Source organism: Virgibacillus oceani, from assembly GCF_014638995.1.
Classification (GTDB): Bacteria; Bacillota; Bacilli; order Bacillales; family Amphibacillaceae; genus Virgibacillus_E; species Virgibacillus_E oceani.
The window spans coordinates 1-54,875 of record NZ_BMFR01000021.1; the positions used below are offsets into that span (position 1 = coordinate 1).

At 39.9% G+C, this 54,875-nt stretch carries 42 protein-coding genes; 8 read left to right on the top strand and 34 right to left on the bottom strand.

Translation table 11 applies throughout. The features are described from left to right. Positions 1-93 precede the first annotated feature (93 nt). The 3 genes from IEV74_RS17135 (at position 94) to IEV74_RS17145 (ending at position 4,159) form a co-directional block, all read left to right on the top strand. Positions 94-1,833, top strand: a complete 1,740-nt coding sequence (locus IEV74_RS17135) for a sensor histidine kinase (protein WP_188456595.1) — start codon at positions 94-96, stop codon at positions 1,831-1,833. A gap of 2 nt (positions 1,834-1,835) precedes the next feature. Further along, positions 1,836-2,561, top strand: a complete 726-nt coding sequence (locus IEV74_RS17140; protein ID WP_188456596.1) for a LytR/AlgR family response regulator transcription factor — start codon at positions 1,836-1,838, stop codon at positions 2,559-2,561. Positions 2,562-2,707: 146 nt separating this feature from the next. After that, complete coding sequence (locus tag IEV74_RS17145; RefSeq protein ID WP_188456597.1) at positions 2,708-4,159, top strand: carbon starvation CstA family protein; 1,452 nt, start codon at positions 2,708-2,710, stop codon at positions 4,157-4,159. A gap of 140 nt (positions 4,160-4,299) precedes the next feature. On the opposite strand, the gene IEV74_RS17150 is transcribed toward IEV74_RS17145, so the two are convergent. The 7 genes from IEV74_RS17150 to IEV74_RS17180 all read right to left on the bottom strand — a co-directional run bounded on the left by IEV74_RS17150 (position 4,300) and on the right by IEV74_RS17180 (position 14,375). Further along, a complete protein-coding gene (locus IEV74_RS17150) occupies positions 4,300-6,066 on the bottom strand; it encodes an L-lactate permease (RefSeq protein ID WP_188456598.1) in 1,767 nt (588 codons plus the stop codon). A gap of 134 nt (positions 6,067-6,200) precedes the next feature. Continuing rightward, entirely contained in the window at positions 6,201-6,965 is a 765-nt protein-coding gene (locus IEV74_RS17155) for a fumarylacetoacetate hydrolase family protein (protein WP_188456599.1), read from the bottom strand. 47 nt (positions 6,966-7,012) lie between these two features. Continuing rightward, the gene (locus IEV74_RS17160; protein ID WP_188456632.1) at positions 7,013-8,398 is read right to left on the bottom strand and encodes an FAD-linked oxidase C-terminal domain-containing protein; all 1,386 of its coding nucleotides are present in this window, start codon (positions 8,396-8,398) and stop codon (positions 7,013-7,015) included. Positions 8,399-8,464: 66 nt separating this feature from the next. Continuing rightward, positions 8,465-9,847 (bottom strand): (Fe-S)-binding protein, encoded by a 1,383-nt coding sequence (locus tag IEV74_RS17165; RefSeq protein WP_188456600.1) that lies wholly within the window; start codon positions 9,845-9,847, stop codon positions 8,465-8,467. Position 9,848: 1 nt separating this feature from the next. Next, positions 9,849-11,165, bottom strand: coding sequence for an FAD-binding oxidoreductase (locus tag IEV74_RS17170; RefSeq protein WP_188456601.1), 1,317 nt, complete (start codon positions 11,163-11,165; stop codon positions 9,849-9,851). Positions 11,166-11,268: 103 nt separating this feature from the next. Next, positions 11,269-11,976, bottom strand: coding sequence for a FadR/GntR family transcriptional regulator (locus tag IEV74_RS17175; protein WP_188456602.1), 708 nt, complete (start codon positions 11,974-11,976; stop codon positions 11,269-11,271). 224 nt (positions 11,977-12,200) lie between these two features. Next, positions 12,201-14,375 (bottom strand): malate synthase G, encoded by a 2,175-nt coding sequence (locus IEV74_RS17180; protein ID WP_188456603.1) that lies wholly within the window; start codon positions 14,373-14,375, stop codon positions 12,201-12,203. Between the two features lie 140 nt (positions 14,376-14,515). Here IEV74_RS17180 and IEV74_RS17185 point away from each other — a divergent pair, with 140 nt between their 5' ends. Then, positions 14,516-15,442 (top strand): LysR family transcriptional regulator, encoded by a 927-nt coding sequence (locus tag IEV74_RS17185; RefSeq protein WP_188456604.1) that lies wholly within the window; start codon positions 14,516-14,518, stop codon positions 15,440-15,442. Between the two features lie 47 nt (positions 15,443-15,489). Here the strand turns inward: IEV74_RS17185 and IEV74_RS17190 are convergent, their stop codons facing one another. The 9 genes from IEV74_RS17190 to IEV74_RS17230 all read right to left on the bottom strand — a co-directional run bounded on the left by IEV74_RS17190 (position 15,490) and on the right by IEV74_RS17230 (position 31,193). Further along, a complete protein-coding gene (locus IEV74_RS17190) occupies positions 15,490-20,613 on the bottom strand; it encodes a GH92 family glycosyl hydrolase (RefSeq protein WP_188456605.1) in 5,124 nt (1,707 codons plus the stop codon). Positions 20,614-20,910: 297 nt separating this feature from the next. Then, positions 20,911-21,663: a carbohydrate ABC transporter permease gene (locus IEV74_RS17195; RefSeq protein WP_373284368.1), complete on the bottom strand. Its 753-nt coding sequence runs from the start codon at positions 21,661-21,663 to the stop codon at positions 20,911-20,913. 68 nt (positions 21,664-21,731) lie between these two features. After that, the gene (locus tag IEV74_RS17200) at positions 21,732-22,670 is read right to left on the bottom strand and encodes a carbohydrate ABC transporter permease (protein WP_229683231.1); all 939 of its coding nucleotides are present in this window, start codon (positions 22,668-22,670) and stop codon (positions 21,732-21,734) included. A gap of 111 nt (positions 22,671-22,781) precedes the next feature. Continuing rightward, on the bottom strand, positions 22,782-24,071 hold the full coding sequence (locus IEV74_RS17205; protein ID WP_188456607.1) for an ABC transporter substrate-binding protein: 1,290 nt from the start codon (positions 24,069-24,071) through the stop codon (positions 22,782-22,784). Between the two features lie 97 nt (positions 24,072-24,168). Beyond that, positions 24,169-25,599 carry a response regulator gene (locus tag IEV74_RS17210; RefSeq protein ID WP_188456608.1) on the bottom strand — a complete coding sequence of 477 codons (1,431 nt, stop codon included), beginning with the start codon at positions 25,597-25,599 and terminating at the stop codon, positions 24,169-24,171. Continuing rightward, positions 25,599-27,026, bottom strand: coding sequence for a sensor histidine kinase (locus IEV74_RS17215; protein WP_188456609.1), 1,428 nt, complete (start codon positions 27,024-27,026; stop codon positions 25,599-25,601). Before IEV74_RS17215 ends, IEV74_RS17210 begins: the two co-directional genes overlap by 1 nt. Next, the gene (locus IEV74_RS17220) at positions 27,023-28,012 is read right to left on the bottom strand and encodes a sugar-binding protein (RefSeq protein WP_188456610.1); all 990 of its coding nucleotides are present in this window, start codon (positions 28,010-28,012) and stop codon (positions 27,023-27,025) included. Before IEV74_RS17220 ends, IEV74_RS17215 begins: the two co-directional genes overlap by 4 nt. A 709-nt stretch (positions 28,013-28,721) precedes the next feature. Further along, positions 28,722-30,239 (bottom strand): sodium:solute symporter family protein, encoded by a 1,518-nt coding sequence (locus IEV74_RS17225; protein ID WP_188456611.1) that lies wholly within the window; start codon positions 30,237-30,239, stop codon positions 28,722-28,724. An 84-nt stretch (positions 30,240-30,323) separates the two neighbouring features. Beyond that, positions 30,324-31,193, bottom strand: a complete 870-nt coding sequence (locus IEV74_RS17230; protein ID WP_188456612.1) for an N-acetylneuraminate lyase — start codon at positions 31,191-31,193, stop codon at positions 30,324-30,326. A 224-nt stretch (positions 31,194-31,417) separates the two neighbouring features. Here IEV74_RS17230 and IEV74_RS17235 point away from each other — a divergent pair, with 224 nt between their 5' ends. Genes IEV74_RS17235 through IEV74_RS17250 form a run of 4 tightly spaced genes read left to right on the top strand, consistent with a single transcriptional unit; the run spans position 31,418 to position 34,349 of the window. Continuing rightward, entirely contained in the window at positions 31,418-32,110 is a 693-nt protein-coding gene (locus IEV74_RS17235) for a FadR/GntR family transcriptional regulator (protein WP_188456613.1), read from the top strand. Further along, on the top strand, positions 32,107-32,784 hold the full coding sequence (locus IEV74_RS17240; protein ID WP_229683232.1) for a FadR/GntR family transcriptional regulator: 678 nt from the start codon (positions 32,107-32,109) through the stop codon (positions 32,782-32,784). The genes IEV74_RS17235 and IEV74_RS17240 overlap by 4 nt, the downstream gene beginning before the upstream one ends. Before the next feature lie 10 nt (positions 32,785-32,794). Beyond that, a complete protein-coding gene (locus IEV74_RS17245) occupies positions 32,795-33,670 on the top strand; it encodes an ROK family protein (RefSeq protein ID WP_188456614.1) in 876 nt (291 codons plus the stop codon). Position 33,671: 1 nt separating this feature from the next. Then, a complete protein-coding gene (locus IEV74_RS17250) occupies positions 33,672-34,349 on the top strand; it encodes an N-acetylmannosamine-6-phosphate 2-epimerase (RefSeq protein WP_188456615.1) in 678 nt (225 codons plus the stop codon). A gap of 27 nt (positions 34,350-34,376) precedes the next feature. Here the strand turns inward: IEV74_RS17250 and IEV74_RS17255 are convergent, their stop codons facing one another. The 18 genes from IEV74_RS17255 to IEV74_RS17340 form a co-directional block, all read right to left on the bottom strand. Then, complete coding sequence (locus IEV74_RS17255) at positions 34,377-35,240, bottom strand: ROK family protein (protein ID WP_188456616.1); 864 nt, start codon at positions 35,238-35,240, stop codon at positions 34,377-34,379. A gap of 18 nt (positions 35,241-35,258) precedes the next feature. Beyond that, a complete protein-coding gene (gene manA, locus IEV74_RS17260) occupies positions 35,259-36,215 on the bottom strand; it encodes a mannose-6-phosphate isomerase, class I (RefSeq protein ID WP_188456617.1) in 957 nt (318 codons plus the stop codon). A 192-nt stretch (positions 36,216-36,407) separates the two neighbouring features. Then, positions 36,408-38,342 carry a BglG family transcription antiterminator gene (locus tag IEV74_RS17265; protein ID WP_188456618.1) on the bottom strand — a complete coding sequence of 645 codons (1,935 nt, stop codon included), beginning with the start codon at positions 38,340-38,342 and terminating at the stop codon, positions 36,408-36,410. A gap of 122 nt (positions 38,343-38,464) precedes the next feature. Continuing rightward, positions 38,465-39,784 (bottom strand): 6-phospho-beta-glucosidase, encoded by a 1,320-nt coding sequence (locus IEV74_RS17270; protein ID WP_188456619.1) that lies wholly within the window; start codon positions 39,782-39,784, stop codon positions 38,465-38,467. A gap of 20 nt (positions 39,785-39,804) precedes the next feature. Continuing rightward, positions 39,805-41,193 (bottom strand): 6-phospho-beta-glucosidase GmuD, encoded by a 1,389-nt coding sequence (gmuD, locus tag IEV74_RS17275; RefSeq protein WP_188456620.1) that lies wholly within the window; start codon positions 41,191-41,193, stop codon positions 39,805-39,807. Between the two features lie 14 nt (positions 41,194-41,207). Next, positions 41,208-41,513 (bottom strand): PTS sugar transporter subunit IIA, encoded by a 306-nt coding sequence (locus tag IEV74_RS17280; protein WP_188456635.1) that lies wholly within the window; start codon positions 41,511-41,513, stop codon positions 41,208-41,210. Between the two features lie 103 nt (positions 41,514-41,616). Next, positions 41,617-42,912, bottom strand: a complete 1,296-nt coding sequence (gene celB, locus IEV74_RS17285; protein WP_188456621.1) for a PTS cellobiose transporter subunit IIC — start codon at positions 42,910-42,912, stop codon at positions 41,617-41,619. A 21-nt stretch (positions 42,913-42,933) separates the two neighbouring features. After that, positions 42,934-43,242, bottom strand: a complete 309-nt coding sequence (locus IEV74_RS17290; RefSeq protein ID WP_188456622.1) for a PTS sugar transporter subunit IIB — start codon at positions 43,240-43,242, stop codon at positions 42,934-42,936. A gap of 250 nt (positions 43,243-43,492) precedes the next feature. Next, the gene (locus IEV74_RS17295; RefSeq protein ID WP_188456623.1) at positions 43,493-44,404 is read right to left on the bottom strand and encodes a Gfo/Idh/MocA family protein; all 912 of its coding nucleotides are present in this window, start codon (positions 44,402-44,404) and stop codon (positions 43,493-43,495) included. 70 nt (positions 44,405-44,474) lie between these two features. Continuing rightward, positions 44,475-45,236 (bottom strand): transposase, encoded by a 762-nt coding sequence (locus tag IEV74_RS17300; protein ID WP_188456624.1) that lies wholly within the window; start codon positions 45,234-45,236, stop codon positions 44,475-44,477. Positions 45,237-45,557: 321 nt separating this feature from the next. After that, positions 45,558-46,625 (bottom strand): tetratricopeptide repeat protein, encoded by a 1,068-nt coding sequence (locus IEV74_RS17305; RefSeq protein WP_188456625.1) that lies wholly within the window; start codon positions 46,623-46,625, stop codon positions 45,558-45,560. 73 nt (positions 46,626-46,698) lie between these two features. Continuing rightward, the gene (locus IEV74_RS17310) at positions 46,699-48,543 is read right to left on the bottom strand and encodes an exo-beta-N-acetylmuramidase NamZ family protein (RefSeq protein WP_229683233.1); all 1,845 of its coding nucleotides are present in this window, start codon (positions 48,541-48,543) and stop codon (positions 46,699-46,701) included. Positions 48,544-48,595: 52 nt separating this feature from the next. Further along, a complete protein-coding gene (locus tag IEV74_RS17315) occupies positions 48,596-48,943 on the bottom strand; it encodes a PTS lactose/cellobiose transporter subunit IIA (RefSeq protein ID WP_188456626.1) in 348 nt (115 codons plus the stop codon). Between the two features lies 1 nt (position 48,944). Continuing rightward, a complete protein-coding gene (locus tag IEV74_RS17320; RefSeq protein ID WP_188456627.1) occupies positions 48,945-49,691 on the bottom strand; it encodes a ChbG/HpnK family deacetylase in 747 nt (248 codons plus the stop codon). A gap of 13 nt (positions 49,692-49,704) precedes the next feature. After that, on the bottom strand, positions 49,705-50,979 hold the full coding sequence (gene celB / locus IEV74_RS17325) for a PTS cellobiose transporter subunit IIC (RefSeq protein ID WP_188456628.1): 1,275 nt from the start codon (positions 50,977-50,979) through the stop codon (positions 49,705-49,707). 24 nt (positions 50,980-51,003) lie between these two features. Continuing rightward, the gene (locus IEV74_RS17330) at positions 51,004-51,306 is read right to left on the bottom strand and encodes a PTS sugar transporter subunit IIB (protein ID WP_188456629.1); all 303 of its coding nucleotides are present in this window, start codon (positions 51,304-51,306) and stop codon (positions 51,004-51,006) included. 19 nt (positions 51,307-51,325) lie between these two features. Continuing rightward, positions 51,326-52,642 (bottom strand): 6-phospho-beta-glucosidase, encoded by a 1,317-nt coding sequence (locus tag IEV74_RS17335; protein WP_188456630.1) that lies wholly within the window; start codon positions 52,640-52,642, stop codon positions 51,326-51,328. A 138-nt stretch (positions 52,643-52,780) separates the two neighbouring features. Beyond that, a complete protein-coding gene (locus IEV74_RS17340) occupies positions 52,781-54,700 on the bottom strand; it encodes a BglG family transcription antiterminator (RefSeq protein WP_188456631.1) in 1,920 nt (639 codons plus the stop codon). Positions 54,701-54,875 lie beyond the last annotated feature (175 nt).

The window sequence follows — 54,875 nt, forward strand, 5'->3', positions numbered from 1 at the left end:
TTGTCTACATATGCAAATTACTAATTTACAGTTTCTGTAAGCTGTGCAACGCTAGTGGGTCTGACCCCTTGTCCCGCTATAGGAGGTGAGGCAATGCTGGAGCTGCTTTTTATTATGCTTGAGAGGCTTGGAATTATTGTAACGATGGCATTTATATTAACGCGTTTTCGTTTTTTTCAGGATATGGTGCATCGGGATAGCCTTAACAGGAAACAGGAATTTACAGCTATTTTATTTTTTGGCGTATTCGGAATAATTGGTACCTACTTTGGTGTTGCCTTTAATACGGAAACCCATTACTTTAATAGCTTCTCATTAGAATTGACATCCGATGAGGCAATTGCTAATTCACGCGTAATTGGTATTGTACTGGCGGGATTATTAGGCGGATACAAGGTTGGTATCGGTGCAGGACTCATCGCAGGCATTCATCGGTTTACACTTGGAGGATTTACAGGAATAGCATGTGGACTCGCCACAATAGTAGCCGGAATTATTGCTGGGGCTTTCCGTAAAAAAGGAAAACACGTAAAGCTTCCTGCAGCGTTTGGCATTGGCGCACTTGCCGAGACGATACAAATGGCTATCATACTGCTTATTGCCAAGCCTTTTGACAAAGCCCTTCAGCTAGTTGATATGATTGGCATTCCTATGATTCTCGCAAACGGTGTTGGGACAGCCATATTCCTTTTAATCATCCAAAATGTTGTAAATGAAGACGAAAAAACAAGTGCACAAGAAGCACAGAGAACATTGCGTATTGCAGACCAGACCCTTGGTTATTTGCGAAAAGGAATGAATCATCAATCAGCATTGGCAGTATGCGAAATCCTGTACAAGGAAGTTAGGCCAAGCGCTGTTGCCATGACCAATCAAACTACAATACTTGCCCATATTGGCGCAGCCAGTGATCATCATACTGCAAATAGCCCTTTTCAGACACAGGCAACGCAAGAGGTTATACAGCATGGGGAATTAGTAATAGCGAATGATGATACCATTCACTGCAGTAATGAAAATTGCCCACTAGGTGCTGCAATCATTGCTCCGCTAAAACAACGCGGTTCAACAATTGGTACACTAAAGCTTTATTTTAAATCGAAAAAAGAAATGACCAATGCCAGTGTCGAACTTATGTCTGGCCTAAGCTCTCTATTAAGTAACCAATTAGAAATTGCCGAGGCAGATCGTGCGATTCAACTGGCTAAAAACGCAGAAATTAAAGCATTGCAGGCTCAAATAAGCCCGCACTTTTTGTTTAATTCATTGAATGTGATTGTTTCCCTGATCCGAATTGACTCACAAAAAGCAAGAAAGTTGTTAATGTCACTTTCTTATTTTCTGCGCAATAACCTGTCCGGTACGACCGTCAGCATGGTTTCACTAGAACAAGAGCTAAAGCATATTAAGGCCTACCTGGAAATAGAGGAGGCAAGGTTTGTTGATAAGCTTCAGATAGAATATGATGTAGATGACAATGTATTGGAAAAAAAGCTTCCACCGCTTACATTACAGCCAATTGTTGAGAACGCAATCAAACATGGAATTAAAGATTCAAGCAAAGATGCACTTGTAAAAATCTCCATCCAAAATCACAGCGATTTTATTGAAATTACTGTAAAAGACAACGGTAAAGGAATTGATCCCGAACTTGTTGCCGAACTAGGTACTGAGAAAATAGATTCGAAAACGGGTACTGGTATGGGATTATACAATGTGAACCGGCGGCTTATCATGACCTTTGGCGATAATTCGTGTTTACGAATTAAAAGTGAACTCGAAAAAGAAACGCAAATTTCATTCAGAATTCCTAATAAATTGGAGGTGACATAAAAATGACGCAAAAAATAAGAACACTAATCGCAGACGATGAACGATATGCACGAGAAGAATTAAAACATTTATTATCACAATTTCCCGTTATTAACGTGATTGGGGAAGCTGATTCTGGATCTGATGCAATTATGAAATCACTAAAGCTTCAGCCTGATGTCGTATTCTTGGATGTGGAGATGCCTGAATTAAATGGAATGGACGTAGCAAAATCATTATGTGAGCTTAAAAAAGTGCCACTAATCATTTTTGCTACTGCCTATCCGCAATTTGCTGCTGAAGCTTTTCGACTCGAAGCAGTTGATTATATTCTGAAGCCATACGATGATGATCAGCTCCAGCAAGCCGTTAAACGAATCGAACGTAAGATTCTTCCCACACCAAAAGAAGAACATGCATTTGGAAAGCTGGCAATTGAAGCAGAGGGAGAAATTCACTATCTTTTCCCGGATGAAATCCTTTATATTTATCATGAAAATAAGTATTCAACGATCATAACAAAAAAAGAAACATTTCAGGTTAAGCTTCCATTAAAGGATTTAGAAAGCCGTTTAGCGCCTCACTCTTTTTTTCGGATACATAAAAGCTATCTCGTGAATTTACAATATGTTACAAGGCTAACCCCATGGTTTAACGGGGCCTTTCAGCTCGAACTGGATGGCATAGATGAAAAGCTTTCCGTAAGCAGAAACTATGTAAAAGATCTGCGCAAGCGACTTGAATTATAATTTAACAGCATCGTACAAAGCATATTAATTACAACAGAACGCATCTTATACCAGCATTTTTACATGTTGCGACAAAATCAACATTTTTATGACATCTCCTTTTATACTGGATGAAAGCGAATACATTCAGATCAAGGGGGATTAGCATGTATACATTCATATTCGGAGTAGTACTATTAATAGTTGGCTATTTCACATATGGAAAATTTATTGAAAAACTGTTTGGAGTAAAAGAAGAGAGAAAGACACCTGCTTATACGAGTCAGGATGGTGTTGACTATTTACCAATGAACACACCGAAAAATTCACTTATCCAGCTGTTGAATATTGCAGGAGTCGGACCAATATTCGGGCCAATTATGGGAGCGCTTTACGGGCCGGTAGCATTCATTTGGATCGTCGTTGGCTGTATATTCGCCGGTGCGGTTCACGATTATTTAACAGGAATGATTTCTATTCGTAATCGCGGAGCCCATCTTCCTGAACTTGCAGGAAAGTTTCTTGGCAAATTTATGAAACACGTTGTAAACGCCTTCACAGTTTTACTGTTGCTTTTAGTTGGTACAGTATTTGTTACAGCACCTGCTGAATTGCTTCATGATCTAATGAATGGCTGGGCAGCAATGGGATACATTGTCGGAGCAATTTTTCTATACTATATTCTAGCAACGTTACTGCCAATCGATAAAATCATCGGACGTTTTTATCCTATTTTTGGTGCTTTATTAGTTATCAGTGCAATTGGTGTTGGAGCAGGCATGGTATTTACTGGGGCACCGATTCCTGAATTAACATTGGAAAACATGCATCCGGATAACGCACCAATTTTCCCATTATTATTCCTAACCATTTCATGTGGTGCTTTATCAGGGTTTCACGCAACACAAACACCAATCATATCTCGGACAACTCAAAACGAAAAACATGGACGTAAGATTTTTTATGGCATGATGATCGCGGAAGGTATTATCGCTATGATCTGGGCTGCAGCTGGTATGAGCCTATTTAACGGGCCAACTGGATTAAATGAAATTCTAGCAAACGGTGGACCGGCAGCAGTTGTTAGTGAGGCGTCTACGATAATGCTTGGAGCTATAGGAGGAACACTGGCAATCTTAGGTGTAATTATTCTGCCAATTACATCCGGTGATACTGCTTTTCGTAGTGCAAGAATGATTATTGCCGATTACTTTAACTATTCGCAAACGAAGATACTCAATCGTCTTTGGATTGCACTTCCATTATTCGTTATTTCGATTGCTTTAACACAAATTGATTTCACATTATTGTGGCGATACTTCTCCTGGGCAAATCAGTCAACCGCAGTAATCGCACTATTTATCGGGTCTATGTATCTATATATCGCAAGGAAAAATTATTGGGTGTCACTAATTCCAGGTGCATTTATGTTAATGGCAACGACAACGTATATTTTAAATGCCAGTATCGGATTTGGATTATCACTTCGTACTTCCTATATTGGTGCCGCCATTATTTCAGTCATTCTAATAGCCATTTTCTTCTACGCGGCCAAAAATACACGTACGAAGGATATCGCACTTGAAGAAGATGTATCGAAATGGAGTAAAACTGCATAGTGGTTATCATGCAAAGCCGTCCCATTGATATAGGACGGCTTTGTTAATTGAAGCATTACAAGGAGTGCAGCCTTGGCCTATGAACGTCAGCGTGCAGCTTCAGAAACCCCAAATCGCAAACTTGCAATAATAATATGTTTTTAAGCAATATTCCGTTTATGTTCGATAGCATTCAACCGTTTGTTATTCGTCGCAATAACATAAATAACAATCGCCCATATTATAACCGCAATTATCGAACCAATGTTGAAAATTCCTTTATCGGCCGTCCACATGATTGAATAGCCAATAGAACCTAGCAATAACGCATAATAGAAAAATGGCACAAGCGTTTTCCGAATTACGTGTCCCTCTTTTCCTACCAGACCGACAACGGCAGACGCAGCAACAACGTTATGCACACAAATCATATTGCCCGCTGCACCACCAACTGCCTGAAGTGCAACCATCCATGCCGGGTCACCTCCGATATTCTCACCTACACCGAATTGGAAGAGCGAAAACATCATATTACTGACGGTATTACTGCCCGCTACAAATGCACCTAATCCACCAATGAAGGTTGCAAAAATTGGATAAACGGAACCGGCAAGATCCGCAACACCCTCCGCTAATACGAGAGGCATTTTTTCGTAACCCGATGCACCGCCACCTGAATTAAGAAATACTTGCACCATTGGAACAGTGAACACAAGAGCTGAACCCGCAGCAACCATTGTTTTACCGGAATCTTTCCAAGCCCTGGCGAATTCCCTTCCTTTCATTCCATGCATATAATATGTTACTACTGCAACAACGATAAAAATGAATCCTGGTGAAAAGAGAATTTCCCAGCTCGAGGATATTTCCGTTCCAAAAATGTTTGGAATTGTAATCTTTGCGGACTTCAGCCAGTCACCAGCAACTGTTAACCTCGAAATTAATAAAAGAACAGCAATTAAAACATAAGGAGCCCATGCTCGCCACATACTAATCTTACCCGCATAGATATCACTTTGCTTAAGTTCAACACGACCAGTCCAAGTTGGGTCCCAGCGGTCTTTTGCCTCGAAATCCCAAATTTCATTTTCTTTAGGCATAAGAAAGCCTTTTTTAGCAGCAGGAATAACAATTGCTAAACCAAGTAAACCACCAATCATGGAAGGAAATTCAGGTCCCAGTAAATTTGCCACAATAAGATAAGGTATTGTCATTGCCAGGGAGGCAAATAATGCAAATTTCCAAACCTTTAATCCTTCACTGAACGATTTGTTTTTCCCAAAAAATCGTGTTAATATACCTACCAAAAATAATGGGATTAATAGTCCTGCAATCGTGTGAAGCAAGGCTACTTTTCCAGCTACTCCAAATACAAAGTCGGAAACATTGGCAATTTGGGTAAGTGGCTCAATTCCTGTACCTACCCCAACAATCATCGGTGTACCGACAGCACCAAATGATACTGGTGTACTTTGAATTACCATGCCGGAAACAACTGCAGCCATTGCTGGAAATCCGAGTCCAACCAGCAGCGGTACCGCAACTGCTGCGGGTGTACCAAACCCTGCTGACCCTTCAATAAATGAACCAAAAAGCCATGCAATGATAATAACTTGAATGCGGCGGTCTGGGGTAATATCGGTAAAACCGCGTCGTATGGTGTGAAGCCCTCCGCTTTCTTGAAGTGTGTTCAAAAGTAAAATCGCACCAAAAATAATGAATAAAAGTGTAATAGCGACGATAAGACCATGAACAGATGCAGCAGCGACTTTCGGAAATGCTACATCCCATACGAAAAGTGCCAGTAATACGGCGACAATGTAGGAAAGCGGCATTGCTTTACTTGCTGGCCATTTAAGTCCGACTAGAAAAACAGCAACAACAATCACAGGAAGTAAGGCCAGAATAGCTAATGTTCCAGTGCCCATTTTTAATTCCCCCTCATAGAATGATTTATATGAAACAACAGCATCAATTCCTGTTCTGTTCATGAATTGACTGCGGAATTGATATTGTTATATAACGAGATATTAGCCTTCTCTTCCTCTTGTTGTGTTCATAATCAGCCTTGTTCTACAGGATTACGAAGCTCACCGATTTCAGCGATTTTACATACTATTTCGTCTCCGTCCTTCATCATTTCTGCACCAAGCGGACTTCCGGTTAAAATCACGTCGCCTGGCTCCAGTGTCATTACAGTGGAAAGGTATGCAATCATCCTTCTTAATGAAAAAATCATAAGTGATGTTTCGCTGTCTTGCTTTTTGTCTCCATTTAAATATGCTTCCACTCTGATCTTGTCTGGGTCAAGCTTTGTTTCGATGTATGGACCTAGCGGTGTAAAAGTGTCAAATGACTTTCCTATTGTCCAATGTCCAGCTTCATGAAAAAATTGCGGTGCTGTAACATCATTGGCGACGGTATAGCCGAAAATATAGTCTGTTACGTCTTTTTCCGGAATATTTCTAGCACGTTTTCCAATTACCGCTGCAAGCTCAGATTCAAATTTTACTTCCTCTGCTTCTCCAGGAATGACGATCGGTTTCCCACTCCCAATTACAGAGGAAATCGGTTTATAAAAAAACACAGGAATTGCCGGCAATTCGATAGGCAACTCGTCTGTTTTCCCAACATAGTTCGCCCCAATGCCAATCACATGTCTTGGTGTGAGCGGTTCTAATAATTCAACTTGTTCAAAACGATGTATTATTTCTGTATGCATCCAATCAGAAAATATGTCACCCTCAATTTGCTGAAGGCCATTATCTGTTACGATTCCTTGCAAGATTGTGCCATTAGTTTGTTTTTTAAATCTAGCAAATTTCATCATTTCCACTCCTTACCGGGACAGAGGACCTGTCCCTCTGTCCCGTCTCATCCTTGTTTGACCTCGACACACCGGCCGGGCTGCGGGAATAGTTTACCAGGGTTTAGCAGGTCGTCTGGATTGAATACTGCACGTATGTTGGTTTGTGCTGCCATTTCTTCATCACTAAATATAAATCGCATTTCCGCTGACTTCTCAATACCTACACCGTGTTCACCAGTTATAGAACCGCCAACATCAGCACATACCTTTAAACATTCCGAACCCGCTTTTGCAGCACGCTCGCTTTCCCCTGGAATACGTGCATCGAACAATATAAGCGGATGTAAATTTCCATCACCTGCATGAAAAATATTTGCAATACGCAGATCATATTTTTTACTAATTTCAGCAATTCTGATTAGTACTTCAGGCAATCGTGTTCTAGGAATCACACCATCTTGAACTAGGTAGTCAGGTGAGATTGCTCCCATTGCCCCGAAGCCCATCTTCCGGTTTGCCCACCATAGCCCGCGTTCTGCCTCATCCTTTGCCACTTTTACTTCTCGTACATTATTGTGCTTGCATACGGTAAGGATTTCGTCAATTTGGTCATCGATTCCCGCTGCGATTCCATCCACTTCTATAAGCAGGAACGCAGCAATGTCCAGCGGATGGCCAACTGGATAGGCAGCAGATTCAACACCTTCAATGGCTATGGAATCCATCATTTCAAGTGCAGCTGGAATAATGCCGGCTGCTATAATCTCCGAAACTGCTTGACTAGCATCATTTATATCATCATAATACGCAAGAACGGTTTTTTTACCTTCAGGATTCTTTAATACCTTTACTGTAATTTTGGTTACTATGCCAAGCGTTCCTTCCGAGCCTGTTAACAATCCAAGTAAATCATACCCCGGTTGATCAGGAATCCCATCTTCACCGATTTCAACTACCTCACCGTTAGGAAGAACAATTTCAAGCCCCAGAATATGGTTTGTCGTTACTCCATACTTTAAACAATGCGCTCCACCTGAATTTTCAGCAACATTGCCACCAATCGTACATGCATATTGGCTGGAAGGGTCTGGTGCGTAATAATAGCCCTTATCAGAAATGGATTGTGTCAGCTTAAGATTAACAAATCCGGGCTCAATCACTGCTTTTCTATTATCCAAATCGAGGTGAAGCATTCGTTTCATCCGAACCAGACTAATGATGACCTCACCTCCGAGTGGTGTTGCACCCCCACTCAAGCCTGTTCCCGCCCCGCGTGCAATATAAGGAATTCTTTCCCGATTTAAACATCTTACAACCTGTGAAACATGTTCCGTATTTTTTACAAAAACGACCGCTTTCGGCATTCCTTTTGTCATTGTATAGCCGTCACATTCATAGGAAATAAGGTCTTCCTTCAAATAAAGTACTTCCCTTTCGCCAACAATATTCATTAATTGCCGAACGACGGCATCTGGATTCACTTTATTGCGTTTTTTGCGTGCCAAACCCTTCACCTCCTATGATTCTATCGATTTCCTTGCCTTCTCTTTATCCTTTTCATAAGCCCAATCTAGTAATTGGACGGTATGCACAACTTTTTCACTTCTTCCATGTTTTTGTACACCCATTGCGATTTGCAGCATGCAGCCTGGATTCCCCATTGAAATCATCTCAACATCGTCAGGAACATCGTCAATTTTTCGATCAAGGAGTGCTCCTGCCATCTCAGGATGTGTAAGGTTATAGATTCCAGCACTGCCACAGCACCTGTCGGCATCAGGTAAATCTACCATTTCTACACCTGGGATATCCTTTAATAGCTGACGAGGTTCAAAGCGCACTCCCTGCCCGTGAGCTAAATGGCATGCATCATGGTAGGTAATTTTTGTTTTAACTTCTGATTTTGGACGTTTAAAGTCGTTGTCATACAAAAATTTGGACACATCTTCAACCTTTGCCGAAAACTCTTCCGCCAATGGGAGCATGTCAGGATCATTCCTGAAAAGTTCATGATATTCCTTTAGTGCACAACCGCAGCCAGCCGCATTTACAAGTACTTTATCGTAATCTTTAAATGCTTCCATGTTCCGCTTCGCTAACCTTTTCCCAGTTTCTCTGTCACCTGCGTGAACGTGAAGAGCACCGCAGCACCCCTGTTCTTTCGGAAGCCCGACTTCAAAACCATTATGTGTAAGTACACGTACAGTCGCTTCGTTGACGTCACTGAACATGACGTCCATTATACAGCCCGCAAGCATGCCTACCCGTTGCTTTGTCTCGCCTTCAGCTGGAACAACTTCCGGATATCTCCCTAATACAGGTTTTCCGACATCCGGGAGAATGGCTTCCATCTCTTTCAAGTGTTTTGGCATGACATTGAGCAAGCCTGTTTTTCTTGCAACACGCTGCATACCGCTTTTTTGGTAAAATCGCATTAATCCACCAAGTGTTTTCATTCGTTTCTGGTTCGGGAAAAAGCCCTGCAATGCCGTTTTGCTAAGGGCGCCTGAGAATCCTGTTAATGGCATTGCCTGGCGAATTTGCCCGCGCGCCTCTTCAATTAAACCTCCAACCTGGACGTCTGCTGGACATGCCGTTTCACAGGCACGACAATCGAGACAATCGAATACAGGTTTCGAAAAGGCATCATTTACATCAATTTTGCCTTCTGCTACGGCTTTTATTAAATAGACACGTCCTCTAGGAGAATGCTGTTCCTCACCAGTTTCCTGATACGTTGGACAAGCCTCCAAACACATGCCGCAATGAACACAATCGGCCCATTTCGTCGCATCTGGAAGATCGTCCCAAAGAAAATTTCCTAGCGTTTTCGTTTGACAGGGTGTATCATTTTTCTCCGAGTTCAACATAGCAGCCAGTCTGTTTTCTTCTGCATTCATGTTATATACCTCCCACAAAACGCTTGCGATTCATGATATTTTTCGGATCATTAGTTTGTTTAATGCCTTCTAATAAGGCAAAATACCCCGGCTTTTCACCCCAAACTCCAACCGGCTCTCTTAGCGCAAACGGCAAATGGGTACATACAGCATAGCCGCCTTTTTCTTCTGCCATTGCCCTAACAGCCCTTATATAAGAAACAATATCTTCTGGAAATCCTTTTACATATACTTTAGAAATCCCATGACCAACACCACCATGTGCTTCGACCCCAACATGATGCACTTCAGCAACCTTGTCAATTGCTCCTAAGATAATGGGAACATCTAAATTATTGCTTCCGATTTTCAGTGCTGCTTGAGTGTCAGCATCGTGCTTGCTATCGTTGTATCCATTTGGCCCTAAATGACGGAACCCTTCCCACCACTTTTTTGCTTCCTCCTCATGCTTAATGGAATGCACAACACCATTCGGAAAATGATCTTTTACCCATTTTTCCTGATCAAGAACAGCATTTTTCCTGTCCTCAAATGCAATCGCAAGTGTATAATTCTTTTTTCCAGTCACTTTTTCCGCAATGGTAGGGGTTAGAACTTCAAGCGAGACCGGCTCCATCTTTGAATCGAGCAATTGTATCGCAAATTTTCGAATGTCCTGTTCTTTACCGTCGTGGAACTGAAGAAGGGACAGCCCCTCATACTTTGGAATCGGGCGCAATTTTATCGTAATTTCACTAATTATTCCAAGTGTTCCCATCGAACCAATGAAAAGCTTATTCATATCGTAACCCGCTACATTTTTTACAACTTTACCGCCTGTACGAATTACACTTCCGTCCGGATATACAATTCTCATACCTATAACCAAATCCCTCGCAGATCCGTACAGCAATCGTTTCGGTCCACTATCATTTGCCGAAACAATCCCGCCAATTGTTGCCAATTCAGGCCAGGAAGTATCCAGTGCGACACGCTGCCCATGGTTACGTAATTGATCCGTGATTTCCTTTAATGTCGTACCGGGTTTCACTGTCATAGTCAGGTCACCAACCGAATGCTCTACAATCCCTTTGTAGCTGGCAAGTGACAATAAAATATCAGCTCGTTCGATTTCCCCACCGAAGCCACGCTTGGTGCCACCTGAAACAACATTAACTGTTTTATCGTGTACGTAAGCATATGCAAGAACCTTTGAAATATCTTCCTCAGATTTCGCCTCAATAAATTGCAGCCCGCCGTTTCCAAGAGGGTGTCCCATTTCATCATTTACCCTAATTTGTTCTTTCGGCAAAACCTCCTCCAGATAAGAAGGAATCATGCTACTGTACCTCCTTTGAAACAAAGCGTCAGTGGAACAGTGGGTCAGCTCCCCTGTCCCAGTTAAGCCTTGTCTCAGATTATATGCCTATATGTTAAACCGTTTAATCACTTGAATTCTGTAAATGATGGTGCAGCAATTCTTCAACATAAGTAAGATGACTTAACATCGCTGTACGGGCCCTTACTGAATCATTTGCTTCGATAGCATCATATATAGCGACATGCTGCCCCATTACAGCCGATGACAAATTTATATCTGACAAAATAACGCGATGGGTATCCATAATTCCTTTTTTCATTGTTGATGATACCGCTTCCATTAAATTAATTAATAATTGATTACCACTAGCTTCTGCAATTTGCTGATGAAAACGGTAGTCTGCTTCCCAGCCTTTTAAAGTGGTAGCCATTAACAATTGGTCCAATGTTTGTTTCATAGAATCTATCTGGACAACTGAAGCATGAACAGCAGCCATTTCAACAATTCCGGCTTCTAAAATTTTGCGAACCTGATATAATTCGTTAATATCGCTTTCCCTAAAAAGCAGTACACCCGAGAGTATCTGGTTTGGATCAGTAGAGCGGACAAAGGTTCCTTCGCCATGTTTCACTTCAACTAGTCCTTTCCCTGTTAACGTTGTTATCGCATCGCGTACAGCGGAGCGTCCGACTTCAAACATGGAACATAATTCCCTAACAGATGGAAGCTTTTCATCTGGGTGAACCTTACCAGAATGAATCCAGCCTTCAATCTGTTCCACAATAATCTCAGACACCTTTTTTCTTGATACTTTCTCAGCTTGGAGCACATAAATACCCCCTTCGCACTTTAGATATGTTGTCTGCTTATCACATATCCGATAACTTAATTTAAATTAAAGCAGTGCACCATAACAAAGTCAAGGTAATATTTAAAATAATCCAAAAAGTCACAAAACAAGATTCCCTTCCCTCTATTTCGACAAAAGTCGCGAGGACCCCCAACCCAGTAAAATGGGACAAAGGGTCTGACCCCCTGTCCCGGGACAGGGGGTCAGACCCTTTGTCCCATTGCTTTTGCTTCGAGACGGCGGCGGTGAAGGATTGGTTCTGTATAGCCGCTTGGCTGCTCTTTTCCTTTGAAAACTAGATCACAAGCTGCTTGAAAAGCAACTGAATTATCGTAGTCAGGTGCCATTGGTCGATAGTCCCCATCTTCAGCATTTTGTCTGTCAACAACCTTGGCCATGCGCTTTAGTGTATTTACCATTTGTTCCTCTGTGCAAATCCCATGATGAAGCCAGTTAGCAAGCATTTGACTAGAAATGCGCAATGTCGCACGATCTTCCATAAGTGCTACATTGTTAATATCCGGAACTTTGGAACAGCCAACACCTTGCTCAACCCAGCGTACAACATAACCAAGCAGTGTTTGTGCACTATTATCCAGTTCCACCTGAATCTCCTTATCAGACCAATTAATCTTTTCAGCAACTGGAATTTGTAAAATCTCATTGCGAAATCCTTTTACCTCTTCCGCGAGTTTCTCTTGCACCTTTTTAACATCAATTTCATGATAATGAAGTGCATGCAATGTCGCTGCTGTTGGCGATGGAACCCACGCGGTATTCCCTCCTGCAAGTAAATGACCTCTCTTTTGTTCGAGCATAGCTGCCATCAAATCCGGCATTGCCCACATCCCTTTGCCAATTTGCGCTTTTTCCTTAAGACCTGCATCCAAGCCGATACGTACATTATTTTTCTCATAACCATCAAGCCAGACCGAAGCCTTCATTTCACCTTTTCGTATCATAGAACCGGCTTCCATTGATGTATGAATTTCATCTCCTGTACGGTCAAGGAAACCTGTGTTAATGAAAACTATTCTTTCTTTAACCTCATTAATACAATTTTTTAAATTCAGGCTTGTGCGTCGTTCTTCATCCATTACACCAATCTTAAGTGTATTGCGTTTCATCTCAAGCATATCTTCAATACGATCAAACAATTCATTGGCAAATGCCACCTCTTTTGAGCCGTGCATTTTTGGCTTCACAATATAAACAGAACCTTGCTCGGAATTACGGTATTGCCCATTTCCTAAAAGATCGTGTTTGGCCATTAAGCTTGTAAACACACCATCCATTATGCCTTCAGGGATTTCCTGTCCGTCAGCATCCAGAATTGCATTGTTCGTCATCAGATGACCAACATTACGGATAAACATAAGTACACGACCAGATAGTGTAATCGTTCCACCATTATTCCCTGTATAAGTTCGATCAGAGTTTAATTTACGCGTTATTTCTTTTCCATTTTTAGTGAAAACAGACGTTAAATCTCCCTTATTCAAACCAAGCCAATTACGGTAAACGAGTGTTTTATCCTCGGCATCAACAGCTGCAACAGAGTCCTCACAATCCATAATAGTTGAAGTGGCGGACTCTAAGTAAATGTCCTTCACACCCGCTTTGTCTGTTTTACCAATCGGATGATTTCGATCGATTTGAATTTCAACATGAAGTCCATTATTTTTCAATAGGATAGCTGCAGGCGCATCCGTATCCCCTTGGTAGCCGACAAATTTAAATGCATCATGAAGCCCTGTCGTTGTATTATTTTCAAGTGTTACTTCTAATTGTCCGTTAACAATAGTATAATTTGCCGCTTCTTTATGCGATGCTTCTTTTAGTGGTACGTTTTTATCAAGGAAGTCTTTGGCGAAAGCAATAACTTTGTCTCCGCGGACAGGGTTGTAGGAATCCAATTTCAAAGCACCGCCTTTTTCACTGATCACATCTGTTCCATACAGTGCATCATATAATGATCCCCAGCGTGCGTTAGCAGCATTAATCGCATAGCGTGCATTGTCTATTGGCACTACAAGCTGTGGTCCTGCCTGCAGCGTAATGACATCATCAACATTTTCAGTCGTAATGTTAAAATCCTTTACCAGAGGCTCCAGATAACCGATTTCTTCCAAAAACGCTTTATACTCCGCAAAATTAAATGTGTCATTTTCCCTATGCCATGCATCAATTTGCTTTTGAAGATCATCACGTTCTTTCAGCAACGCTTTGTTCTTAGGGGTCAAATCAGTTACAAGCTTACTAAAATCTTTCCAAAATTTCTCACTATCCAAGCCAGTATCCGGAAGTGCCTCGGAATTCACAAAGTCGTAAAGTACTTTTGCTACTTGAAGATTGTCTGTTTTTACGTAATCAGCCATCTATAATTCCTCCCTTTTCATCTATCCCTATTTTAATGGGGGTGTAGCATAAACAGAAATATATGTTTTGCATGAACGTTATTCCTTTCGGCTATACCTTATAGTATAATAGGGAAAAATTATACAAAGGGGTGCCACTAATGGATGTAAGGCAGATAGAATATTTTGCGGAAGTTGCGAAACAATTGAACTTTACAAAGGCCGCCCAAGCACTTCATATTTCCCAGCCGTCATTAAGCAAGACAATTAAAAACCTCGAAACCGAACTTGGTGCACCGCTTTTCTATAGGGGCGCCAACCAATTGGATTTAACTGACGCCGGTAAAGCATTCTTAATCAATGCAAAGAATGTCCTCGATGCTTTTGAAAATTTAACCTCTGAACTAAACGATGTCATTGACTTAAAAAAAGGTGAAATAAAGATTGGGATACCCCCGATTATTGGTGCCGCATTCTTTTCTAAATTAATCAGCAATTACAAAGAAACATATCCTTCCATTGATTTAATACTAACTGAAGTTGGCAGTAACAAAATTAAAAACGGGGTTGATGAAGGTGAACTTGATATTGGATTGATCTGCAATCGTCCTGTTCAAAAAGAAAACTTTGAAACAATTAAACTATTAAAGGATCCGTTAATGCTGATCGTGCAAAAAGACAATCCATTAGCTAACAGAAAATCAATCGAATTCTCCCATATTGAAAAAGAACCCTTTATCTTATATAGACATGACTTTTCTTTGCATGACCGGATTATAGATGCATGTGAACAAAGCGGTTTTTACCCTAATATCGTTTGTGAAAGCTCACAAAAGGACTTTATGATCGAAATGGTCGAAGCTAAATTAGGTATAGCCCTATTACCGAGTAAAATTTGCAGCCAGATTACCAACGAAAATATTGCAGCCATCCCTTTTAACAAACCTATTGTAAATCTTGAATTAGGGATGATCTGGAAAAAGAACAGATACCTGCCATATGCAGTACGCGAATTTATCACCAAAGCGAAACAAGGGGACGGCTCTTTGGGACAGGGGGTCAGACCCCACTGTCCCAAAGTTGAATAACACAGAAAAGCGGGACAAGGGGTCTGACCCCTTGTCCCGCTGCATAATCAGTCTATTTTATTGCCTGTATAAAGTGCTTTTACCTCATCTGCACTGAGGGCTTCTTTAAAAATTCGAACTTCATCTACTAAGCCTTTTGTCTGAAGTCCATCAGGTCCCCAAGGTGCACCGCCAATAATTAATGGGTTATCATTAGATGCTATCGGAGTCGTTCCCGCTGCAATACTAGCTATCTCTTCTCCATTTACATAACCGGTAACCTGGCCATTTTGTTTCCACGTTAATGCTAAATGTGTCCATTCGTTGGAAGCAATCGAACCTTTATTAAAGCTGAACCTGCTTCCACTTTCATCCCACATTTCTGGATAAAGTCCGCCATCAACTCCAAGAACATACCCATCTCCTATTGACGTTTTACCAATAATTTTCTGATCTGAATCCGCGTCCTCAAGGTTAACCCACAATCCGATGGTATATTCATCATCACCATTCAACAGTTCTGTAGAAGGAATTTCAATCCAGCCACCATTTAATTTAATAGCATTTCCTACCTTTCCTTCTACAAATGAAACGTCACCTTGAATTGTTCCATCATGTCCATATGGTGATGCGTCCTCTATATTATCTTCAAAATCAAGTGACAGAACTGGTCCATCATGAAGAGCCTTTAACGTTCCAGTTAATTCATTAATTTTGACTTGATGTATGCCTAATGCAACATCACTTACGCTAAAAGTAACATCTTTGCTTTCACCGGGTGCAAGGGTAATTGTTTTCGATTCAATAGATTCACCGTCAAAAGAAAAGTTAATTTTCTTGTCGCCGGCAAGTAAACCGATATTCGCAACATGAACTGAAATCTCAGCGTTTCCTCCCGGTTCAACTGTAGGTGCAGAAAGCTTGGAAACATCAAAGATTGGCACTTGTTCTACCTCATCTTTGTATTTCCACTTTCCCTTACCCGGGTTACCACCAGTATTTAATCTTGTTACAGAGGTAATTAATGCGTTGATGTCTGCACTTAGTTCTTCTTTTGCTTCTTTTGAAATGTCCTTAGATTTTTTCTTCATGAATTTCAGCAGATCTTCGAGTTTTTTAGCAGCCTGTTTAAAGTGATCTTTCTCAAATTGATCTTTAGCCTGTCTAAGCTTTTTATCAAATTGCTTGACTAAAGAACCATTCATATCACCGGAATCCCGATAACCTTCATAACGATCTCTCACATGCGCAAACTTTTCATCTGTATTTCCAAACCCCAGAAATTCAATTTCCGCAAATGAAGTAGAACCATCTTCTCCACCTTCCGTTACCGCCAGTCGATATAAACTATACTCACCGGGATTCTGAATCATAAATGGCTTTGTAAAATCACGCCATTTAAAATTAACAGCTGTTCGTTTATCAGCAATCGTCCACTCTTCTCCATCGTTAGACCCTATTAATGTCCAGCTTTTCGGATCTTCCCGGTCATTGTCACCCGATGTAATGGTGTACATTAACGCTCTTTCCTTACCATCTTTAAACTGATATTGAATCCATGGTTTATCACTGTCCAGAGTCAATTTCGTATCCGAGTTATTATCGAAAAGACGGTTCGCAACTCCCTTGTCACTATGATAGGCATTACCATCAGCATCATTTGTTAAATCCTTCAATGGATCAGGCAGCAGTGAAGAACCATCTGTTGAACGATCTGTCATAGATGTTGGCAATGCATCGTTACCGGTTCCCCAATCAGACGGTTCCGGACCCATGTCAAATTCAAGTGTTGCACCTTCTGCCAACAAATCATGTGGTAATGTTGTCTTGTTATAGGACTTGCCATTCACCTTTAAGCCTTGTACATATTTATTCTTTTTACTTACATTTGGTGCTTCGATCACCAGATCTTTGCCATTTTCCAAATGAATCGTCATTTTTTCAAAATATGGTGCACCGATTGCATATTCCGGTGATCCCATTTGTAATGGATAAAATCCTGCTGCACTGAAAATATACCATGCAGACATTTCACCATTATCTTCATCACCTGGGTACCCCTGGCCAATTTCACTTCCTATATACAGACGTGAAAGCACCTCGCTGACTTTTTCCTGCGTTTTCCAAGGCTTGCCGGCATAATTGTACATATAGGCGATATGGTGGGCAGGCTGATTGCTGTGTCCGTACATTCCCATACGGACATCCCTAGCCTCACGTATCTCATGAATGATACCACCATAATGACCTGGATATTGGGCGGTTTCTGGTGTTGTAAAAAATTTATCCAGTTTTTTTGCCAGTTCTTCCCGGCCGCCATAAAGATTCGCTAACCCCTGACCGTCTTGCGGCACGTGAAATGCCATATTCCACGCATTTGTCTCCGTATAGTCGCCGCCCCATTCTCTAGGGTCAAAATTCTCAGGCGTTGAACCCCATTTCCCTGAAGCATTTTTACCCATAAAAAATTCTGTCTCCGGGTTAAACATATTTACATAATTTTGAGCGCGTGACCAATAGTAGTTATAATCTGCTTGATACTGTTCATATTTCGGGTCATCTTTGTCAGTCTTTTCCATAAGCACCTTCGCCATGTTGGCAATCGCAAAATCATTGATATAGCCATCCATTGCCCAGGACATACCTTCACCGGTTGAATTACTCGTATAACCGTTAAAGATAGACGTGGATAATCCTTTCCGGCCGACACTTTGATCTTCACTTGCGACAGCCGCATTCTTAATTGCTGATTCATAATAGGCTTCTACATCAAAGTTGGTTACACCTTTCTGATAAGCATCACCAAACGCCACATCTGAGCTGGTACCAACCATTAGGTTTGCATATCCAGGAGAAGACCACCTTGAGATCCAGCCGCCATCTTTGTACTGTTGGACGAACCCATCGATCATTTCCCCAGCCTGTGTTGGTGTCAATAATGTGTATGCTGGCCATGTTGTTCGGTACGTATCCCAAAAACCGTTATTTACATATGGCTTTCCTTCAACAATCTTTGCTCCTGTTTCTGTAGCTGTATTTTCGCCTGTTTTATCAGAAAACGGACTGGCATATTGATAAACAGGATTATCTTTTGTACCAGTATTTTCATAGGCTGCATTTGGATATAAGAATAGACGGTACATGTTCGAATATAATGTTACAAGCTCATCATTTGATGCACCTTCTACTTCAATAATACGAAGCTTCTCATTCCAAAGTTCTTCTGCCTTTTCCTTTAAATCTGCAAAACTATCATCAGACTTAATATCCTGTTCCAAGTTCTTCTTCGCTTGTTCAACACTAATTAGCGATGTTGCAATTTTCATTGTGACCGTTTTATCACTGCCAGATGTATCAAATTGCAAATAACCTGCGACATTATCTCTTCCCTCACCGGTTAATTTACCACTATCGGTTACAGGCTTATCGACGGTCGCATAAACAAACATTCTTGTTGCTCCTGTTGACAGACCACTTTTAACATCAGTGTAGCCAGTGATTGTCTGTTTATCTGGGTTTAGGGTCAAACCGCCATTATTGTTTACATTATCAAAAACGAGATTTGACGTATCTTCTGTAAATGTGAACGTAAACATTGCTGCTCGATTCGTTGGAGTCATTTCTGTTTGAATACCATTTTCAAACGTCACACTATAGTAATGAGGTTTTGCGATTTCATTTTTATGCTTAAATGGAAGAGCCCGTTCATTGCGATCGGCGCTTGGGCTATCTCCACTTGACGGCATAACCTGGAATGTCTGACGATCCCCCATCCAAGGGCTTGTTTCATGACTTAAAGAAAATGCCTCTATTTCTGGAAGATTATCATCGTTATTTGATTGCTGATAGCTATAAAGCCAGCTCGTTGAACCAGCGTCCGTTGCTGGTGTCCAAAAATTAAATCCATGCGGAACAGCTACAGCAGGAAAATTGTTCCCGCGTGAAAAAGTTCCATTTGAATTCGTTCCCCTTAAAATATTGACGTAATCAACAGGACTTGCGTAGATTTCCTGCTTTGGATTACCTTCAATTTTGATATCGTCAATACTTCCTTTAAAGACACCCGGACCTTCAGGGTTCTTGTAGGCAACTAGTATTCGATCAATGGTTTTTCCATCTGCAACGGAGCCAATGTCGGCACGTTTATAGTTCCATTGATTTGGATAAAGTGTATCCGATTCTCCCTGTTTCTGCGGGTTCAAAACAACACCATGCTGATCCCTTACTTCCAGTTCGCTCAAATAGGTTCCATCCGTAAATACTAGATCAATAGACACATACGTGCTGGAATAATCCAGCTGCTCCTGATCCACGAATTGTGGATGGATATAATAGGATAGCTGAGCATCCGGAGTTACCTCAATATTCACATCGTAAATTTTGTTATACGCATATGCCTCCCCCTCAGCCTCATGTCTTCCCTCATAAGTTAGAGCTTTTTTGCCGGTCCAGCCAACTCTGGTTTTAGCAGTATAGCTGCTCGTTGGGCCGTCACTAACGTATGTTTTCATATCTGATGGCGGGGGCGGTGGAACATCAACACCATTAGATAAAGCGACCTCTGCTAATTGGGTAAGCCCGTCTCCTGCATTTTCCGTAATCGTTAAACGGTAGTACTTATATGCTTCCTTATTTTCAAATTCAAATATTTTTCTTTCATACCTTTCCTCAAAAACCTGATCAGTTCTTGTATCTAGTTCGACCCAGTTTTCTTTATCGTTAGATCCCGCAAATTTCCAATTTTTCGGGTCTCTTCCAGGTGCATCATTTGCCGATGTCAGCGCATATTTCACTAGTTTTTCCGGCTCCGCGAATGAAAATTCAATCCATGTACTAGATTCAAATGCAAGCCATTTTGACTGTGCACTGCGATCAATCAGATTTGTTTCCACCTCATTCGGGGGGTTGCTGGCACTCGCTCTAATTTCCTCTACACGGTTTGTGATATCCCCTTGAATGGAATCATAAGGAATATCTCCTATCACACCTGAAGTCATTTTATTTCCTTCACTATCTACTTCCGATGTATTTTCCCAAGTTGGCTGCGGGTCGCTTGCTTCAAACGATGAAGTGAAGTCACTTGCTGCAGCCGCGTTTGTCATAGTCTTTTTTACTGGTGAGATTGGAAGTAACGAGACTACTAAAAGCAAACATAGCATACTAGATATTTTCGGTATAAACGTTTTCCTCACTACTCATCCTCCTTGTAGATATAGATTACCAATTAATTTAGATATGATTTCCCTCCCTCTCTATGCTATTCCTTTATATCTTTCACCCTATTACTATCAGTACCAGTATAATTTAAGTTTTTGCAAACGCTTTCAAAAAAGAATGGACTTTTTTAAGAATTTCTAGACTATTATAAGAAATCAACAACACCCAAACTAGTATAACATTCCTATATTCAGGACACGAAGTCAGGTTCAACGTCCCACAGCAAGAACAAAAGCGGGACAAGGGGTCACAGACCCCTTGTCCCGCCTTCACTATCCTTTTACTGATCCTGCCAGTAGTCCTCTCACAAAATACTTTCCTAGAAAAATATATACGAGCAATGTCGGCAGTGCTGCCATTAAAGCGCCTGCCATTTGGACATTCCATTCGACAATTTGACTTCCGGATAAATTCTGCAAGGCTACCATAATCGGCTGATTATCGTTCGTGGTTATCGTTACGGCGAACAAAAACTCGTTCCATATATTCGTAAATTGCCAAATAGCCACAACGACAAACCCCGTAATCGACAATGGAATAATGATATGTCTAAATATCCCTAAGAAATTCGCACCGTCTATCTTGGCTGCCTCAATCATCGTATCTGGAATATTTGCGTAAAAGTTCCGGAACATTAACGTTGTAATCGGTAACCCATACACAACATGCACAAGAACCAATCCCGGTATCGTATTATACAGGTCAATCGTTCGCAAAAATTGAATAAGCGGGATTAGTATACTTTGATACGGAATAAACATCCCAAATAAAATAAACGTAAATAGGATATCTGCACCCTTAAACTTCCACTTTGACAATACATACCCATTCATTGCTCCGAGCAAGGCTGATAATAATGTTGCCGGTACAACAAGATAAATACTGTTCATAAAATTAGGTGCCAGATTCGTAAATGCTTCCGCATAAGAACTAAAGTCTATCGAAGTCGGAAGTGCCCACATTTGTGCGAGCGATACCTCATCTAAAGGCTTTAGACTCGTTACAATGATGACATAAATAGGCATTAGAAAAATAATAGCCAAAACGATCAAAATTAAGTATTTGATGAACTTTCCCAAGTTAAATGCCGCCATTAATTATCACCCTTTCTACTATTCCATAAATATGGAACAATAAATACTGCTACTAAAAGTAACATGATAATTGCGATAGCAGCCCCATTCGCGTAATAATTTCCTCTGAACGTTGTTTCAAACATATAGACACCAGGTACATCGGTAACAAAGTTCGCACCTGATCCCGTCATTGCATAAATCAAATCAAATATCTTCAATGAGATATGAGCCATAATGATGACGACACTCATCGTAATGGGCAATAGCATAGGTAGCACAACTTTCCGGTAAACTTGAAATTCACTCGCACCGTCCATCCTAGCCGCTTCCCGTAATTCATCAGGAATCCCTCGTAATCCAGCTAAATACATTGCTAATGAAAATCCAGTCATTTGCCACACGGCAGCAATAACAACCGCAATAATCGCTACAGGCAAACCAAATTCAATACTTCCCCATTCAAATCCAGCTAAAATATTTGTATCCGTGTACCATTTCGGCTCAATCCCAAACACACTTAAAAACTGATTAAATCCAGTTGACGGATTTAGCAGCCATTGCCAAACGACACCAGTAACAATGAAGGATAATGCCATTGGGAAAAGAAATATGTTACGGAAAATCGATTCACCTTTCAATTTCTGATCAATTAAAATAGCAAGACCCATCCCCATAACAATTACAAGACCAATAAATAATATCGTAAAAAACAATGTATTTCGTAAATCCGCCTGGAAACGAAAATCGTTAAATAAATAGATATAGTTTTTCAAACCGGCAAATGAAAAATCTGGTACAAGCGTATTCCAATTACTCAGTGAAACATACCCGGTCCAGCCGATAAATCCATAAACAAAAACAAGTATTAAAATGATTGACGGAATCAAAAATGCAACAGCAGTCCATTGATCCTTTGTAAACCTCTTTTTATGCTTTGTCTGTATATTTTCTGCCACTATAGATCCTCCTAACTCGAGGTTGGTGAAATAGCTAAAGGCTGCCCATATTGGGACAAGGGGTCAGACCCTTTGTCCCGTTTTTCAGGCAGCCACATATGCTTTTATATGCTACATTTCAGGTGCTGCATTTTGTAATGCTTTGATAAAGGTATCTACATCTCGTTGTGTAACAAAGATATTTACAGCCTGGTTTGCCTTTGTTAAAAATCCTTCAGATGCTGCGGACCCGTGAGCAAGACTTGGAACTAATCTCGCTCCCTTGAAATCCTCCATTGTTTCTTGACCATACTCATCGTATTTTGATTTATCCGCATCAACACGTGCTGGAATAGATCCTTTTAATGGATTAAATGCATCCTGACCTTCCACAGAACCAAGTACTTTCAAAAATTCCTTCACATCATCTGGATTTTCAATACCTTTAGGCAATCCAAATGTATCCGTAATAATAGCAAAACTTCCATCAGTTGCTGGGAATTCAAAGTAACCAAAATCCTTGTTTGTTTCTAATTCCAAATCATTTGAGAAATACCCTTTTGCCCAGTCGCCCATATTAAGCATTGCAGCTTCACCATTTGCTACTAACTGCGCGGAATCCTGCCAGTTACGTGAAGCGTGATCCTCATTAATATAATCTAGCATCTTGCCGAATTTCTCAGCCGCCTCTTTTACACGTTCATCATCGAACCCAATTTCGCCTTCGAAAAGCTTCTTGTAATCATCCGGTCCTAAAACCCCGAGTAACACATTTTCGAATATCTGTGTTGCGGTCCATGCTTCTTTGTCACCTAAGGCTAATGGTGTTACACCAGCTTCCTTCAGTTTATCTGCCGCTGCAAAGAACTCATCAAACGTTGTAGGTACTTCAATTCCATTTTCCTCAAATACCTTCATATTATAAAAGATTACATTCCCGCGATGAATATCGACTGGAACAGAATATATATTTCCATCCTTACTTACTAAATCAATTAATTCTTCTGGGAACTTATCCATCCATCCATTTTCTTCATAAAAATCGTTTAACGGCTCCATTTTATCAGCTGCTACCCAGCCTTCATTCAGCTCGTCACCGCCGTGAACCTGGAATGTTGATGGTGGATCGTCACCCTGCATTCTTGTTGCAAGAACAGCTTTTGCGTTTGTGCCAGCTCCACCGGCGACAGCAGCATTTTCGATTTCAATATCTGGATGTTTTTCTTCAAATAAATCAATTAATGCAAGTAAACCATCTTCCTCACCTGCACCCGTCCACCAGCTGAAAATTTCTACTTTTTTCCCGGCACTTTCACTTTCGCCGCTGTCCGAATCACCGCTATCCCCTGATGAATCCGAACTGCACGCCGCCAGCACAAGCGCTAGGACTAAGAGTAATATAAATCCATATAATTTCTTCACTGCTATTTCCCCCTTTATTTGATAACGCTTACAAGTAGTATAAAAAACTTTCTGCTGTTAGCGGTTAATCAATTTCTGTACATTTTTACTATTATCTTCATTTTTTTAAGATTTGCTGCTGAAAGCGTTTCGGTGATACCAGGAATTGTTTTTTAAAAACTCTGCTGAAATAGTTCGGATCCTTATACCCAATCATATAACTGATTTCCTTCAACGAATAATTGTTTCCTTCAATTAATTCCTTAGCCTTTTGCAAGCGAACCTTTGTTACATAATCAATAAAAGTAGATCCAAACTCCCGCTTGAACATATTGGAAAAATAATTAGGACTCAAATTGACATGTGCAGCCGTTTCTTCTAATGTAATAGCCTGCTGAAAGTTTTCCCTTACATATTTTTTTGCCTTTACAATATACTGCTTTGACTGATAGTAATCCTGTATTTGTAAACAGCATACCTTTATAAATTTCTCCCAATCTTTAGGTTTCGTTAATTCTGATAGTGTTCTTTCCACTACAGCAATACCACGTTCAATCATTATGCTTTTAATGTAAAGGTATAATTCATCAAGCGTATTTTGGGCGAAGTTATCCTGATTTTCGTTAAATAATCGTATCGCCTCCATATCGTCACCCTTCTCAATTGCCTCCAGCAGCCATTGCAAAGAATCTCTATAAGTCAGATGCTTCTCCTTTTCCAAAACAAATCCATAATTTCTATTATTCTCTCTCTCTAACTGATAGCATGCATGAAGTGCTTCCTGGTATGATTTTGGTAAATCCTCTATTGATGCACATGGCAGTCCTGCGCCAACAAAACTATCAGATCCTAATTCCAGCTGTACCTTCCTTGCCACATGCAGAATTTCCGCCTTGTCCACTTTTACAGAAGGAAATACGCAAATGGTATAGCTATCACCGTTATGATTTACGATAAACGGAAATTCAATAGATTTGTTGAAAACGGTCTCAATTAATTCCTCTGAGACTTCATTGCCCACCTGTACAACAAGAAAATAACTGCTTTTCATTTTAGCGAAAAATTGCTTTTGAATTGTAATAGCGTCATCATCAATTGGGTATTTCATTAATTTCGTGATTAGATGTTCCTTAATTAGCTGATTGGACTGGACTTGTTCTGCCCGTTGTTTTTTCTCTGCCGCTATTTCCTTTTGCACACGCAAAATGGCTTTAACAATTTCTTCTTTTTTACCAGGTTTGAGAATATATTCCTTGATGCCAAACTTCATTGCCTGCTTTGCGTAATCAAACGAATCATATGCCGAAACGAGAATAAATTTAGTAGCCGGATTTACTCGAATAATTTCCTCTACCGCTTCTAATCCGTTTATCCCAGGCATTTTTATATCCATAAAAATTATATCAGGTTCGTGGGCTCCAGCTAATTCAATTGCCTTTCTCCCGTTTGGCGCTTCACCAACCACAGTGAGCTCCGCAAAATTATCCTCAATAAACTTTCTCATTGCTTTTCTTTCCAAAAGCTCATCCTCAGCAATTAATACACGCATCAGCCTTTCCTCCCATCTTGTATAGGCAGCAGTAGCCTTATCGTAGTTCCCTTATCTTTTTCTGAGTCTATTTCAACTACATGCGACAGCTGGTAAAATAACTGCAGCCGCCGGATCACATTTGTTATTCCAATACCAGTAGAATGACCGACATGCACATCCTGCTGTTTTGTGAAAGACATTAATTGATCGACCTTGTCCTGATCCATCCCAGCTCCATCATCGCTTATTTCCGCAATCACTCTATCATTGCTTTGAAAAATTTTTAGTGAGATCGTTCCACCCTCTTCCTTTTCTTCGATGCCATGAATAAACGCATTCTCTACTAATGGCTGAAGCGTTAGTCGGGGTATCGCAATTTCTAAACAGCTTTCATCAACATTCAGTTCAAATTGAATCCGCTCTGAGAATCGCGTTTTTTGCAAATGGAAATAATCTTTCACAACCTTTACCTCATCCCTTAGCATGACATGGTGGTCAATTTCACCTAGATTATGCCTAAGAATTGTCGCAACCGAATCAATTAATGCTGAAGTGGATTTAGCATCTTCCAAATACGCCATTTTCGACAGTGTGTTCAATGTGTTAAATAAAAAGTGCGGATTAATCTGACTTTGTAAATGCTTTAATTCCATTTCCTTAAGTAGTCGATCCAATTCGGACTGGTCCTTTATTTCCTCAACTAATTCATGGATATTCGAACGCATACTGTTGAACGTATCCCCAAGCAGCTCCAGCTCATCCCTGGACCGAATCGTAACTGGTTCCCCTAATAAATCGCCACTGGAAACTTCTTTGGCAGCCCGTGACAATTTACTTAATGGCCTCGTAATACCACTGGAAAACCAAATGGCAAAAAAGATCGCGAGCATGATTGTTGAAACAAACAAGAATATTATAAAATATAAAAAGGAGTCATTCCGGGCCTGTAAATCCTGATAGAACGATTGATAGGCAGTTAATTCAAGATTAATTAATTCCAATGTAGCTTCCTGGATATATCCCGATGCATTACGCGCTTCTTCTAAGTGGTAGGTATATTGTTCAATATCATCCTTGATAACAAAACCCACCGTTAATTCACTTTCCTGAATAAACGTCTCTATTAAATTGATATAGTTCTTCATTTCAATTGGATCAATATCGTAAAATGAAGAAGCTAATTTATCCTTTTCCCGCTGCAGCAATTCCTTTACCCTATAGTAGCTTCGATGATCAGATTCAAATTCGGTTACAAATTTCTCGGTCTCTGTGTACAGATCTCTTGAATTTTGCGAAATGGAATTCAATAACAGGAACCGCTGAAAACTGTCATTATATGCACTTGTTAATTCATTGGAACTGACAAAAATAGAAACAGCGGTTACCTGAAACAATATGACAAATACAAAAAAGTAGACTAATAGCTTTCCCCTGATTGTCTTCATTTCGTTTCACCATTTCGCTTAGGTATGACATCACAGTTATCGATAATTTCGGTTTCGGTGAATTGCTGATCCTCTAAATAACCTTGCGTCTGCAAATCAATCATCACATTTACAGAACGATACCCCATTTCTTTTGGATATTGGGCGATCGTTGCATCAATTTTTTCTTGCTTTATTAAATCCAGTGTCTGCGGCAAAATATCAAACCCAACAATATACATGTCTTTGTAAGGAGCAATCTCCTGAAGACCATTAACAATACCAATACCATCAAGTGCACTCGTTCCGAACATTGCTGTAATCTGAGGGTATTGCCTCAGCAGCGAATAAGTAGCCCGCGAAGCACCAATTTCCGTAATGTTAGATTCCTTTATGTCTACAATATGGATCCGGTTGACGGTATGAACCGCATCCTTAAACCCATCAATCCGCTCTTGCTGATTAATGGCGTCAAATCGGCCGGTTATAATCCCGACATATTGCTCGCCCTGCGTATTGTTGATAATTGCTTGTCCGGCAAGCTTTCCAGCGTAATAGTTATTCGTCCCCACATATACTTTCCGCTCACTATTTTTCACATCCGTATCTGTAGTAATGATCGGTATTCCCCGCTCAATTCCTTTATGTACTAAATTAATGAACCGTTCTCCCTCGATGCCTTGAATAATGATCCCATCCACTTTTGCAGATATCATTCTATCAAGCAATTTCAGCATTTTACTATTATCTGCTTTTTCTGGGGCCACATATTCTAAATAAACATCCTTTTCTTCAGCAGCCTTCCTGGCACCCTCTTCAACCAGCCGCCAATAGTCATTGTCCGTTTCCTCAGCAATCAGCGCAAAATGATAAGCATAATCCTGTGCCTCTGCTTTATCAGTTTCAATATAAAACGTCTTATATCCATATATCAGCATTCCAACAAAGCTAATCACAAAAACCACACCACTGCACGTATAAAAAAGTAACCTGGAATTAGATCTCATCCACTCACCTGCCTTTAGTGGGACACGGGGTCAGGTCCATTGTCCCGGTTTTACAGACATAGAGCAGCCCCGTTTGTCCCTATTTTTTTCTCCGTTGTTAAGCATGTATTTTTTTGAATCACGTCACAGTCATATTTTGCAACTGCCGCATTCCCGCAACAAACACACTAAACTTATAGAACAATTCGATTTACTTTAATTATAGCCTCAATCCCGCATTTATGTGAAGAGAGGATACTTCTTAAGTGCTACAAGCGACTTTCTAATCTTAGAGTACTGAAATATGCAGGGAGCATACGAATTGCCAGATTTCACGCAATCCATCCCCTTCTTCACTCAACCCTCTCTACTCACAAATCCAACCACAACGCACAAAAAAAGCGGACCATCTTGGATCCGCTTTTTTTATCGTCTAGCGTACACTATAAAATTTGAATGCTGTGAATAACTGAACTACCGCATTGGCCACGTCCAGTTACAGCGCTAAAGCCTTGATGGACTTCCCTCACCTCCGTACGATAAGGTCAACATCGACGCTTTAGCTCATCCGAGTTTCCTTTATCTCTTGCGAAGGAATGTTCGACTAAAACCGCCGCTTTGCGCGGCAACGCCGAACCACCCTGCATGGCAAATCTTTTCGGTGGGACGAGTAAGCGCAGTCCCATGGCGCAGTCCGCACGTCGCTAAACGTGCGCTTCCGCTTTTATTCTTAACCTGCATTTACATCTGATTTCACGTAGGCATCGTTTTTCGTGTAAATTGTAAGCCCTGTTGTATTTTTGTTATAACGCGGGAAGAAGAAACTAGCCACATAACCAAATATAAATGATGAAAAGAATGACATAACACTAATCGCAAAAGGTGTAAGGTCTGTTTGCTGGATAAAATAAGATGTTAGGGCACTTAAAAATAACCCAATTAGTACCCCTGGTGCATTCGCACGTTTTGTAAAAATACCAAGTGCAAATATACCAGCAATCGGTACACCAAAAAGTCCAGTCATCGCCAAGAATAAATTCCATGTTTCTGCACGATTCGTTGACACCAAATACAATGCAGCCGCCATTCCTAGAATACCAGTAATGATGATCGCCAATCTTGCCAACCATACATCATTGGATTTTGCAGTTTTCCCAAAAAACCGTTGTTTAAAATCGACTACTATACATGCTGACATACTATTTAAGCTAGAGGAGATGGTCGATTGACAAGCCGCAAATATTGCTGCAATTAACAAACCAGCAACACCAATTGGCAATGTTGTGACAATGAAATATGGCACAACTGCCGACGTGTTAAACCCATCAGGAAGTGCTTCCACATTTGTATAGTAGCTGTAAAGTACTGTACCCATTCCATAAAAAACCGGAATCGTAATAAGCGCTAAAATACCATTTGTCCATAACGATTTATTTGTCTCTTTAATCGAGCTTGTTGTCTGGTAACGCTGTACAACATCCTGACTTGCTGTATATTGATGTAAATTGTTAAAAATCGAACCGATAAAGATGATCGGAATAGCCGCAGCAGCTGTACCGAATTGGAAATTTTCCAGTGTAATCAGCTTATCATCGGCGATCGCATCACTGATAACAGTCGAAAATCCGCCATCAATGGTGAACGCTCCTAGTACAACGACTAATATTGCACCACCAAGAAGTAAAATACCTTGGATAACGTCACTCCAAATAACACCTTCCATACCGCCCAAAAATGTATAAATAATACACAACCCACCAACAGCGGAAGCGATTACAATCGGGTTAATATCTGACACCGATGTAATGGCTAACGTCGGTAAATAAATAACAATTGCTACACGCCCAATGTGATAGAGCACAAATAACAAACTGCCGATAACCCGAAGTGACGGGCCGAAACGAGCCTCTAAATATTCATAAGCTGTTGTGACATTTAATTTTCTAAAGAATGGAATATAGAAATAAATTAATACCGGTATAATAGCGAATATCGCCGAGTTACCTGCAGCATAAGACCAATCTGTCAAAAATGCCTGCTCAGGTGTTGACATAAACGTAATCGCACTTAATGTTGTCGCATAAATACTAAACCCTGCAGCCCAGGCCGGGATTTTTCCGCTTGCGGTAAAGAATGCATCCGTATTTTTCCCGGATCTCTTTGTAAAATAAACACCTACACCTAACATTGCGACTAAATATACGATTAACACAATCCAGTTAACTGTACCCAATCCTACCTTATCCATTAAAACTTCCCCCTTTGTTTTCGGTTACATTAGAAAGATTCCAAAAATTTTCTATGCAAAAAAGCGAGGAACGCTTTTTTGCCCTTATAAATCAAAATCATGCACAAGCTGTTTAACGGCATCTTTTTTGCTTGCATCCAATGGACTCATCGGCTTTTTGCATGTACCTGCATCAATACCTTTTATATAAAGCACTTCTTTTAGTGTTTGATACAGCCCTAAATCCAATACTTTTTCAATGATGTCGTTTGTCACATGCTGTACTTCATATGCTTCATCAACCTTGCCCTCGTGACATAATTCCATAATTTGTTTCGCACGTTTGCCGTTGATGTTAAATGTGCTTCCAATCGCTCCATCCACACCAGAAATCACGCCGTAAATTAACATTTCATCAAATCCGGAATAAATGAGTTTGTTCGGATAACGTTTTCTGAGACGTTCTAATAAATAGAAGTTACCATCCGTGTATTTCACACCGATTACTTTTTCGTTTTGAAACAATTCATCAAATTGAGCCAAGTCCATCGATACACCAGTTAGTGCAGGAATTGCATAAATGATCATGTTGTTTCCAGTAGCATCGATGATTGTCTCATAGTAGTTTTTAATTTCTTCAAATGTAAATTTATAATAAAACGGTGTTACTGCTGATAAGCTGTCATATCCGAGCTCTGTTGCGTATTTCCCTAAATCAACAGCTTCGTCCAAATTAATAGATCCCACCTGTGCAATTAATTTAACCGCACCATTGTTTTCTTCGCTTACTATTTTAAAGATGGCTTTCTTCTGTTCCGTTGACAGCATAAAGTTCTCCCCGGAGCTGCCATTTACATACAATCCATCTACTTGCTGCTGATCAATATTCTGTCTAACGACTTCACGTAAACCCTGCTCTTTAATGGCACCGTTTTCATCAAATGGTACAAGCAAAGCTGAAAATATCCCCTTCATGCAAATTCCTCCTAGAAAAAATGATCAAACAAAGTTATAATATTGTCAGACCAATTTTTATTTGTACTATTATCATAAAAGCCAACTACCAAAAAGTCAACAACTTTTAAGTAATGAGATTCAATCAATTATGGTATCATCAAAGGGACAGGGGGTCAGTCCCCTTGTCCCGGGACAGAGGGACTGACCCCCTGTCCCACACAAACGGTAAGAGGAGTTTATACATGGGGATACAGAAAACGTCGTTAGTTGATATCGTGATCGATCGTATTAAAAATCATATTTTAAAGAATGGCCTGAAGCCGGGGGATAAATTTTTATCCGAAAAAGAACTGGTTGACCAGCTCCAGGTCAGCCGGACTGTCGTAAGGGAAGCTTTGATATCGCTTCAGTCGGTCGGAATTGTAACGATAAAGCCCGGTGGCGGTGTATATATTGCAGATACGAAACTTGGCTCGATCAATACGATTTTGAAACATCATTATGAAACATATGGCGTGAAAATTAAAGAATTAGTTGAGATCAGGAAAATCATTGAGCTTGGTGCATTGCGATTAATTATCGAAAAGCAAATCGATCTAAATATTGGGCAGCTGAACGATATAAATGAATCCTACTATCAAACAATTATAAAGAAAGAAGATACGAAAAAATATGACCGGCTGTTTCATCAGTCACTTATGAAAGCAACAGATAATGAAACCTTTTACAATTTTAGCGAAATAATCAACGAGTACTTTTCACTTGTAAAAATAGATTTAGTCCAAAATGAAGAAGCATTGATCCAATCGTACAGAGAACACGCGGAAATAATTAAGTCTTTAAGTGAGCATAAATTGCAGCAAGCACAAAAGGTTATGACTGATCATTTCGAGCCGATCTTTACTTTTATTAATCAAATGGAGGAACAATCGTGAATTTGGATCCAATTAATGCGACGGAACGCAAATCACTAAAAAAAACAATTATCCAGGAAATTAAAAAATATATTATTGATAACCAATTAAAATTTGGTGACAAGCTCCCGACCGAACGCAATTTTGTGGAAATGTTCGGCTGCAGCAGATCTGTTGTCAGAGAAGCGTTAAGTTACCTAGAAAATACAGATGTAATTACGATCACACAAGGTAAAGGTGCTTTTTTGAATGAATCCAATATCGAAAATTTATTGAGCAACTTTTTCTTCCTTTGGCAAATCAATGGAGGAAAAATCCAGGATATATTAAGCTTGAGAGTTATTTTTGAATCAAGCGCAATTGATGAAATAGTAACGAACAATAAAGAGGGTGAATTAATACGTTTAAAGGAACTTGTTAAAAAAAGCAAATGTGCAGCAACTCTAGACGAATTTAGAGAAGCTGATATTGCCTTTCATAAACAGCTGCTTAAAGCAACAGCGAATCACTTATTTATCCAAATGACCAACATGATTACAAGCTATTTCTTCGAGGTCAAGCATATTAATATGACAATGGAAGAATATAAGACCGCAACGGACGAACATGAAAAGATTGTGGAAGCGTTAGTGAATGGTGACGCTGACCAGGCAAAATCGTTACTTACCAAGCATATTAACAATACGAAAGTTTAGGAGGACATTCATGACAGTCTATTTGTCTATTGATATCGGTGGAACCTATATCAAATATGCTTTCATAAATGATGGCCATGAGCTCTTTGGCCATCAGAAAATCAAAACAAACGAAAATGTTGATAATGCGATACGAAAGCAGGTTGAGGAAATCATAGATTCTGCATCCGATGTCTTCACAATTAAAGGTGTAGGGATTAGTACCGCCGGAATCGTTGATCGTGAAAGAGGCAAAATTATCTATGCCGGACCAACAATCCAGGACTACGCTGGTACAGATTTTAAGTCACAGCTTTCCCGGAAATTTGGTCTGCCTATCCATGTGGAGAACGATGTGAATGCTGCATTACTAGGCGAACGCTGGAAAGGTGCGGCACAGGGTGAGGATCATGTATTCTGTATAACACTAGGGACTGGAATTGGCGGTGCTTATTTTCACCAGCAATTAGTAGATGGATTTCATCATCAAGCTAATTCCGTCGGGTATCTTTTATACGATGAGAAAACAAATACGAATTATGAATCAAGAGCAGCAACCTCAGCATTAAATCGGGTTATTGAACAAGAGGTTGGTAAAGGAATAGAGGCAAAAGAGGTTTTTGATCGGGCAAAAAGCGGTGATAAAAAATGTATGGCAATAATCCATTCATGGGCAAGCGAAGTTGCGAAAGGGCTAGCGCAAATCATTATCCTAATCGATCCAAAATGTATTCTTATCGGTGGGGGAATTTCCAGACAGGGTGAATTTTTATTGAAGCTGGTTCAAGAGCATGTTGTACAATTTTTGCCAAAAAACTTTTTAATAACCGAGCTGAAAATTGCTGAATTATTTAATGACGCAGCATTGTATGGTGCTGTTTATCCATTTTTCAAGGAGGAATTGTAATATGTTAAAAGCAGTTAAAGGCGGGTTGATTGTATCCTGCCAGGCATTACCAGATGAACCGCTGCACAGTTCATTTATCATGTCCAAAATGGCATTGGCAGCTAAAGAAGGTGGCGCAAAAGGGATTCGTGCCAATACAAAGGAAGATATTATTGAAATTAAAAAAGAGGTTAATTTGCCAGTAATTGGGATTGTTAAACGTGATTATGCTGACAGTCCAGTATTTATCACAGCTACACGCAAGGAAATTGATGAATTGCTGGAAAGCGGCTGTGAAATGATTGCTATGGATGCTACACAACGAAACAGGCCAAAAAATAGTTCCTTGGCTGATTTAGTGAGCTACGCAAAGGAAAAAAATCCGAGCGTTGAACTAATGGCAGATATCGCGACATTAGATGATGCCATTCAAGCCGAAAAATTGGGATTCGATTGCATTTCCACAACGTTGCATGGTTATACAGAAGAGACAAGCGGAATGAAGCTTTATAATAATGATTTTGCATTTTTAAGAACAGTATTGGATAACGTTGAGATACCAGTTATAGCAGAAGGTAACGTCATTACGCCCGAGATGTATAAAAAATGTATGGAAATCGGAGCCTATGCAAGTGTGGTCGGTGGTGCAATCACAAGGCCAAGAGACATTACAAAGCGATTTGTTGGAGAAGCTGAATAACGGGACAAAGGTCAGCGGGACGCGGGGTCAGACCCCCTTGTCCCGCAAAGTCAATGCAATTGCCCCTTTTATTCCTTGCTCATCCTGCAGATTTGGTGCAACAATAAAATCCTCTATATTTTCTATAGCTACATACCTATTCATCAACTCCAAGACCTTCTCCTGAATCAATGGATATAGCTGTTCCTGTTTCATGACACCGCCGCCTATAATCACACGTTCCGGTGACAAAATCAGGTAATAATTCATTATCGCTTGCGCTAAATAATATGCTTCAAGCTCCCATACATCTTGCTGATCCGCTAATAAATTGCCTTTTTTCCCGTAGCGCTTTTCGATAGCAGGACCTGAAGCAAGCCCTTCCAAACAACTTCCGTGATAGGCACAGTTCCCCGCAAACTTGTCGTCCTCGCGTTGCTGCACAAGAATATGCCCCATTTCGGGATGATTTTTTCCAATATATGTTTTTCCGTCTTTAACAAAGCCTGCCCCTATACCGGTACCAACAGTTATGTACAAGCAGCTGCCTGCATCTTTGCCAGCTCCATATTTATATTCCCCAAGTGCAGCAGCATTTACATCCGTATCCAGATAAACCGGAAGCTGAAAATCAGTCTTTAAGCGATTCAGCACATCGCAGTTTTTCCATTTTAGTTTAGGCGTGTTTAGAATTGTGCCGTACGTAGCACGCGTTTTATCCAAATCAACCGGGCCAAAGCTGCCAATGCCAATTGCCTCAAGCGAATAATCAGCAAAAAAACGCTTTACCTCCTGAAACGTTTCATCCGGCCCTTCAGTTGGAAAACTTGTTTTTGCAATAATTTTCCCTGTTTGATCTCCAACTGCACACACAAACTTAGTACCCCCGGCCTCGATTCCTCCAACTAACATAATCCTCTCCCCTTCCGTTTATACCCGGGAAACAATAAACTCCGCTTCCCCATTAATCTCATATTCCTTCATTCCATTAGGTAAAATAAAATGGCTTCCCTTTTCAATGTGAAAACTGTTCCCGTCAACCTTTATAACGGCATTTCCTTCGATTACACTAACCTGCAAAAAGTCCTCAGTTAATGTCTGTGTTACTTTTCCGTTTAATTGCCAGTGACAAACTGTAAAATACTTTTCTTCCACTAATTTTTTGATTGTTAAGTCGCCGATAATTTCTTTTTGCTGATTAATTGCCACACCATTGTGCGGAATAGTGGTAACTTGCTTTGCACGATCCATATGCAGCTCCCGCTTCTGACCGTTTGCATCAACACGGTCATAATCGTACACACGGTAAGTTATGTCAGAGCTCTGCTGTGTTTCCAGAATAACAATTCCTTTTCCAATTGCATGAATGGTACCGCTTGGAACATAAATAAAGTCCCCAGCTTGAACAGGAATGTGCTGCAGCAATGCGTCCCACTCTCCGTTGTCCATCATGTCTGCAAGCTCCTGTGCGGATTTTGCATGATGTCCTAAAATAAGCTTTGCATCTTGTTCAGCGCTTAACACATACCAGCATTCCGTTTTCCCGTACGGCTGTCCTTCCACTTCAAGGGCAAACGCATCATTGGGATGTACTTGTACAGATAGATCATCATTTGCATCCAAAATTTTCACAAGCAGCGGATATGTTTCGTCATTACCAGCCTGTTTATTAAATAATTCCCCATGCTCATTCCAAGCATCGGCAAGTGTTTTCCCTGCTAGCGGCCCGTTCGTAATCACGCTTGGACCGTTTGGGTGAGCAGAAATAACCCATGCTTCCCCTGTTTTATCATTCGGAATATCGTAGTCATATAGCTTATGAAGCTTCTCCCCGCCCCAAATACGCTCCTGAAAAACGGGCTTCAAAAAAATAGGTTCCTTATACATCCCATTACCTCCATCTGGGACAAGGGGTCAGTCCCCGTGTCCCGGGACAGAGGGACTGACCCCTTGTCCCGCTTTTAACCAACATCTTTTTTTAATAAATTTACCATAATTGCAGTAAGAATGATACCTGCATACATAATCAACTGCGCCAATTGAAAGGTGGGACAGAGGGACTGACCCTTGTCCCACCATTCAATTATCTAAAACCGTTATAAAGTCTTCATACCGTTTCACATTCACTAGTTTTTCTACAATTGCGGCGTTTTCGATAATTTTTCCTAATAAATCGTACATGGACTGCAAATCTTCCGTGCTATTTTTCTTGACACAAAGTACACAAACAAATTGCACAAGTTTATCGTTCCAGGCAATTGGTTTTTCCAATGTACAAATAGCGAGAAAGGTCGTTTCGGATTTTGGTGTGATTGGGTGTGGTACTGCAACCAAATTACCAAATGATGTAGGCGCTATTTCCTCACGTTCATAAACCGCTTCCAAAAAGCTGCTTTCAACTAACCCTTTTCCAGCCATTTGATGATGCATAAATTCCAGGACTTCTTCTTTAGACGTAAAGCTTTTTCGTAAAAACATCAGTTCCTCTTGAAAGTACCGTTCCACACTTTGCTTACTATCTATAACGAAGTCCCTGATTTTCTTAAGGTCATGATCACCTAAGATTGCATTTACCTCCACTATCGGTACAGGTAAATCCTCGGAAATTGGAATCGAACTGACAATAAAATCAACATCGTTTAAATCAAGTTTATCAAGTTTATAATACTCCGTCGTACCAATGACATCAATTTCCCTGCTGAATTTGGATTTTAGTTTATAATAAATTAATTTCGCGGTACCTAATCCAGAGGCACAAACAATCAGGCAGCGTTTCGGTCCTGATTTTAGCTTATGACGTTCCATCGCTGCCCCAATATGAAGGGCAAGATAGCCAATCTCATTTTCATTTATTTTCGTTCCTGTCTGCTCCTCGATCACAACTCCAGCTATAATTCCTGCTTCAAACGCTAACGGATAATTCTGCTTAATATCCTTAAGCATTGGATTACGGACATTCATCCCGTATTTATAGCGGTTGATTGCTGGTTTCAGATGCAGCCCTAGTCCAATAATCAATTCTTTGTCAGCACTTATTCCCAAATTAAATTCCGCTTCAATTCTTGCCAGGATTACCATCACCAATTGATACAGATCATCTTCCAAAACCCGCTCAACAACTTCATCCGCATCGTTTGTCTGGGACAGCATTTTTGTTCCCAGCAAATGAATGGCGATATAGGCAATTTCAGATTGCGGAAATGTAACATGAAACGTATCTTCCACTTCCAAAACAATTTCCTTCGCTACCATATACTCTCGCTGGTCGACAATTGATTGCATGTCCGCTTGATAAAGTGTTACATGATAACCGCTTTTAATTCGTTTGTAGGCAATCGCAAGATGAATAAGCAAATTATTTAATGCAATATCCGATAACGTTATATGGTGTCTATCAATTTGCCTCATAATAATTGCCAAGATCCTATCCAATTCCGTTTTCGTAAAGGATGCGAGATGTGCCCCAACATAACAATCGCACGTTTCATCATTGCGGTCAAACAAGTACTCCGCAGCACAGAAACGGCGTTTAAGTTCACTTCCCATTACCTTTAATCCATAATTAGGGCGTGATTCCAGCCGAATGTCATAACCGCTTAGTATGTGTTTGACATGTTTTAAATCGTTTTGAATGGTTGATTTACTTACATACATTTCCTCAGCTAAATCATCTAGCCTCTCATACCCTTCACTTAACAATAAGCGTTTTATTAAAAAAGCCACTCTCTCTTCAGGGGATCTTGGAATAACCGTATCCTCTGAATCTTCCTCTTTAAATACAGATTTTAAATAATTACGGAACTTCAATGAATCATCAATGTATAATTGATACCCTTTTCCCATAATAGAATCCACATGTGCACCATGTTCAGAAAGCATCGTATTAATATTTTTCACATCATCCCTTATGGTACGTGGTGTCACCTGATTGATAGCGGCTAAATATTTTCCTGTTAGTGTCGTTTGCGCTGCCATTAATTCACGCAAAATCGTTTTTATTCTGGAGTTCAACATAATGGTTCTTCTCCTTATTCCATACATCCGTTACATTAACTATATCACTATGCATGGTCTAGATGCCAAAAGGTTCTGATTCGAAACATGAACCAGAACCATTGAATCATTATGGAAACACATTATCTGACCGAGTTAAAAAATTGTGGTAAATGGTCTTTATGTGCCTCCAGCATTTCATCCAGTATTTCTTTTGCAATTGTATCTGAAGGAACGAGCGGGTTAATTGTCAGTGCGAGTAATGCCTGATGATAATCGCCAGTCACAGCAGCCTCAGCACTTACACGTTCAAATGACTTAATTTGCTGAACAAGTCCTCTCACCGCCACCGGCAAATCACCAACACTGATCGGTTTTGGACCGTCCTTCGTAATGACACAGTTAATCTCCACCGCAGAGTCATTCGGAATACTTGCGATCGCTCCATTGTTTCTCGTATTGACAGGCTGGATATCACGTTTATCATTGTAGATTGAATTGATCAAACTGCAAGCAGCGTCACTATAGTATGCTCCGCCACGTTCTTCTAATTGGGGAGGTTTTTTTGCTAGTTCGGGATCACTGTATAATGCAAACAGTTCTTTTTCCAATTGTTGAACGACCTGGGCACGTGTTCCTTTTTCGACAAACTCCTGCTTTTCTTCCTCAAGCATTTTACTCGTTTGGTAATAATAACGATGGTAAGGACAAGGCAAAATGTTTAATGCTTTTATGAAATCTTTTTCCCAGCCAAGGTCAACGATATTTTTCATCGTCATGCCCGCTCCGTTCGTAAGTTTATCCAGGACTTCACCGGTAATGGCTGCACCGTCCAAATAAACCTCTAATCCAAATACCATATGGTTCAATCCAGCAAAATCAATATGAATTCTGCTTGGATCAACCTTGAGCATATCAGCAACTCCCATGCGCATTCCAATCGGTACATTGCACAATCCAACTGTTTTTGTAATATTACTGTACCGCAAAACAGCCTCCGTCACCATTCCAGCGGGGTTGGAAAAATTAATCAGCCATGCGTCTGGACAAATTTCTTCCATGTCTTTGCAAATCCCCAATATAACGGGAATTGTGCGCAACCCTTTGAACAACCCGCCAGGACCATTTGTTTCCTGTCCAATCACACCATGCTTTAACGGAATCGTTTCATCCTTCGCACGTGCATCAAGGTGGCCGACTCGGATTTGTGTTGTAACAAAGTCGGCACCTTTTAATGCCTGCCTGCGATCCATGGATAAACAAATATCCATTGGAATGTTTGCCTTTTCAACCATTCGTTTCGCCAAACCACCGATAATCTCAAGCTTTTCTTTACCCTCTGGAATATCCACCAGCCAAAGCTCACGAATTGGCAATTCATCATATCGCTTAATGAATCCTTCAATCAGCTCTGGTGTATAGCTTGAACCCCCGCCAATTGTAACAACCTTTATTCCCTTCATTGCTGGTCACCTCGAATCAGTTAAAATCCATTATTTTCGGAAACTTCTTTTATCCAATGTGCACTCTTTTTCCAAGTCCGTTCTTTCGTTTCAATATCAACAGAAATAAAACCGTAACGATTTTTGTAGGCATTCATCCATGACCAGTTATCCATAAACGACCATAAATGATAGCCTTTCGCATTACATCCTTCTTCTATCGCCTTATGGAGCCATTTTAAATGCTCACGGATAAATTCAATTCGGTAATCGTCTTGAATCTGACCGTCCTGAATAAACCTGCTTTCACCTTCAACTCCCATGCCATTTTCTGAAATGAACGACTCGATATTACCGTAATTTTCTTTCAGGTTGATCATGATATCATAAATACCTTTTTCATAGATTTCCCAGCCACGGTATTTATTCATCTTTCTGCCGGGCATTTCATAGTTATCAAAGAACCAATCCGGCATGAACGGGCTGTATGGATTTGGTAAATATTCCTTTGCTTTTACCCGTCTTGGCTGGTAGTAATTCACTCCAAGAATATCGGCCGTGTTCGCCTTTAACAATGCACCGTCACCTTTTTCTGTCACTGGTAACTGTCCATGCTCACGTAAGATTTCAATTAATTCTTCCGGATATTCCCCTAATACAGCCGGATCCAGGAAGCTGCGATTGAAAAATAAATCCGCAATGCGCGATGCTCTTAGATCAGCAGGGTTTTTGCTACGCGGATAGGATGGTGTCAGGTTTAAAATGATGCCTATTTTTCCGTTTGCAATGTCAAATCCACGAAATGCCTCTACTGCTTTGGCATGGGCAATCATGGTGTTATAAGCAACCTGTGCTGCGCGTCTCGCATCCACAACATTCGGATAATGGAAATCATACAGGTACCCGCCTTCTACCGGTACAATCGGTTCATTGAAGGTAAACCATTTTTTAACACGGTCACCAAAAAGGCGAAAAGCTTCTTTTGCATAGTCTGTATACGCATCAACAACTGCTCTGCTTTCCCAGCCGCCTTCATGCTGCAGTTCCAACGGCATGTCAAAATGGAATAGATTGACAAACGGTTCAATCCCATTTGCGAGCAGTTCATCAATCACATTGTTATAAAATGTTACTGCTTCAGGATTAACTTTCCCGCGTCCACTAGGAATTAAGCGGGACCAGGAAATCGACATACGGAATGTATTGTGTCCTATTTCCTTCATCGTTTTAATATCTTCTTTATATACGTGATAAAAATCAGAGGTAGATTCAGGACCTACATTGTCAAAAAAGCGATTGGGCTCTGTTTTGTACCAATGATCCCAGATGTTCTCCCCTTTTCCGCCCTTATGTGCTGCACCTTCTATTTGTGTTGCAGACGTTGCGCTTCCCCACCAGAAATCACTTGGAAATTTATAATTGATAGACATACTGTTACCACTCCTTATTTGTTTCGATAGATTTCTATAATTTCAATTGCTAGATCTCTAACCGTCATGGAAGTCATTAAGTGGTCCTGTGAATGAACTAAAATAACGTTTACGCCATTTCCTTCACCACTTGCTTCTTCTTGAAGTAAATTGGTCTGGTAGCCATGTGCTTTCCCAAGCTCGGTACTTGCTTCTTCAATTAATCTGTCAGCTTCGTCAAAATTCCCCTCCTTTGCCTCTTGTATTGCTTCCATTGCGCTAGATTTACCATTTCCAGCATACAAAATAATTTGAAAAGCAATTTCTGTTAACTTGTCCATATGCCATTCACCTCTGAAGTCTAAGGACATAGGGTCAGTCCCCCCGTCCCTGGATTGGTCTAGCTTCTAGCCGGACAGAGAATCAGCCCCGCCCCATGTCCCGTTAACTTGCGTTTTTTGTCTCTTTATTCTCGGTTTCATAATAATTTTTGTCTAGCAGTTTTAAGAATGGCCACCAGATGACCATAACAACTGCTAAGTTAAATGCTTGTAAAACGGCACCCTGCCATGCATTACCTGTTGCTAAAAAGCCGCTTAAGATTGGCGGTGTCGTCCACGGAACAATAATTCCTGCAGGCGGTGGAACGAGCCCGGTTGCCATCGAATAATACGTAATAATTGTTACTACTACCGGTGCTATCAGCCATGGAATAATAATGAGCGGATTCATTATAATCGGCAGACCGAAAATAATCGGTTCATTAACATTGAAAAACCCAGACGGACCACCCAATTTACCAATTTCCTTCAGCTGTCTGCTTCGTCCAATTAGATAAATCAAAAGAACAACTGCAAGCGTCATTCCAGATCCGCCCATTCCAACTAAAAAGGAATCGATGAACTGTTTTGTTATAATGTTCGGAAGCTCTGTCCCCGCTTGGAATGCGCTTAGATTTTCATCATTTAACGCATACCAGATCGGATCAAATACAGAGTTTACAATAATCTGTCCATGCAAACCGAAGAACCAAAATACTTGGATCAATAATACCGCAACAATAGTAGCAGGAAGTCCGCTGCCTAATGCTGTTAACGGCTGCTGAATAATGGTATAAATGAAATTTTGTACAGTATCAAATGAAGTATAGCTAAAAATAATACGAATTACTAAAAATACAGTAAGCGTTAATGTAATTGGAATCAAAGCACTGAATGACTTAGATACCGCCCCAGGCACACCAGCCGGCATTTTAATTGTCCAATTTTTTTGTACAAAGAACCGGTAAAGTTCAGCTGAAATAAATGCAGTGAAAATCCCCAGGAACATCCCTTGTGCACCAAGACTTGCTGTTGGAATAACCCCAGAAACCCCTTCCAAAACTTGTGGTGTCAAAATAAGAAAAGATGCAAATGCAACAACACCACCGTAAATCGCTTCCCCCTTGTAATGCTCGGTCAGCTTATACCCAATACCGATGATGACAAATATCCCCATGATGCTCAATGTTGCAGCCGAGGCTGGACCTAATGCATTTTGATACGCTGCGTAAGCATCCTCGCTTATAAGTTTATCAAGAAATGGTAAATTTGCGATTACCACAAATATAGATCCAAAGATGATAAGAGGCAATGCTACCATAAAACCATCACGCAATGCAGATAAATAACGGTTGTTGTTTAGCTTATCTGCAATCGGCAACAGAATATCCTCCAAAAATTGCATAAATTTACTGTTCATGTTCGTTTCCCCCAGTATTTTTTACTCTCCAATTAATTCGAGAGCCATATTCAAAACAGCCTTTCCATCTACTCGGCCGTATGCCACAGGATCAATTACATCCAGTGGAATTCCAACCTCTTCCGCTCTTTTTGAAAACTTCTTCTTCATAAATCTCATTTGCGGCCCAATTAATAATACATCCGCTTTTTCCATTTCAGATGGCGCCTTATCCTGTGCCACAGCCCAAATTTCAACATCTACACCTTTCTCTTTCGCTTCCTCCTCCATTTTCTTCACTAACAAACTAGTTGACATCCCTGATGAACATGCTAATAAAATTCGTTTCATATAAAGCTCCCCCTTAAATTTGTACTATTCTTGTTGTAATTCCATTGTAAAATACAACCGCTTACAACTACACATATCGTTTTTCCGTTACGAAGCGGAAATGAATAAGCGCTTACATTCGGGAGGCGGGATTGAGGGGTCAGGCGGGACAGGGGGTCAAGGCGGGACAGGGGGTCAGACCCCTTGTCCCGATCATTCCGTAAAAAAAGGGGCTCTTTACCTGAATGCAAAGAGTCCCCTGTTTAATTTTTCACGCCTTCAGCAATTCTTCAACAGCGATCTGCGTCTTCAGCCCTTCAATCCCATCAACAATAGGCTGTTCATCGTTCTGAATACAAGCAATAAAATGATTTATCGCATTTTCAAAACCACGCTGTCTGCCTACTGTTTCCCATGATGGTGGAGTTTTAATCGTCGCTGTATCATTCCTTTCTATCTCCATTGTATGTAAATTTTTCACCCGAATAATTGTACCGTTTGCAAACAGCTCTAACTGTTCAAGATTTGATCCGGCATTCCGATGCATCGCAGTTGTGCATGTAAGAGTATTTGATTCATAGGTATGCTGTGCATAAATAAGTTGTTTATCATCGTTTACCTGCATATTTTCGTACATAGCCTTCAAGTCTCCACCTGACAGCCATCGAACGGTATCGACCAAGTGAATATAATCATCCAGCATTGTAAATGAATATAAATTTGGGCCAATCCCATTCACTCGATGTTTTTCCAGCCGCACCCAATCCAATTGGTTAGCTATCTCCTTCGCCTCCAAATACATAGGTGCAAAACGCCGATTAAATCCTACCATCAGCTTCCTTCCATTCCTCTCACTCAAATCAACTAACTTCTCCGCTTCCGAAATCGTTGCTGCCAACGGTTTATCAACATAAACATCAATTCCGCTGCCTAGAAGCTGTGATACTACTTCATAATGGGAGTCAGTAGAACTATGCACAAAAACCGCATCACATTCATCTGCCACAGCTGGTAAACTAGCAAAATTCCGAATACGATATTGTCTGCATATTTTCTTCCTTTTCCCCACACTTGGCGAAAAGGCACCAACTAATTCCCAATCTATTTCTTTTGTCAAAATGGGCAAATATGCCTTTTGAGCAATACCACCCAAACCAATCATTCCAATCCTAGGCTTTCCCACTATTTCATTCCTCCCTCTCCGGGACAGAGGGTCTGACCCCTTGTCCCACCACCAGATCCCTTTGTCCTGCTTAACGAACGCGATCAATTGCACTTTTCGATATACCTGTTACCCTGGATAGTTGCCTAATTGAAACTCCTTTCAGCTTTTTTAGCTCCAAAATGATGCTATCTCTTGTTTTCTTTTCCATTTGCTGTAAAATACTGCTGTTTGATACCCCCAATTCCACCAAATAGTTTCTTACCTCACTATCAGGCATCCTTATTCCGTCAAAGTCATCTAAACATTCATCTTCATTTGTTATTTGCATATATGCCGAATACAATTCAATGGCCTTACTTCTATCAGACGAAAACAAACTTAAGCCTAAATCAACATCAACTAAATGATTCGATCCGACATACTCAAAAATGCTTGTCCATTTGCATTCAAATACATTTGCTGCCAAACCTGCCTTAACAGGGTTTTGATGTATATAGCGCATTACTGTAAGAAAATATGTGAAATTCTCTACATTTTCACTTCTAAACCTGCCCTGAAACAGATGTCCGGAACGTTCATATTTATTATTATACCAATATACATAACTAGAGCTAATTCTTTGTACAGCCTTCGAAACTGTCTCCTCTGTCTCCTTCATTAATAAATGAATATGATTATCCATCAAACAATAGCTAAAAACCTCCATTCCGTTATTATCTTTTATCCTTTTTACCGTTTCCAATAACCTAAACCTATCTTCATCATCTTCAAATATAATTTGTTTGTTAATTCCACGTAACATTACATGGTAGATACCATTATAACTTTTCTTTCTTAACTTTCTTGGCATCTATTGAACCACCTCATTTTGGAAGGAATGCGGGACAGGGGGTCGGTTCTTTTGTCCCAGTTTAAGAAGTATTCATTGGGGGATAATTAGTGCAGAATTATAGGGATTACGTATAAAAGATAAATTATTTTAATAAAAAGGTCAAAACAAGCTATCTTCAATAAATTAAGAAATTCTATTGTACTTCTACAAAGAAATTATATTTTCCATTCATATAATACAAGCAAAATCAACAAATCATAATTTAGCAATTAAGAGGAAAATAAATTTAGTACTTATGCAGCGGGACAGGGGGTCAGACCCCTTGTCCCGCTGCATTACTTATTTCCGTTTCGTTCGTTTATGTCTTTTCTTAGTCTTTTTCTTATACTTTGGCTTCTTCAAAGTTCTTATGCTTGCTGGCAATTCCTTTTGGCGTGCACCCATGTATATTTCCGCAGATGGATAAAAGGATTCCGTTTGATTTGGTACTATTTCTATTTCCATATCAACAACATTTGACTCAAATTCTTTCAGCTTTCCAGCTTCTATTAATTCATCCCGAGTAGGCAAAAATGGAATATCGCCACCTGAGATCTGACTAATTATATATAATCCTTGTAAACCAACTGCTAATATTTGGCGCAAGGTTTCTGTGGTAACCGCTCGATAATCACTAGCAGTTAGAAGCATTCTCTTATAGTGGTAGGCGGCGTTCTCAAAGTCTTCCATTTGTGATAGTAAATTCCCCAACGTATAGTGTGATTCCGTTTGATTAGGATCAATTGCTACCGATTGTTCAAAAGCATTTACTGCCAATTCGGGACGATTCCCTTGATGATATAAATTCCCAAGTCGATTCCAAAGATAACCATCTAGTGGATTTTCATTAATTTTGGTTAATAAATGATTTTCTGCATCTGAGCTATATAAGTGCCAGCTTCCATCAAACAATTCGAACTTTCCAACAGAACATCGATTATCATTTTGGCCATCGCTTCCAATCTGTTTCAAAACTGTTGCAAGTGGCAGTATCATAAAATCATTAGGCATCTCCCAGTTTCCAGCATCATTACAATGTTTGCATCGAAAATATCCTGTGGTTTGGATGCTTTGCACTGAATCATTTCCATCTGTATTTACGACCATATGACCAACATCATATTTTCCTTTTCTGCCACAACTTTTGCAAGTTAACATAAAGGAATTTTCTTGATGGAATCTATCAACCTTTTCATTGTTTTTAATGATTGTATTTACATATTTTCCAGTTAAACAGGACTTTGTTGGAGAATCCGGTATTTCTTTTGTCTTATCTTCAATTAATAACTTAATAAGCTTTGGATTAATTTGTGAAACAGGCAATTCAGCCATTCTTTCAGCTATAGTATTTCTACCATATAGTAACATAGAGCAGTCATCGTATGGAACAGAAACTGGGACAAGGGGTCTGACCCCTTGTTCCGCCTGGCCCTTGTCCCGCCTAATGCATTACATCTACTACTATTCTTGAGGTAAACTCTGGTGTTTGATATTCTACTTTGTCAACATTCAAGTTAAGTGCTGCAACAAACATATCCTCTTCCATATAATAATCAATATTTGAGATAACGGGACTATTAGATATCGTTACAGTCCCGCCTTCTTTATTTAATTCTCCATCGATCTCTCCATAAGGAATTTTCAAAAGCAACTTACCGTCCTGTTCCTCCAATTCATAATTATTCACTGTTTTATTTAAATCAAACACAATTCTTGAATAATCCGGGTGTATACCATAACGGAAATTTTCTATATTGGTGGCCGATACCTCAACTTCACGTGAAGCAGTATAATCATTGTAGGTCGCCACAACTTCCCCTTGTCCTTCATTCGTTGCATAAAAAGTTCCGTTTTCTACGTATCCAATTTCGCCAGAGACTTGCCATTCAATCGAGGAAGGATCAATATCTAAAGCTTCTCCATTTTTGTCATACCCCTTCACTGTTAAATCCACGTTCTGACCAGGGGATGCTGTTAAATCTAACGGTAAAATACCTAAAGAGCCTTTTTCTTTGTAGGGATTCGCACCACTTGGATAAGGGTTATACAATAAATACTGATTTCTCACTTCCGTTATCCATGTAGTCAACTCTTTCTGCCAAGAATCCACAACCTCGTTAACTGGAACATCATTCATAATCATTCCGGGTACATCTGGATCGCCAATAAGATTAGCATAGCTTGATGTCATCTCAAACTTCTCTGGGTTTTGGTCACGCATCGCATCCACAAGGTTTAAGCCTAGTGCTACTAAATTGATTTCGGATGGGTCAACAATATGCACCTGTACCCCGCCGACCAATTCACCTTCATATTTTCCAAACATAGGGGTAAAATATGCTGCCCTAAACGAAACGCCTTGTAAATCTCTACTGTTCATTTCTTCCGCTAACGCTTCTCCATCAATCCACGGTGCACCAACCAGTTCAAATGGTCTAGTTGTGCCGAGTCCCATGGTTAATGTCGTATCGTCAAGCAGCTCGGTTCCAGCATATAAATAGGCAGTTTCCATCGTTGGAATATTAGGAGAAGTCATAACCCAAGGCAGACCAGTATCTTCAAAGTGCATGGTCCGTTTCCATCCCTTCATTTTAGCCACTTTCAGGTCCACACCCATGCTATACCCATGATTCCACATCGTTGCTAATTCCCCAACTGTCATTCCGTGTCTTACAGGTAATAAAAATCTCCCCATGAAACTAACTGTATCTTCAGAACGGAGTGGTCCTTCCACCTTAGTTCCACCAATTGGATTCGGGCGATCTAATACAATTAATTCCTTATCAAATTCCGCGGCAGCTTCCATTGCAAAACCTAGTGTATAAATATACGTATAAACATTGGAACCAATATCTTGAATGTCAAAAAGCAACACGTCAACATCTTCCAGCATTTGCTCAGTTGGTTTCCAGGTAGGACCATATAAACTGTATACAGGCAAACCCGTTTTTTCATCAATATAAGAGTCTACGTATTCCCCTGCTTCCTGATCCCCCCGGATACCGTGCTCGGGACCAAATAAGGCAGTTAAATTAACTTCCGGATGTTTATAAAGCAAATCAATACTGCTGACCAAATTACGATCAACTCCTGTAGGATTTGTTATTAATCCGACTTTTTTATCCTTTACCCAATCTAAATGATCCTTTAATAACACTTCAATTCCAGGCACTACATTCCCATTTTTCTTATTGCCTTTTTTTCCTTCCGCATTCGATGTTGTTAACGAAGATGTCAGCACTACCATTAAAACGGCAACAATAATCATAATTTTATTGATCCTCACATGAACACTCCTCGTAAAAATAAAGATGGATTATCCAATTACCACAACATTGTTACTTTACAGCTTCCATTAATTGCTCAATTTTCAAGTTCATATTAAATTGCTTTCGATAAATCTCAATCATTTCTTTTATAAGGTCTTTTTCAGACATGACAGTCATCAAGTGATCCTGTGCATGGACTACTATTACAGGTAATCTTTCCATACCGTCATTAGCATCCTCTTGAATAAACTGTGTTTGTAACTTATGTGCCTCCAGCAACTCTGCCGATGCATGTTGAACTTTTGCATCAACAGGTTCAAAATTCCCATTTCTCGCATCGTGTAATGCCTCATGTAAGAAGCTTTTTGCATTTCCCGCATGTAATATAAGTCCCATTGAAAAATGTTCCACGTTCATTTTACAGCCCTCCATAATGGATCAATTCTATCGAGTGCTCTTTTAACCAGCTGTTAATCCTATGATCAACAAGCACCTCTAATTCTTTTATTCTAGGAAAATGATAGCTGCTTTGGTTTCTTAAATTTAAATCCATAAATGCAGGGTGGCACATCACTTCCGAAATTCCCGGTTTTAGTTTAGAAAATAACTTCAATAAATACGCTGTTGAAACATTCTCTTCCCCGTAAAAATCATAATAGAAATAGTCACTGGACATAATTACTCCATTTAATTGTGTCTCGGAGAATGATCGAATAGGAAGATTATACGATTCAGCTACCTCCACAACTGCTTCCAATGCATGAGGTATATGCAAATGCATGTGATGGTGACTGTCAATGTGCGTTACATCAATCCCCCATTTGTACAGCAACTCAAGCTGTTCCACAAGTTCTTCTTTAATATCCTGCTTTTTAGCAGATTCGATAAGTGTTTTTCCTTTTAAAAAATTTCCGCTATGATCTGTTAAACTACTTACAGAAGAAGAAATAGGCTTGCCTGCATCCATCACAAAATGCAAGCCAACCCCAAGATTTGGATATTGCTTCACTTCATCTAAACTTTGCTTTGAATAATCGGTATTAACCATCAGAGTAGTACTTGTTAGAATACCATGCTTATGTGCGTAAAGAATTCCCGCCGACACACCTGGTGAGAAACCATAGTCATCAGCATTTACAATTAATCTGGTTGCAGAATTATGCATTATTTAAATCACCTTATTCCTTTGTTGCAGCAGCAGTTTCAGTAGTTTGCTCTTCCTGGACCAGCTGTTTATCATATAGCCGGAAAAACGGGTAATAGATTGCCATTGCCAGTAATATATTAATAATCATTAATACGCCTCCACGCCAATCACCTGTAGTAAGGATTCCTGAAAAAGGTGGTGGTGTTGTCCACGGTACAATAATATACGGCTTACCAACAAATCCGATTGACATGGCAAAATACGTTACGGTTCCAACTACTAAAGGAGCAAGAATAAAAGGTATAACTAAAAGCGGATTCATAACCACTGGCGCACCAAATATTGTTGGCTCACTGATATTAAATATGCTAGCCCATATAGATCCCCTGCCTAGACCTTTTAAATGCTTAGAACGGGCTCGCCAAACAAATAAAATCGTTAGTGCAAGAGCCATACCAGAGCCACCGACAGCCCACCAAATTGCCATAAATGGCTGTCCGATAATATGCGGTAATGCTTCTCCAGCTTGATGTGCAGATACATTTTCATCTGTTAAACTGTACCAGATTGGGGCCATAACACTTGCTACAACTGAAATTCCATGGATGCCAAACGACCATAGCAAATGTATTAGCAAAATAGCTACTAATGCCCCCCACAGACTTCCGCCAACCATTTGCAGCGGTTCACGTAAAACGGCAGCAACTACACCGTGTAACGATAAATCAAATGCGGCTTTCAGTATCAGGTCTACACCCCAGACCATGAAAATAATAGCAGCACCCGGTATCAGCGCAGTAAAGGCTCGCCAGACTGAGGGCGGGACTCCATCAGGCATTCGAATAACAATGTTCCTTTTTTCAAAAAAACGATAGACCTCGACCGTAAATATCGCTAGAATAATAGCAATAAATAACCCTTCACTACCCATTAAATTTAAGGGAATATTACCGTCTTCCGTAAGAGGTGTAGCAACAAAGAATGCAGCTATACTTAATACACCGGCAGATAATCCATCCATTTGATAACTTTTTGCAAGGTTATAGGCAATAGCGAATACAGCTATTAAACCCAATAGCCCAAATGTTGCATTAACAGGAATACTTAATGATGATGCATATGGTTTCATAAATTCAGCCCATGCTTTTACAGGTGGTGAAGATATAATTAAAAAAATACTCCCGATAATCAATAAAGGCATGGTTGCTATAATTCCATCCCGAATTGCTTTTAAATGGCGCTGTTCTGCCAATTTACCAGCAACAGGCATGAAATAACGTTCCATGAAAGCATTAAATCCATTCATTGTACTACCTTCCTTCATTTAAAATTAGTTAATTAACTTCAATGCTTGCTCAAGCACTTTTTCCCCGTCCAAAATTCCGTAAGATTTCATATCAATAATATCCATCGGAGTGTTTGCTGCATCAGCTTTAGAAAATAGTTCATTTTTCTTGTAGCGTATCTGCGGTCCAAGCAGAATGACATCGGCAGTTTTCAGTTGTTCTTCCAAATCATCAACTGAATGCGCTTCAATTTCAGCTTCGATAGATTTCGCGCTAGCAGCTTTTTTCATCTTTTCAACTAGTAGGCTTGTACTCATCCCAAGAGCACATAATAATGTAATTTTCATAGGTTGATCTCCCCTTTGATTATAGTTTTATTTCTAGATCGAACTGTGATAAATACTGCTCATTAACAGCTAACATTTCATCGAATATGCTTTTTGCCTTGTCAACAGATGGAATAAGTGGATGTAATGTCAATGCTTGCAGCGCGATTCCTCTATTTCCCGTAACAGCGGCCTTAACAGTCAACTCTTCATATGCTTTTACATGCTGCAGCAACCCTCTGATTTGCGGTGGGATACTCCCAACTTGGAGCGGTGTAATCTGATGATTTTCAACCACACAATTCACTTCAATACAAGCATCATTTAGTAAACACGGTATTGTCCCATTATTTTTCACATTTAACGTATGGGTTTTCTTTGAATCTAAATGGATTGATTTAATTAATTCAATTGCCGCTTCTGAGTAATACGCACCACCTCTTTGTTCCAGTGCTTTCGGTTTTTCCTGTACATTCGGATTCTGATAGATTTCAAATAATTCTTTTTCAACCTGTTGAACCTGGTCTGCCCGCGTTTCATTTCTACTATATTCCTCACGCTGTTTTTCAAGTATTTGGTCGGTTTGATAATAGTATTTATGATAGCCGCATGGTATTGCTTTTAGTGACTGAAGAAATTCTAGATCCCACCCGAAATCAGGGATATTTTTTGCCTCGTAACTATCTGATTTGCCGGTTAAAATATCTTCAATTCTGGATTGCCCTTTAATATAGAACCCTGTTATCCAGATGAGATGATTAATCCCGACAAAGTTAATACTTACATCCTTCATAGGCACCTGATATGTTTTAGCAAATTTCTTATAAAAGTTGATTGGATTATTGCATAAACCGATAACGTTAACATTGCTATGCTTTAAAATGGCTTCTGTAATGATGCCAGCTGGATTGGTAAAATTTAAAAGCCATGCGTCTGGTGCAAGCTCTTCAATATCCTTACATATGTCCAGCATTACTGGAATTGTCCGCAATGCTTTCATAAACCCACCTGCCCCAGTGGTTTCCTGTCCAACAACGCCATGTTTAATCGAAATATACTCATCATTTCTTCTCATTTTCAATTGTCCGACTCTGATTTGCGTAATAATATATGTCGCGTTTTTAATGGCTTCTCTCCGATCTAGTGTTGCAACAATTTTAATGGGACAATTGGCTTTTTCGATCATTCTCCTTGATAATCCTTCTATTATTGCCAGTTTTTCCTGACCTTTTTCAATATCGACCAGCCATATTTCCGATACCTGTAATGATTTCTGATTATCAATGATCCCCTCCACTAATTCCGGGGTATAAGAAGACCCCCCTCCAATTACAACTAATTTAAGCGGTTTCATCATTTTCCATCCCTTTCATTAATGTATACACCCATCATATATTGTAAGCGCATTCATTAGTAGGGGATGATTTTCCGTTAGCAACGGAAAAAAACTGATGCAAAATAAAAAGCAAAAGAAATAATATTGCTTCTCTTGCCTTTACCTTCTTATTATGAAGTTCTTAAATTGTTCGAATGTGCTGCATTGCAAAAGCCTCTGCAGAAGATTATTATCATCAATAAGTTTAACCAGAATATGAAACATTGGCTTTAAATCATCTTTTTTGGCCATATTCGTATTAAGGAGGAAAACAATTTGAACTGGCTTATCTCCCCACTGAATCGGTTTATTCAGTGTAACAATCGACCAAAACGATGCATTTGTTCTTGGTTCAAGTGGATGAGGAATTGCCACCAGATTACCAAAACTTGTAGGAGCATAGCTTTCCCTTTCCAAAACATAATCAATATAGTCATCTTCCACCCTGCCATCATTCACAAGATGGTTCCCCAAAAATCTGATCACCTCTTCCGGTGTTTCAAAATCCTGCTTTAAAAATGTATCCTTTTCATGCATGTATTGCTCAATAATCGATTTATCTTTAGTTATTGCCGTTTCAATAGTAGTAACATCGCTGTCACCAAGTATCGTACTCACATGTATAACAGGAACGGACAAATCCTGTGTAATTGGAATTGTGCTGACAATAAAATCCACACCAGTTAAAGATTGATGTTTCAAGTTATAATATTCTGTTGTTCCTATTATATCCAGGCCATCACCAAATTTATTTTTTAATTTATACGATAATAGCTGTGCACTTCCCAACCCCGAGGCACAGACAATCAAACAACGTTTCGTATGAACACTAGATTTCTTAATCCTTTCCAGAGCAACCTCGAGATGCAACGCCAAGTAACCAATTTCATTTTCGTCAATTTTAATACCCATTTTTTCATCAAGTACATCAACCATAACTAACGCTGCTTCAAAGGAAAGCGGGTATTTTGTTTTTATTTCTTCTAGCATTGGGTTTCTAATGTTCATTTGAAATTTGTAGCGATTAATTGCGGGCATTAAATGCAGGCATAAGGCAAACAGCAATTCTTCATCATCAGAAAGATTGAAATAATATTTTTCATCTATAATATTTACCATTTCAGTTACCAAATTATAAACCTTTTGATCAATAATGGAATTGATATTTTCTTTTTCCTGATTTGAATGTACCAGCTTTGTTCCCTGTAAATGAATTGCCAGGTATGCTACTTCATTTTCACTAAAGTTAACACTTAGACCCGCTTCAACATCCTGTACAATTTCCGATGCTACCGCGAACTCTTTTTTGCCCTTCATATGACGTAATTCTTCATGAACAATTTCAACTGAATTTGATTCTCTAATTCGCTTACACGCTATCGCTAGGTGCGTGATTAAATTTTGCAACCCGATATCTGAAATAATTATATTGTGCTTTCTCATATTAGATAGAATACTAGTTTTTATGATTTCCAAATCTCTTTTCGACAGGATGGAAAGCCAATCTGCTGGATCATCTAAAGGAACAGGCTTTTGGTTAAAAATATATTCAGAAATACAAAATCGTATCTGTGTTTCATTTCCTATAACTTTAATCCCGTAATTTGGCTTTTGATCAAGAACTAAGTTATAGTCCTCAAGTATTCCACGGACCAGTTTTATATCACTTTTTAATGTTGAACGACTAATATAAAGTTCCCCCGCCAGGTCGTCCATCTTTAAATAATAGGACTGTAATAAAAGTTTTTCCATTAAAAAAAGGATTCTTGCCTCCGGTTCACTTGGAATTACTTCTCTAGAATCCAGGCGCTCCTGAATAAATTGCTTCAATTTCTTATTATCCGTAATCTCCAGGTGGTACCCTTTACCACGAATGGATTCAATTTTCAAATCACTTTGCTCAAGCAAATGATTCAATTCTTTAATATCATTTCTCACCGTTTTTGAACTCACAAGCAAGTGCATCGCTAACTGTTCACTAGTCATAGGGTCATTCGATTTCATCAGTAACTGTATAATTTCCTGCCATCTCGAATTCATCAAACTAACCCCCTTTATTAGAAAATTAGTTATATTGTAACACAAAATCGGGACAGGGGGTCAGACCCACTAGCGTTGCATAACTGTAAATAAATATTATATATGTGAAAATTTTACATTACCATTTTACCTTTGGGAGCAAAAACGACAATCTCGAAATAAGATATCGTTTGTT

What these genes read in the sequence shown, in the direction of transcription:
- IEV74_RS17225 (WP_188456611.1), bottom strand. Translation starts at nt 30,239, where the DNA reads ATGGATAAGGTAGGATTGGGTACAGTTAACTGGATTGTGTTAATCGTA.
- IEV74_RS17320 (WP_188456627.1), bottom strand. Translation starts at nt 49,691, where the DNA reads ATGCATAATTCTGCAACCAGATTAATTGTAAATGCTGATGACTATGGT.
- IEV74_RS17250 (WP_188456615.1), top strand. Translation starts at nt 33,672, where the DNA reads ATGTTAAAAGCAGTTAAAGGCGGGTTGATTGTATCCTGCCAGGCATTA.
- IEV74_RS17215 (WP_188456609.1), bottom strand. Translation starts at nt 27,026, where the DNA reads ATGAAGACAATCAGGGGAAAGCTATTAGTCTACTTTTTTGTATTTGTC.
- gmuD (WP_188456620.1), bottom strand. Translation starts at nt 41,193, where the DNA reads ATGTCTATCAATTATAAATTTCCAAGTGATTTCTGGTGGGGAAGCGCA.
- IEV74_RS17140 (WP_188456596.1), top strand. Translation starts at nt 1,836, where the DNA reads ATGACGCAAAAAATAAGAACACTAATCGCAGACGATGAACGATATGCA.
- celB (WP_188456621.1), bottom strand. Translation starts at nt 42,912, where the DNA reads ATGAACAGTAAATTTATGCAATTTTTGGAGGATATTCTGTTGCCGATT.
- IEV74_RS17340 (WP_188456631.1), bottom strand. Translation starts at nt 54,700, where the DNA reads ATGAATTCGAGATGGCAGGAAATTATACAGTTACTGATGAAATCGAAT.
- IEV74_RS17170 (WP_188456601.1), bottom strand. Translation starts at nt 11,165, where the DNA reads ATGATTCCTTCTTATCTGGAGGAGGTTTTGCCGAAAGAACAAATTAGG.
- IEV74_RS17220 (WP_188456610.1), bottom strand. Translation starts at nt 28,012, where the DNA reads ATGAGATCTAATTCCAGGTTACTTTTTTATACGTGCAGTGGTGTGGTT.
- IEV74_RS17270 (WP_188456619.1), bottom strand. Translation starts at nt 39,784, where the DNA reads ATGAAGGGAATAAAGGTTGTTACAATTGGCGGGGGTTCAAGCTATACA.
- IEV74_RS17330 (WP_188456629.1), bottom strand. Translation starts at nt 51,306, where the DNA reads ATGAAAATTACATTATTATGTGCTCTTGGGATGAGTACAAGCCTACTA.
- IEV74_RS17135 (WP_188456595.1), top strand. Translation starts at nt 94, where the DNA reads ATGCTGGAGCTGCTTTTTATTATGCTTGAGAGGCTTGGAATTATTGTA.
- IEV74_RS17235 (WP_188456613.1), top strand. Translation starts at nt 31,418, where the DNA reads ATGGGGATACAGAAAACGTCGTTAGTTGATATCGTGATCGATCGTATT.
- IEV74_RS17160 (WP_188456632.1), bottom strand. Translation starts at nt 8,398, where the DNA reads ATGAATATTGTTGGCGAAAGGGAAGTACTTTATTTGAAGGAAGACCTT.
- IEV74_RS17150 (WP_188456598.1), bottom strand. Translation starts at nt 6,066, where the DNA reads ATGGGCACTGGAACATTAGCTATTCTGGCCTTACTTCCTGTGATTGTT.
- IEV74_RS17300 (WP_188456624.1), bottom strand. Translation starts at nt 45,236, where the DNA reads ATGCCAAGAAAGTTAAGAAAGAAAAGTTATAATGGTATCTACCATGTA.
- IEV74_RS17305 (WP_188456625.1), bottom strand. Translation starts at nt 46,625, where the DNA reads ATGTTACTATATGGTAGAAATACTATAGCTGAAAGAATGGCTGAATTG.
- manA (WP_188456617.1), bottom strand. Translation starts at nt 36,215, where the DNA reads ATGTATAAGGAACCTATTTTTTTGAAGCCCGTTTTTCAGGAGCGTATT.
- IEV74_RS17315 (WP_188456626.1), bottom strand. Translation starts at nt 48,943, where the DNA reads ATGAACGTGGAACATTTTTCAATGGGACTTATATTACATGCGGGAAAT.
- IEV74_RS17245 (WP_188456614.1), top strand. Translation starts at nt 32,795, where the DNA reads ATGACAGTCTATTTGTCTATTGATATCGGTGGAACCTATATCAAATAT.
- IEV74_RS17165 (WP_188456600.1), bottom strand. Translation starts at nt 9,847, where the DNA reads ATGAATGCAGAAGAAAACAGACTGGCTGCTATGTTGAACTCGGAGAAA.
- IEV74_RS17265 (WP_188456618.1), bottom strand. Translation starts at nt 38,342, where the DNA reads ATGTTGAACTCCAGAATAAAAACGATTTTGCGTGAATTAATGGCAGCG.
- IEV74_RS17185 (WP_188456604.1), top strand. Translation starts at nt 14,516, where the DNA reads ATGGATGTAAGGCAGATAGAATATTTTGCGGAAGTTGCGAAACAATTG.
- IEV74_RS17155 (WP_188456599.1), bottom strand. Translation starts at nt 6,965, where the DNA reads ATGAAATTTGCTAGATTTAAAAAACAAACTAATGGCACAATCTTGCAA.
- IEV74_RS17180 (WP_188456603.1), bottom strand. Translation starts at nt 14,375, where the DNA reads ATGGCTGATTACGTAAAAACAGACAATCTTCAAGTAGCAAAAGTACTT.
- IEV74_RS17335 (WP_188456630.1), bottom strand. Translation starts at nt 52,642, where the DNA reads ATGATGAAACCGCTTAAATTAGTTGTAATTGGAGGGGGGTCTTCTTAT.
- IEV74_RS17290 (WP_188456622.1), bottom strand. Translation starts at nt 43,242, where the DNA reads ATGAAACGAATTTTATTAGCATGTTCATCAGGGATGTCAACTAGTTTG.
- celB (WP_188456628.1), bottom strand. Translation starts at nt 50,979, where the DNA reads ATGAATGGATTTAATGCTTTCATGGAACGTTATTTCATGCCTGTTGCT.
- IEV74_RS17195 (WP_373284368.1), bottom strand. Translation starts at nt 21,663, where the DNA reads ATGCCTATTTATGTCATCATTGTAACGAGTCTAAAGCCTTTAGATGAG.
- IEV74_RS17280 (WP_188456635.1), bottom strand. Translation starts at nt 41,513, where the DNA reads ATGGACAAGTTAACAGAAATTGCTTTTCAAATTATTTTGTATGCTGGA.
- IEV74_RS17255 (WP_188456616.1), bottom strand. Translation starts at nt 35,240, where the DNA reads ATGTTAGTTGGAGGAATCGAGGCCGGGGGTACTAAGTTTGTGTGTGCA.
- IEV74_RS17230 (WP_188456612.1), bottom strand. Translation starts at nt 31,193, where the DNA reads ATGAAGGGGATATTTTCAGCTTTGCTTGTACCATTTGATGAAAACGGT.
- IEV74_RS17145 (WP_188456597.1), top strand. Translation starts at nt 2,708, where the DNA reads ATGTATACATTCATATTCGGAGTAGTACTATTAATAGTTGGCTATTTC.
- IEV74_RS17210 (WP_188456608.1), bottom strand. Translation starts at nt 25,599, where the DNA reads ATGCGTGTATTAATTGCTGAGGATGAGCTTTTGGAAAGAAAAGCAATG.